This is a genomic window from Rhodococcus sp. ARC_M12 (genome assembly GCF_022810385.1).
Taxonomy (GTDB): domain Bacteria; phylum Actinomycetota; class Actinomycetes; order Mycobacteriales; family Mycobacteriaceae; genus Rhodococcoides; species Rhodococcoides navarretei.
Genome location: NZ_JALGQI010000006.1, coordinates 1 through 57,671 on the forward strand (window position 1 = coordinate 1; position 57,671 = coordinate 57,671).

At 65.7% G+C, this 57,671-nt stretch carries 12 protein-coding genes (1 of these 12 running past the window's edge); 11 read left to right on the top strand and 1 reads right to left on the bottom strand.

Annotation, left to right across the window (positions count from 1 at the left end):
- Positions 1-175 precede the first annotated feature (175 nt).
- The 6 genes from MTX35_RS09290 (at position 176) to MTX35_RS09315 (ending at position 8,571) form a co-directional block, all read left to right on the top strand.
- Complete coding sequence (locus tag MTX35_RS09290; RefSeq protein ID WP_243594708.1) at positions 176-1,159, top strand: cation diffusion facilitator family transporter; 984 nt, start codon at positions 176-178, stop codon at positions 1,157-1,159.
- 135 nt (positions 1,160-1,294) lie between these two features.
- The gene (gene eat / locus MTX35_RS09295; RefSeq protein WP_243594709.1) at positions 1,295-2,749 is read left to right on the top strand and encodes an ethanolamine permease; all 1,455 of its coding nucleotides are present in this window, start codon (positions 1,295-1,297) and stop codon (positions 2,747-2,749) included.
- Positions 2,746-4,158 (top strand): ethanolamine ammonia-lyase subunit EutB, encoded by a 1,413-nt coding sequence (locus MTX35_RS09300; protein WP_243594710.1) that lies wholly within the window; start codon positions 2,746-2,748, stop codon positions 4,156-4,158. Before eat ends, MTX35_RS09300 begins: the two co-directional genes overlap by 4 nt.
- Complete coding sequence (eutC, locus tag MTX35_RS09305; RefSeq protein ID WP_243594711.1) at positions 4,155-4,922, top strand: ethanolamine ammonia-lyase subunit EutC; 768 nt, start codon at positions 4,155-4,157, stop codon at positions 4,920-4,922. The genes MTX35_RS09300 and eutC overlap by 4 nt, the downstream gene beginning before the upstream one ends.
- Positions 4,923-4,976: 54 nt before the next feature.
- Positions 4,977-6,593, top strand: a complete 1,617-nt coding sequence (locus MTX35_RS09310) for an AMP-binding protein (protein WP_243594712.1) — start codon at positions 4,977-4,979, stop codon at positions 6,591-6,593.
- A 31-nt stretch (positions 6,594-6,624) separates the two neighbouring features.
- On the top strand, positions 6,625-8,571 hold the full coding sequence (locus MTX35_RS09315) for an acetoacetate--CoA ligase (RefSeq protein WP_243594713.1): 1,947 nt from the start codon (positions 6,625-6,627) through the stop codon (positions 8,569-8,571).
- On the opposite strand, the gene MTX35_RS09320 is transcribed toward MTX35_RS09315, so the two are convergent.
- On the bottom strand, positions 8,547-8,981 hold the full coding sequence (locus tag MTX35_RS09320) for a thioesterase family protein (RefSeq protein ID WP_243594714.1): 435 nt from the start codon (positions 8,979-8,981) through the stop codon (positions 8,547-8,549). The two genes, MTX35_RS09315 and MTX35_RS09320, sit on opposite strands and share 25 nt — an antisense overlap.
- A gap of 73 nt (positions 8,982-9,054) precedes the next feature.
- Between MTX35_RS09320 and MTX35_RS09325 the strand changes: the two genes are divergently transcribed.
- From MTX35_RS09325 to MTX35_RS09345, 5 genes are all read left to right on the top strand, one after another.
- Positions 9,055-10,512 (top strand): amidohydrolase, encoded by a 1,458-nt coding sequence (locus MTX35_RS09325; protein WP_243594715.1) that lies wholly within the window; start codon positions 9,055-9,057, stop codon positions 10,510-10,512.
- Positions 10,513-10,564: 52 nt separating this feature from the next.
- On the top strand, positions 10,565-10,990 hold the full coding sequence (locus MTX35_RS09330; protein WP_243594716.1) for a PPOX class F420-dependent oxidoreductase: 426 nt from the start codon (positions 10,565-10,567) through the stop codon (positions 10,988-10,990).
- A gap of 282 nt (positions 10,991-11,272) precedes the next feature.
- Positions 11,273-32,158: a non-ribosomal peptide synthase/polyketide synthase gene (locus MTX35_RS09335; RefSeq protein ID WP_243594717.1), complete on the top strand. Its 20,886-nt coding sequence runs from the start codon at positions 11,273-11,275 to the stop codon at positions 32,156-32,158.
- Between the two features lie 53 nt (positions 32,159-32,211).
- Positions 32,212-54,015, top strand: coding sequence for a non-ribosomal peptide synthase/polyketide synthase (locus MTX35_RS09340; RefSeq protein WP_243594718.1), 21,804 nt, complete (start codon positions 32,212-32,214; stop codon positions 54,013-54,015).
- Positions 54,016-54,127: 112 nt separating this feature from the next.
- On the top strand, positions 54,128-57,671 hold the 5' portion of the coding sequence (locus tag MTX35_RS09345; protein WP_243594719.1) for a non-ribosomal peptide synthetase. 2,318 nt of this gene lie beyond the right edge of the window; only the first 3,544 of its 5,862 coding nucleotides appear in the window; the start codon lies at positions 54,128-54,130; the stop codon falls past the right edge of the window.

Genomic DNA, 57,671 nt, shown 5'->3' on the forward strand with positions numbered 1-57,671 from the left:
ACGCAGCGCTGGCCTGACCCAGCGGAACAGAGCACCCCAACGCCAAAAAAGAGGTGACCCGGGCATCGAACCCGAGCCACCCCTTCGCAACGTCGAACTACCGCTCACTCAAAATGCGACAGCCCCCTGGTGGCACTCAACCGCACCACTGCGCGGAGCGCATACAGTGCGAACGATGAAGAGCGCACCGAAGTCCGAGGCGGCCGAGGGCGGCGAGAGCCTCCGCACGGTGGTGATTGCGTTCGTCGCCAATCTCGGTGTCGCGATCGCCAAGACGTTCGCGGCCGTGTTCACCGGGTCGGCGTCGATGGTCGCCGAAGCCGCGCACTCGTGGGCGGATACCGGCAACGAGATCTTTCTGCTCGTTGCCAATCGACGGGGATCGCGTGGACCCGACGATCGCCGGCCGCTCGGTTACGGTCGCGAGACGTACTTCTGGTCGACTCTCGCGGCCATCGGGCTCTTCGTCGCCGGTGCTGCCGTGTCGGTGTGGCACGGCATCACCTCGTTGCTCGCCGGTGAATCGAGCAGCGAGAACTACCTCGTCGCCTACGTGGTGCTCGCGATCGCGTTTCTGCTCGAGGGAGTGTCGTTCCTGCAATCGGTTCGGCAGATTCGCGGTGAAGCAGCCGAGTACCACAGAGACTTTCTCGATTATGCACTCGAGACCTCGGATCCGACGCTGCGCGCGGTGTTCGCCGAGGACAGTGCCGCACTGATCGGCATCGTGATCGCCGGTGCCGGAATCGGATTGCATCAGCTGACCGGTAACGCGGCCTTCGACGCCATCGGGTCCATCCTCGTGGGCATACTGCTCGGAATCGTCGCCTTCGTTCTGATCGATCGAAACCGCCGATTCCTCACCGGCGAACCGGGTTCGAGAGCATTATGGAACGCGATGGTGCAGCGGATCGAAGGGCTCCCTGAGGTGGCTTCGGTCAGATTCGTGCGCATCGAGTTCGTCGGTCCCAAACAGATCTACGTGGTGGCGAGTGTCGATCTCGTCGGTGACTTCGCAGAGTCACGCATCGCGCACACGCTCCGGCGGCTGGAGCGTGAGTTGGAAACCAACAGGGCTGTGGTGGACGCGGTACTGACAGTCGCCGAACCGGACGAGGGAGATATCGGCGACGTCAACGCCGTCGAAAACCTGACGTAATTCGCCTGTCACTCATCGATGACGCGGCGCTTACATCACGGTCCTATCGTGAACCGATTCGCGCGCCACCCGTGTTGTGAATCGTCCCCTCGGGCGTGACCCCGCTCCGAGCGAAATGGATACGAGAGGCTTGCAATGTCCGTAGAAGACCCCCAGTCGTCTCCGCCGAAATCGAGCTCGCACGAGAGCACACAGTCACACGTCGAAGGCGGTGACTACCTGGCCAAGCGAACTCTGAAGAAGGGGACGGCAGGCTGGGTCCTGCTGGCGGGCCTCGGAGTCAGCTACGTCATCTCCGGCGACTACTCCGGCTGGAATTTCGGTCTCGCCGAGGGTGGCTTCGGTGGTCTGCTCATCGCGGCGATCATCATCGCGGGCATGTACCTTGCCATGGTCCTCGGTATGGCCGAGATGTCGTCGGCGCTGCCCGCCGCGGGCGGTGGCTACACCTTCGCCCGCCGCGCTCTCGGACCGTGGGGCGGATTCGCCACCGGCACAGCGATTCTCATCGAGTATGCCATCGCTCCCGCGGCGATCGCGACGTTCATCGGTGCCTACGTCGAATCGCTCGGACTGTTCGGCATCACCGACGGGTGGTGGGTCTACCTGGTGGTCTATGCGGTGTTCATCGGAATTCATCTCTCCGGCGCAGGCGAAGCCCTCAAGATCATGTTCGTCATCACCGCGATCGCATTGGTCGGACTCGTCGTGTTCGCCATCGCCGCCATCGGACAGTTCGACGCGAGCAACCTGACCGACATCGCGCCCACCGACGCAGCCGGAGCTTCGGGATTCCTGCCGTTCGGCTACCTCGGCATCTGGGCTGCTGTCCCGTTCGCCATCTGGTTCTTCCTCGCGATCGAAGGCGTTCCTCTGGCCGCAGAAGAGGCCAAGGATCCGACCAAGAACGTGCCGCGCGGCATCATCGCCGCCATGGGCGTACTGCTCGTCACCGGTGCCGTCGTGCTACTCCTGGTGACCGGCGCAGGCGGTGCCGACGCCGTCAAGGAATCGGGAAATCCATTGGTGGAAGCACTTGGTGACGGAACCGCGAGCAAGATCGTCAACTACATCGGCCTGGCCGGACTGGTCGCGTCCTTCTTCTCGATCATGTACGCGTACTCGCGCCAGCTCTTCGCGCTCTCGCGTGCCGGATACCTGCCGAAGACACTGTCCATCACCAACTCGCGCAAGGCCCCGACGCTCGCACTCATCGTCCCGGGCGTCATCGGCTTCCTGCTCTCACTGACCGGTCAGGGCGCAATGTTGCTCAACATGGCCGTGTTCGGTGCGGCGCTGAGCTACGTTCTGATGATGGTCAGCCACATCGTGCTCCGTCGCAACGAGCCGAACATGGAACGGCCGTACCGAACCCCCGGCGGCGTCGTGACCACCGGATTCGCGTTGATCGTCGCCGCGCTCGCCGTTGTCGCCACGTTCGTCGTCGATTCCACCGCGGCACTGTGGTGCCTGGCCGTGTTCGTCGCGTTCATGGCCTACTTCGGCATCTACAGCAGGCATCATCTCGTCGCGAACTCGCCGGACGAGGAGTTCGCTGCACTGGCCAAGGCCGAGGCCGAGCTGGAATGACGATCTACACCCAGCAGGTCTCGGGCACCACCTACACCTTCGACGGGCTGGTGGACTTGATGGCCAAGGCGACACCGCTTCGATCGGGCGACGAATTGGCCGGCTGCGCAGCCGAATCGGACGCCGAGCGTGCGGCAGCCCAATGGGCATTGTCGGAGGTCTCGCTCGACGTCTTCCTGCACGATCTGCTCGTTCCGTACGAGAGCGACGAAGTCACCCGGCTCATCATCGATTCACACGACCGCATCGCCTTCGGAGCGGTGTCGCACCTGACCGTCGGCGGCCTGCGGGACTGGCTCCTCCAGGTCACCGCGAGGTCGGACGCGGCGGCGACGTTGCGGTCGGTGGCCGCCGGACTGACTCCAGAGATGGTGGCAGCGGTCAGCAAGATCATGCGAAACCAGGATCTGATCGCAGTGTCGCGAGCCGTGCAGGTGACGTCGGCCTTCCGAACGACGATAGGACTTCCCGGAACCCTCACCACGCGTTTGCAACCCAATCACCCGACGGACGATCCGCGCGGAATCGCCGCGGCCACACTCGACGGATTGCTCCTCGGATCGGGCGACGCGGTGATCGGGATCAACCCCGCGACCGACTCACCGCAGGCGACGGCCGACCTGCTGCATCTGCTCGACGACATTCGGCAGCGCTTCGAGATTCCCACGCAATCGTGCGTACTCTCGCACGTGACGACGACCATGGAACTGATCGACAAGGGCGTTCCGGTGGATCTGGTGTTCCAATCCATCGCGGGCACCGAAGGGGCCAATTCGAGCTTCGGAGTGAACATTCCACTGCTTCGGGAAGCCAACGAGGCAGGCCGATCACTGCACCGCGGAACCGTCGGGAACAACGTCATGTATCTCGAAACAGGTCAGGGTTCGGCGTTGTCGGCGGGCGCGCACATCGGTACCGGCGATCGGCCCGTCGATCAGCAGACCCTCGAAACACGTGCGTACGCGGTGGCCCGCGATCTCGAGCCGCTGCTGATCAACACCGTCGTCGGATTCATCGGGCCCGAGTACCTGTACGACGGCAAGCAGATCATCAGGGCCGGCCTGGAAGATCACTTCTGCGGCAAGCTGCTGGGCCTGCCGATGGGAGTGGACGTCTGCTACACCAACCATGCCGAGGCCGACCAGGACGACATGGACACTCTGCTGACCCTCCTCGGCACCGCCGGGGTCGCGTTCGTCATCGCGGTGCCGGGTGCCGACGACGTCATGCTCGGATATCAGTCGTTGAGCTTTCACGACGTGCTCTACGTCCGGCAGGTTCTCGGTCTACGACCCGCACCGGAATTCGAGTCGTGGCTCTCCCGACTGGGAATGGTGGACACCGACGGCCGACTTCTCGAGGTCGATGCCGCGGGATCACCGTTGCGTGCGTTGATGAGTGCGCGATGACCGGTGAATCTGAAGTGGAGTTCTGGGGTGAGTTGAGAGCGATGACTCAGTCTCGGATCGGGTTGGGACGCATCGGTGATTCTCTACCGACCACCCGCGTGCTCGAGTTTCGCTCGGCGCACGCTGCTGCGCGCGATGCCGTGCACATGCCGCTCGAGGTCGAGGAGTTCGTGGCTCGGGTGGAGCAGGTGGGGCTCGGATCACCGCCGGTGGTGACGTCGCTGGCGACGAGTCGTGCGGAGTATCTCCGACGGCCGGATCTGGGCCGGCAGCCGAAGGACCTGTCAGCGGTGCCGCATTCGGAGGACGAGATCGGCATCGTCCTGAGTGACGGGTTGTCTCCGCGTGCGCTGTCCGATCACGGTGTGGCCATGCTGGAGGCGTTGAAAACGGAACTCTCCGATAGCTATTCGATCGCGGCTCCGGTGATCGCGACCGAGGCGCGAGTGGCGCTGGGTGATCACATCGCCGCAGCGATGGGCGTGCGGACGGTGTTGGTTCTGATCGGGGAGCGTCCGGGACTGTCGGTCGCGGACAGTCTCGGTATCTATCTGACGCATCTGCCGAAGCCCGGGTGCACCGACGCCGATCGCAATTGCATCTCGAACATCCATCCGCCGGAGGGGCAGGGGTACGAGCAGTCGGCCCGGATCGTGGCCGGTCTTCTGGCCGGAGCCAGGAAGCTCGGTCGGTCCGGAGTGGCGCTCAAGGACACGTCGCGAGCCGACGCGCTCGAGTCGGCGGACGTCCTCACCCTGGAGTGACGTCCCCCTATTCGGGGGTGGCTGTACGTGATCGGCGTCACTACCGTGGGGTTCATGGACAGTTATTCTTCCGGTGCGTCGGACACCGCAGTTCTGGACGATACGATCGGCGCGAATCTGGATCGCAGTGCGGCGCAGTACTCCGATCACGATGCGTTGATCGATGTGGGCTCGGGGCGACGGTGGGCCTACTCCGAGTTCGTCGCCGATGTCGATCTGCTGGCCGCAGGCTTGCTCGTGGCCGGTGTCGAGGTGGGGGACCGCGTCGGAATATGGGCTCCGAACTGCCCGGAATGGGTTCTGGCGCAATATGCGACGGCGAAGATCGGTGCCGTGTTGGTCAACATCAACCCCGCCTATCGCTCCCACGAGCTGAAGTTCGTGCTCGAGCAGGCCGGTGTGTCGGTGTTGTTGTCGGCCACGGAGTTCAAGGGATCGAACTACGCGGCGATGATCGACGACGTGCGCCCCGAGGTGCCGTCGCTGCGTGAGGTCCTGTTCATCGGCAGCATGCAGTGGGAAGCGATGACCGATCGCGGTCACCGAGCGTTGGCGAAGACTCCACACATGATCACCGACGTGTCCGAGCGGCTGAGTGCCGATGATCCGATCAACATCCAGTACACCTCGGGGACAACGGGTTTCCCCAAGGGCGCGACGCTCAGTCACCGCAACATCCTCAACAACGGGTTCTTCGTCGGAGAGCTCTGCCACTACACCGCCGAGGACCGTGTGTGCATTCCGGTGCCGTTCTACCACTGCTTCGGCATGGTGATGGGCAATCTGGCCTGCACATCACACGGAGCGGCGATGGTGATTCCCGGTCCCTCGTTCGATCCGGTGGCGACGTTGACGGCCGTCGCCGCGGAGAAGTGCACCTCGCTCTACGGAGTCCCGACGATGTTCATCGCGGAACTGGCACTGGAGAACTTCGACGACTTCGACCTCGGCAGTCTGCGTACCGGCATCATGGCCGGATCGCCGTGTCCCACCGAGGTGATGAAGCAGGTCATCGAGCGGATGGGTATGGCCGAGGTGTCGATCTGCTACGGCATGACCGAGACGTCGCCGGTGTCGCTGCAGACTCGGAGCGAGGACTCCATCGAGCAGCGGGTGTCGACCGTCGGGCGCGTCGGTCCTCATCTCGAGGTCAAGATCGTCGACCCGATCGAGGGCAGCACACTGCCTCGCGGTGAGGCCGGCGAGCTGTGCACCCGCGGCTACTCGGTGATGCTCGGCTACTGGGAGCAGCCGGAGAAGACTGCCGAGGCCGTCGACGACGAGGGGTGGATGCACACCGGCGACATCGGGGTCATGGACTCCGACGGCTACGTGGCGATCACCGGGCGGATCAAGGACATGGTGATTCGCGGCGGCGAGAACATCTATCCCCGCGAGGTCGAGGAGTTTCTGTACACCCATCCCGATGTCCTCGACGCGCAGGTGATCGGAGTGCCCGACCCAAAGTACGGCGAAGAGCTGATGGTGTGGATCAGGATGAAGGACGATGCCGCACCGCTCGATTCGGCTGCGGTGCGCGAGTTCTGTGACGGACGGTTGGCGCACTACAAGATCCCGCGATACGTGCACGTGGTCGACGAGTTCCCGATGACGGTCACCGGCAAGGTGCGCAAGGTGGAAATGCGCGAGAGGTCGCTCGGATTGATCTGACGACGATCGCTCGGCTGACATACTCGCGTGTATGGACAGTGCGCTGTGGACGCCGACGGATTCCGATCTCGAGGAGGCTCGGGTGACCGAGTTCGCGCGGTTCGTGGAGCAACGTCACGAGGTGGAGCTGCCGGATTACGAGGCGCTGTGGCGGTGGTCGACGATCGAACTCGAATCGTTCTGGCGGGCCGTGTGGGATTTCTTCGAGGTCCGTTCCTCCAGCGTGCCCGACACGGTGCTCGCAGAGCGCAGTATGCCGGGAGCGCACTGGTTTCCGGGTACGCAATTGAACTACGTGGACCAGGTGATCAGGCACACGCGACCCGGCCGCGCCGCGATCGTCCACGCCCGCGAGGACGGTTCGACGCGGACCGTGACGTGGCTGGAGATGATCGATCAGGCGGGGGCGCTGGCGGGCTCGCTGGCCGACGCGGGAGTCGGCCGCGGCGATCGCGTCGTCGGATACCTGCCCAACGTTCCCGAGGCCGTGATCGCGTTCCTGGCGACCGCGAGTCTGGGTGCGGTGTGGTCTGCGTGTGGGCAGGACTACTCGGCCTCGGCAGCACTCGACCGTCTGGGCCAACTCGAACCCACGGCCTTGATCACGGCAGACGGGTACGTCTACGGAGGGAAGTTGCGAGACAAGGCCGCCGATGTCGGCGCTCTCACGGCCGGGCTGCCGACGCTGAGACTGGTGGTGACGGTCGGGGAGGCGTCGGGAAATGCAGTGAGTTGGGCTGACGCAACAGCGCAGAGCCGTCAATTGTCTCCGGCAGCAGTGCCTTTCGACCACCCGCTGTGGGTCGTGTTCTCCTCGGGTACCACGGGTCTACCGAAGGGGATCGTGCACGGTCACGGCGGTGTGGTGCTCGAGCATCTCAAATCCGTTGTTCTGCACTCCGATCTGGGGCCCGAGGACGTGTTCTTCTGGTACACCAGCCCCAGCTGGATGATGTGGAATTTCCAGGTCGCCGGTCTACTGGCCGGATCCACGATCGTGTGCGCCGACGGAAATCCGGCATTTCCGACGCCGGATGCATTGTGGGACATCGCCGGTCGGCTCGGTGTGACCTACCTCGGCACCAGCCCCGGGTACGTGCTCGCGTGCATCAAGGCCGACACGCATCCGGGCTCCGATCACGATCTCGCGGCGCTGCGGGCCGTCGGCATCACCGGATCCGCGATGCCCGCAACGTCGTCGATCTGGTTGGCGGAGAACATCGGAGCCCACGTGCCGGTCTTCTCGATCTCCGGCGGCACCGACGTGGTGTCGGCATTCGCCGGGGGAGTGCGGACCGCGCCGGTCTGGGCCGGAGAGCTGTCGGTGCCGTTCCTCGGCGTGGCGCTCGACGCGTTCGACGAAGCCGGCAACTCGGTGCGGGGGACGGTCGGTGAACTGGTCGTCACCGAGCCGATGCCGTCCATGCCGCTGTACTTCTGGAACGACGCGGACGGATCTCGATACCGGGACGCTTACTTCGACACCTATCCGGGAATCTGGCGGCACGGTGACTGGATCACTGTGACCGATCGCGGCAGTGTGGTCGTCCACGGACGATCCGATTCGACGCTCAACCGCAACGGAATTCGCATGGGCAGCGCCGACGTCTACCAGGCCGTCGAATCGCTGGACGAGGTCACCGAGGCGCTCGTGCTCGGCATCGAGCTACCCGACGGCGGATACTGGATGCCCCTGTTCGTGGTGGTCCCTGGCGGTGCGACCGACGAGTTGCGTGAACGCATCGAATCCGTCATCAGAACGCAGGCGTCGCCGCGACACGTTCCCGACGACGTCATCGCCACGCCCGCGATACCCCACACCCGAACCGGGAAGAAGCTCGAGGTACCGCTCAAACGTCTCTTTCAAGGTGCCACTGCCGCAGGCACTCTCGATGCGAGTGCCGTCGACGACCCGGCTGCGTTGGCGTGGTTCGTCGACCGGGCGACCGAGTTTCAGCGAGTCCAGCGCGCGAGATAGGCCTTTTCCTCCGGCGCGATGCGGCGTAGGGTCTCGGCACCGATGTCGACCATCGCCATCCGGGTCGTCGCCACCACGGCGGGCGGCGAATCGGGTGCCGCGCCCGCGGCGCGCACCTCGTACCCGATGGTGAAATCGACAGCGCGCACCTTCTCGAACCACAGTGTGACGTCGAGTGGACCGTCCGAGTGCCGGAGCGGTTTCTTGTACGCGATGGTCACGTTGGCGATCAACGCACTCTTGATCAGAGACTCGTTGGCCTCGCCCTCGCTGAGCAGCCATTCGATGCGTGCTTCCTCGAGCAAGGTGACCATCCGTGCGTGATTGATGTGCGCGAAGGCGTCCATGTCGGACCAGCGCACCGTGACGGTCGCGTGATATCCGACGGGACCGGTCGGCTCTGTCTGCATCGCACCAGGCTCTGTTTTCATTGCTAGAGGATGGCATGCACGTCGGCCGAGACGACGCTCTAGAGTCCCAGGGGTGATTATCGCCAACGTCGCACTGGATGGTTCCGGCGTGCTCTTCGACATCGAACTCGTCGGCTCGGTGATCGAGTCGATCGCCCCCGCCGGCCGTCGACGCGGTAGCGGCGTGGAGGTGCTCGACGGTGGGGGCGGGGTTGCCCTGCCCGGGTTCGTGGACAGTCACGCACATCTGACGCAGTGGGCTGCGGCGCGTCGGCGAATCGATGTCGGGCCGGCCATGTCGGCGGCCGATGCGGTTGCGCTGGTGTACCCCTATGCGCGGACAGCAGGCGATTCGGTAGTGCGCGCCAACGGCTTCCGGGACGCACAGTGGCCCGAGGAACCGCACAAGGATCTGCTCGAGAATGCACTGCCCGGTGCCCGAGTGGCCATGACGAGCATGGACCTGCACACGCTGTGGCTGAGCCCGGCATTGCTCGCAGATCTGGGAATCGATCACCCCACCGGGGTGCTCCGCGATGTCGACGGCCTCGAAGCGGTGATGGCACTCGAGGAACAGGAGGACCCGGCCGAACTGGATCGGGCCGTCCTCGACGCGACCGCAGCACTGGCGGTCCGCGGAGTCACCGGCGTCGTGGATTTCGAGTTCGCGGACAACAAGACGGTCTGGGATCGACGTCTGACGGCCGGTTCCCCTGCGGTACGTGTCGATACGACGGTGTGGCCGCAGTGGCTCGACGAGGCAATCGAGCGCGACGAGCGGACCGGCGACGTCTCGGCGCTCTCGGAACTGATCAGGCGCGGACCGCTCAAGGTGATGCTCGACGGTTCGCTCAACACCAGAACGGCGTGCTGCCACGACCGGTACCCGGGCATCGACGGCGACGACGCGTTCGGTCTGTTGCTCGAGACCCAGGAGAGTCTGTTCGGGCTCGTCTCGCGGGCGTCGCGCAGTGGCATCGTGCCGGCGATTCACGCGATCGGCGACCGCGCGAACAGCATCGCACTCGATGCGTTCGAGCGGGCCGGCTGCGGTGGTCGGATCGAGCATGCGCAACAGATACTGCCGGAGGACATCGCGCGTTTCGCTGCGTTGGGCGTCGCGGCATCGGTGCAGCCGCAGCACGCGATGGCCGATCGCGATATTGCCGAGCACTTGTGGGCGGGACGGCGCTCGGTGGCCTACGGCTACGGAACGCTCCATCGCAGCGGGGCAAGACTGCTCTTCGGTTCCGACGCCCCGGTCAGTCCACCCGAACCGTTGGCTGGAGTCGCCGCTGCGGTGTTCCGAACCGACGACGACCGACCGCCGTGGCGTCCCGAAGATGCCGTCCCTCTCGACGTTGCGCTGCGCGCAGCATGCGGCGGCCGGGGCCCGCTCCGAGTCGGGGATGCGGCAGACATCGCCGTTCTCGTCGAGCATCCTGCTCATCGCTCGGTGCAGGATCTCGCCGAGACGGAGATCAGAGCCACGATCTGCGCGGGCGAGCTCACTCACGCGGCTGCGGTGTAGGCGCGAAGCCCGCGGATCGATGTTGTCGGAGGGGCCGCGTAGCGTCACTGAGATGACGTCGATCACCGATCCGCGCGTAGGCGAGTTCCTGTCCGCGGGTACCCGCACCGGCAAGCTCGGATATCTCGCCTCGGACGGCAGACCCCTGGTCGCGCCCGTCTGGTTCGTCGTGGAGGGCGAACAGATCGTGTTCAACACCGGGGCCGACACGGCCAAGGGCCGATCGATTCGCCGTGACCCCCGCGTCGTGTTGACCGTCGATCTCGAAGAGCCACCGTACGGATTCGTCCAGGTGCAAGGCATCGCGTCGGTCGATGAGGACCCCGTGGAGCTGGTGCGTACCGCAACCGAGATCGGGGCCCGGTACATGGGCCGCGAGCGTGCCGCCGAGTTCGGCGTGCGCAACGGTGTTCCGGGCGAATTGATCGTTCGGGTGACCCCGAACAAGGTCCTTGCCGCTTTCGACATGACGGCATGACGACCGACGCTCCCCGCGCGGTCGGCACTGTAGATTGACCGGGTGCCGAATCGAGTCGAAGGTGTTCGATCGACTCGAAGCGGGTACCGACATGTAACGGTCCGGTACATACATACGGATATGTACTGAAAGGTAACTTCGAGTTGTTTCCGGTGAGAAAATAGAGAACGACGTAAGTGACTTGCTCGATGTGTTCGGTGCCCACCGATCGCTGCCGGTTCGGCGGCCGGTGGGGGCGCGTGTGATTGTGGGAAAGAGAGGCTTCGATTGGACCCGCTAGGTGTGGAAGGTGCTGGACACGACGACGGAGTCGGCAGTCCTGAGCATTCGTCGTTCCCCCTGTCACCGGCCCAATTGGGAATGTGGTTCGCGCAGCATGTGGACCCCTCGGTACCTGCGAACATCGCCCAGTACATCGAGCTGCACGGCGAACTCGACGTGGAGCTGCTTCGTCGGTCCTCCTCCCAGGCTGCGCTCGAGCTGCAGTCCGGATTCGTGCGCATCGTCGAGGTCGACGCCGAACCTCGGCAGCTGGTCGATCCAACTCTCGACGACTCGCTGAACTACCTGGATCTGCGCGGCGAAGCCGACCCACGTGCTGCCGCCCTGGCGTGGATGCACGGTGATTACAGCGCGCCGATCGACGTACTCCGAGACCGGCTGATCGCCGCGACCGTGTTACGCCTCGAGGACGACGTGTGGTTCTGGTACGAGCGCGTGCATCACGTGGTTCTCGACGGATTCGGTGCCGTCACGTTCATGAACCGAGCGGCCGAGCTCTATACCGCAGCGGTGGAGGGCACCGAACCGAGCAAGAACCTGGCATCGGACCTGACCAAGGTCTACGACATCGACGTGGCCTATCGCGATTCGACCCGCTTCGAGGCCGACCGCGAGTACTGGGCCTCGCGTATCGACGGGATCGACGGAGTCACCACCCTGGCCGGGCACACGGCTGCGCCTGCGGCGAAGAGCCAGATAGACAGCACGGCTCTGTCCACCGAGACCATGACGAAGCTCGAGGCTCTGCGGGCGGAGACCGACACGACGATGGCAACCATCGTCATCGCCGGATTCGCCGCCTACCTGGCCCAGATGACCGGACGCGAGGACGTCGTGCTCTCGCTCCCGGTCACCGCGCGCACCACCGCCGTCCTGCGTCGCTCCGGCGGCATGGTCTCCAACGTCGTACCCCTACGGCTCGACGTGTCGAGCGAGACCACCGTCGAGACGCTGCTCGCACGCGTCAACGCGGAGGTCTCCGGTGCACTGCGCCACCAGCGATACCGACACGAGGACATCCGACGCGATGCGGGCGCGGCCAGCGGTCAGGCCTCGTTCTTCGGACCATGGGTCAACATCATGCTGTTCTTCGGCGAGGTGCGCCTCGGATCGATGGTCGGCGGCATCAACATCCTCTCGACCGGCCTCATCGAGGATTTCGGGCTCAACCTCTACACCAGCGTGGCCGGGTCGACCACCCACATCGACTTCGAGTCCAACCCCAACCTGTACGGACCCGAGCAGTCCGGACGAAACCACGAACGATTCGTCGATTTCTTCGGTCGGTTCGTCGCGTCGGGAGCGAAGGACGCGGTCTGGGATCTGGCCCTGACGGACGGTGTCGAACGCGATCTCGTCGTGGCCGAATGGAACGCCACCGAGCACGAGACGGATCCGCGCACGCTGCTGTCGGCCTTCGAGTCCGCCGCAGCCGCGCACCCCGATGCCACGGCCCTCGTGTACGAGGGCGAGGCACTCACCTACGGCGAACTCGCCGCTCGGGTGAACGGCCTCGCTCGCCATCTGATCGACATGGGTGTCGGCCCCGAAGTTCTCGTCGGACTCTCGATCCGCCGTTCGTTCGACCTCGTGGTCGGCATGTACGCGATCGTGGCGGCCGGCGGTGCCTGGGTACCGATCGATCCCGACCACCCCGCCGATCGCACCGCATACATCCTGGACTCCGCACAGCCGAGGTGCGTACTGATCTCCTCGCGCGACGACGTCGCGCTGCCCGACGGAACCGAGACCGTGGCGGTCGATGTCGTCGACTGCACCGCGCGTTCCACGGCACCCATCCGGGACGCCGAACGCACTGCGCCACTGCGACTCTCGAACACGGCCTACGTGATCTACACCTCTGGTTCGACCGGGCGGCCGAAGGGCGTCGCCGTCGAGCACTCGGCAATCGACAACCAGATGGAATGGATGCTCGCGGAGTATCCGTTGAACGCATCCGACGTCTATCTGCAGAAGACGGCGACCACCTTCGACGTCTCGCTGTGGGGCTTCTTCCTGCCGCTGCGGGTCGGCGCGACGATGGTCCTGGCCACCCCCGACGGCCACCGAGATTCGGTGTACGTGGCCAACAAGATCGCCGAGCACCGCGTCACGGTCACCGATTTCGTGCCGTCGATGCTGACGGTCTTCGTGGCCAACGCCCCGGTGAACACCTGCAGTTCCCTGCGTCACGTGTTCGTGATCGGCGAGGCGTTGCCCGTCGAAACCGCAGCGTCGTTCCGCGCGATGTGCTCCGCGGGGCTGCACAATCTCTACGGTCCCACCGAGGCTGCCGTCTCGGTCACCTACCACCCCAGTAGTGCGCAGGACACCCGCACCGTACCCATCGGCGTGCCCGAATGGAACACGAAAGCCTTCGTCCTCGACGGTCGATTGCGCCCCACTCCGATCGGCGAGTCCGGCGAGCTGTACCTCGCCGGAGTCCAGCTGGCGCGCGGCTACGTGGGCCGACCGGATCTGAGCTCGGATCGCTTCGTGGCCAACCCGTTCGGTGTCGGCGGGGAGCGGATGTACCGTACCGGCGACCTCGTTCGTTGGCGCAGTGACGGAGTGTTGGACTACATCGGTCGAACCGACTTCCAGGTCAAGTTCCGCGGACAGCGCATCGAGCTCGGCGAGATCGAAACCGTACTGCTGTCTCACGAATCCATCTCGCAGGCAGTGACTCTGGTGATGCAGACGGTCACCGGCGACCAGTTGGTTGCGTACGTCGTTGCGACACCGGGCCGATCCATCGAATCCGCTGCGGCGATCGAATTCGCAGGACATGCGTTGCCGTCGTACATGGTTCCCGCAGCGGTCGTCGTCCTCGACGCCCTCCCGCTGAACACCAGCGGGAAGCTGGATCGAAAAGCGTTGCCGGAACCGGTGTTCAGCAGTGCCAAGAAGTACCGAGCTCCGCAGAGCCGAGCGGACTACGTGGTCGCGGGCATCTACGAGGATTTGCTCGGAGCCTCGAAGGTCGGTTTGGACGAGGACTTCTTCGAGCTCGGCGGTAACTCTCTGATCGCCACCCAACTGGTGACCCGAGTCGGGAGCGCTCTCGGCGTTCGTCTCGGCGTCCGCGAGCTGTTCGAGGCTCCGACCGTCGGCGCGCTGGCGGCCAGAGCCGAATCGGCGGCCCGACTCGGTGCCGACACCCCGGTACTCCGGTCGCTGGAACGGCCCGAGCGAATTCCGCTCTCACCCGCCCAGCAGCGTATGTGGTTCCTGAACCGCTTCGACCCCACCACGGCGGTGTACAACCTGCCGTTCTCCGTGCGTCTGACCGGAGCTCTCGACGTGCCGGCCCTGTCGGCCGCGTTCGCCGATGTCGTCGACCGACACGAAACGCTGCGCACCGTCTACCCCGAGGTGGACGGCTCACCCGAACAGGTAGTGCTGGAGGCGGCTCGGACTCCGGCAACAATCGTGCCGGTCCGCATCGAACGCCGGGATCTCGGCGGCCACTTGCACGAGCTGGTCGCGAAGGGGTTCGACGTCACGGTGGACACACCGTTCCGGATCGCCCTGTTCGAGATCTCACCGACCGAGCACGAACTTGCCATGGTGCTGCACCACATCGCTGCAGACGGCGCGTCCTTCGGCCCGCTGGCGAGGGACGTGCTGGTGGCGTACTCGAGCCGAGTCCAGGGCCGCGCACCCGAGTGGACGCCGCTCGAGGTCCAGTACGCCGACTACGCGCTGTGGCAACGGGCGGTGCTCGGTCCGGAGACCGATCCACTGTCGTTGGCCTCACGCGAAATCGCTTACTGGAGCGCGACTCTCGAGGATCTGCCGGACCAACTGGCGCTGCCGTCGAGCAGGCCCCGCCCCGCCGTGTCCTCGAACGCAGGCAGCAAGCTGCGCGTCGATGTTCCGGCGCACCTGCACGCCTCGCTGGCGAACCTGGCTCGTAAGAACAACGCCTCGTTGTTCATGGTCATGCAGTCGGCGTACGCACTGCTGCTCGCCCGGCTCAGCGGCACCACCGACATCGCGATCGGTGCGCCGGTGGCGGGCCGCGGCGAGCCCGCGCTCGACGATCTGGTCGGCATGTTCGTCAACACGCTCGTACTGCGTACCGAGGTCGATCCGGCGTTGACGTTCGAGGGTCTCCTGGCCCGAGTTCGGGATACCGACCTGTCCGCGTTCGCACACGCAGACGTGCCGTTCGAGCGACTCGTCGAGGTGCTGAACCCGGTGCGATCGACGTCTCGGCACCCGCTCTTCCAGGTCGCCATCTCGCTCGAGTCGGCGATGTCCCGCGAACTCACCGTCGGCGGTCTACGCGCCGAGGCGGCCGAATTCGACGTTCCCATCGCCAAGTTCGACGTGCAGCTGTGGCTCACCGAGCATCTGGAGGACGGAGTACCGGCCGGCCTCGACGCGGTGTTCGAGTACGCGACGGATCTGTTCGACGCAGAGCTGATCCAGAGCTTCGCACGTCGCTTCCTGGCGATTCTGGACGCCGTCACCACGGACGCGACCGTTCCGGTCGGCGATGTCGCCATCGTCGACGCTGCGGAGTACCGGTCGGTGGTGTCGCAGTGGAACGCCTCGGGAGACGACGTCGCTCGAGAAGCGACCCTGGTGGATCTGCTCGACGCCGCGGCCGCCGGTCACCCCGACGCCGTCGCGGTGCGATTCGGTGATTCGTCGATGACGTACGCCGAGTTCGATGCGCAGGCCAATCGCCTTGCCCGTGTTCTCATTTCCCACGGCGTGGGCCCGGAAAGCCTCGTCGCCGTGGCTCTGCCGAGGTCGGCCGAGCTCATCGTTGCCCTCGTTGCGGTGATCAAAGCCGGCGGCGGGTACCTCCCCGTCGATCCGAGCTACCCACTCGAGCGCGTCGAATACATGCTCGACGACGCGCGGCCGACGACCGTACTGCTCTCCGGTGCGGACCGAGTGGAACTGCCGTCCGACGTCGAATCTCGCACCGGCGCAGCATTGCTCGATCTCGACACCGTGGATCTGTCGTCGGTGTCCGGCGATCCCGTCACCGACGAGGACAGGACGCGTCCGGTCCGGCCAGGCAACGTCGCCTATGTCATCTACACCTCGGGTTCGACCGGTCGTCCGAAGGGCGTGATGGTCCCGCATCGCAACGTCGTTCGGCTGCTGGACAACAACGATTCGGTCTACGGTTTCGGTGCCGACGACGTGTGGACGATGTTCCACTCCTACGCCTTCGACTTCTCGGTGTGGGAGCTGTGGGGTCCTCTGCTGTACGGCGGCACACTCGTGGTCGTCGACTACTTCACTTCGCGGTCACCCGAGGCATTCCACCAGTTGCTGGTCGACGAGCGGGTGACGGTACTGAACCAGACGCCGTCGGCGTTCTATCAACTCTCCGAGGCCGATCGCACCGCCGCATCCGGAGGCGAGCTGTCGCTGCGCTACGTGATCTTCGGCGGCGAAGCGCTCGAGCAGCGGAGGCTGACCGGTTGGTTCGAGCGACACGGAGACAGCGCGCCCCGGCTCGTCAACATGTACGGCATCACCGAAACGACCGTGCACGTGTCGTATCAGGCGCTCGCCGCAGCGTCGGTCGGGACGAGCGCTTCGGTGGTCGGCAAGCCGATCGCCGGACTGCGCGTCTATGTCCTCGATACCCGCCTGCACCCGGTGCCGGTGGGAGTGCCCGGCGAGATGTACGTTGCCGGTGGACAACTCGCCCGCGGCTATCTCGGTAGGCGGGAGCTGACCTCGGTTCGCTTCGTGGCGAATCCGTTCGTGTCGGGAGCCGATACCGGCTCGCTGCTCTACCGAACCGGCGACCTCGCACAGTGGAACGCGTCGGGCGAACTCGAGTACCTCGGCCGGTCGGACGATCAGGTCAAGGTGCGTGGGTTCCGCATCGAGCTGGGCGAGGTGGAGGCGGTGGTGACCGCTCAGCCGACCGTCACCCAGGCCGCCGTCGTCGTTCGCGAGGACTCGCCTGGTGCGGCTCGACTGGTTGCCTACGTGGTGTCCGCTGCCGTCGAGGGACGGCCGATCGTCGACATCGAAGATCTCAGAACCGGTATCGCCGACGTGCTTCCGGAGTACATGGTGCCGTCGGCGTTCGTCGTGCTCGACGCGATTCCGCTGACGGTCAACGGCAAGCTCGATCGGCGGGCACTGCCCGCGCCGGTGTTCGAGGTGCGCGAATTCCGGGCCCCGACAACACCGATCGAGGAGATCGTCGCCGACGTCTTCGCGGACGTTCTCGGCGTCGAGCGCGTGGGTCTGGACGACGATTTCTTCGAGCTGGGCGGAAACTCGCTGATCGCCACTCAGGTGGTCTCGCGTCTGGGAGTCGCTCTCGATGCCACCGTGCCCGTCCGTATGTTGTTCGAGGCATCGACTGTCGCGCTGCTGGCGGTACGGGTCGAGCAGGCAGCCGGAGAAGGTGGACGCACCGCGCTCGTTGCGACCGTGCGACCCGAGCAGATTCCGCTCTCGCTGGCGCAGCAGCGGATGTGGTTCCTCAACCGCTTCGATGCCGACTCCACGGCGTACAACATCCCGTTCGCGCTGAGATTGACCGGCGAACTCGACGTCGCCGCGCTGCAGGTTGCGATCATGGACGTGATCGACCGGCACGAATCCCTGCGCACCGTCTACCCCGATACCGCGCAGGGCCCACAGCAGTCCATCCTCGACGCCGCTCGAACGGTGCCGAATCTGATGCCGGTGCCGACGTCTGCGGCAGACATCCAGCGGCAGGTCTTCACGCTGGCATCGACGACGTTCGACGTGACTGTCAACGTTCCGATTCAGGCTCGCCTCTTCGAGATCGGTCCTCGCGAACACGTCATCGCCATGGTGGTGCACCACATCTCGGCCGACGGCTGGTCGATGGGTCCGCTGGCCAGAGACATCATGATCGCGTATGCCTCTCGGACCGCCTGGGAGAACCCGGCGTGGATGCCGTTGGAGGTGCAGTACGCCGACTACAGCCTGTGGCAGCGCTCGGTTCTCGGCTCCGAGGACGACCCGCAGTCGCTGATTTCCGGTCAGGTGGATTACTGGGCCGACGTGCTCGCCGGACTGCCCGATCAACTCGATCTCCCCACTGATCGGCCGCGCCCCAACCGGCAGTCCTACCAGGGATCGTCGATCCGATTCGATGTGTCGGCCGAGGTTCACCAAGGCCTGTCGTCGTTGGCCCACACCCACAACGCATCGTTGTTCATGGTTGTACATGCTGCTTTGGCAGCGCTGCTCGCGCGGCTGTCGGGCACCGAGGACATCGCGATCGGCACACCGGTCGCCGGCCGAGGGGATGCGGCACTCGACGACGTGGTGGGCATGTTCGTCAACACCCTCGTGCTGCGCACCGACATCGAGTCCGAGCGGACGTTCTCGGAGCTGATCGGGCGAGCGAGAGAAGTGGCGCTCGGTGCGTTCGGGCACGCCGATCTTCCGTTCGAGCGACTGGTCGAGGTGCTGAATCCGTCCCGGTCACAGGCACGTCACCCTCTCTTCCAGGTGATGCTCTCGTTCGAGAACCTCACTCGTACGCACGTCGATCTTCCGGGTCTGTCGGTGGACAGCGTCGCCCTCGACGCCGAGGTGGCGAAGTTCGATCTGCAGCTGACCGTCACCGAGTCCATCGGGGTCGACGGTCGCGGCCAGGGCATGGCCGCCGAGCTGACCTACGCGACCGACCTGTTCGACGCGGCGACGGTCCAGGGCTTCGCCGAACGTTTCGTTCGGATGCTCACTGCGGTGGTGACGGACCCGTCGGTGTCGGTGGGCGACATCGATCTTCTCGACGACACCGAGCGCGAGCAGATCGTGACAGCGTGGAACAGCACCGAGCACGAGGTGCCGAAGCAGCTGACGCTCGTCGACCTGTTCGACCGCCGGGTCGCCGAGACTCCCGATGCACAGGCGTTGGTGTTCGAGGGCGAGCGGCTGACGTATGCGGAGTTCGCCGCGAGGGCCAATCGTCTTGCGCGGCATTTGATCTCGGTTGGCGTGCAACCGGATTCACTCGTCGGACTCGCGATCGGACGAAGTCTGGATCTGTTCGTGGGGATGTATGCGATCGTGAAGGCCGGGGCAGGCTACGTTCCGATCGATCCGACTCAGCCCGCGGACCGCAACGAGTACATCGTGGCCACGGCGGCACCCGTTCGGATCTTGTCGACCACGCGTGATCACGTGGACTTCGCCGGAGTCGACACGATCGACATCGACACTCTCGACGTGTCGGAGTGGTCTCCGGCACCGCTGACCGACGCGGATCGAATCGCGCCGTTGCGGTCCTCGAACATCGCCTACGTGATCTTCACGTCGGGATCCACCGGTCGGCCCAAGGGTGTCGGGGTCTCGCACGACGCGATCGTCAATCGGTTGTTGTGGATGCAGCACGAGTACGCCCTGAGTGCCGACGACGTGGTGTTGCAGAAGACCCCGTCGACCTTCGATGTGTCGGTGTGGGAGTTCTTCTGGGCGTTGCAGAACGGCGCGTCGGTGGCCATCGCCGTTCCGGACGGTCATCGCGATGCGTTGTATCTTCTCGATGTCATTGCTCGCGAACGTGTTTCGGTGGTGCACTTCGTACCGTCGATGATGTCGGTGTTCGTACCGGAGGTCGAGCGGCGCCGGGCATCGGGTGCATCGCTACGGATGGTGTTCGCATCCGGCGAGGCGTTGGCCCCCACCACGGCCCGCGCACTACGACGGGCGATCGCCGGGGTGGAGCTGCACAACCTGTACGGCCCCACCGAGGCAGCCGTCGATGTCACGTATCACGCTGTCACGGACGAGGATTCGGACGTGATGCCTATCGGTGCGCCGGTGTGGAACACCACCGTGTACGTGTTGGATTCGCGTCTGCATCCCACTCCAGTCGGCGTAGCAGGTGAGCTCTATCTCGCAGGTGTTCAATTGGCTCGCGGGTACGTGCAACGACCTGATCTGACCGCCGACCGGTTCGTGGCGAATCCGTTCGCGCCGGGTGGAGAACGCCTCTATCGCACCGGCGACGTCGTGCGCTGGAACCGACACGGCGAGCTGGAATACGTCGGGCGTTCGGATTTCCAGGTCAAGCTGCGCGGACTGCGCATCGAACTCGGCGAGATCGAGTCGGCACTGCTGGCACAACGCTCGATCTCTCAGGCGGTCGTCGTGGTCCGCCGCGAACAACTCGTGGGGTACGTCGTACCGGCCGGAGCCTCGGTGGACACCGGGACCGTTCTTGCTGCACTTCGGTCACGGCTGGCGGAGTACATGGTGCCCTCGACGCTGATCGTGCTCGAGGAGTTCCCGCTCGGTGCCAGTGGCAAGCTGGACCGCAAGGCATTGCCCGATCCCGCCTTCGAGGTGACCGAGTACCGCGAACCGACCAACGACATCGAACGCACCGTGGCCGACGTCTTCGCCCAGGTGCTCGGAGTCGATCGCGTCGGGCTCGACGACGACTTCTTCGAGCTCGGCGGAAACTCGCTCATCGCAACGCAACTGGTGTCGAGACTCGGCGTGTCCCTGGACACCAGGATCGCTGTGCGCGAGCTGTTCGACGCGTCCACAGTTGCCGACCTCGCCGCACGCTTGGGCACGTTGGTCGCCACCGGCAGTCGCCCGCCATTGGTGCCGCAGGAGCGGCCGCAACACATTCCGTTGTCGTTGGCTCAGCAGCGCATGTGGTTCCTCAACAAGTTCGACGTGGAATCGGCCGCCAACAACATCCCGATCGCCGTGCGACTGTCCGGCCTGCTGGACCGCCGCGCGATGCAGATCGCGGTTGCGGACGTCGTGGCCCGACAGGAGTCTCTGCGTACGGTATTCCCGGAGACCGACGGAACGGCACACCAGCTGATCCTGGACGCATCCTCGGCCACACCGGATCTGACGCCGATCGACATAGCCGCACACAAGGTCGCGGATGCAATGCGAGAGCTGGCGACCACCGGCTTCGACCTCTCGAAGGATCTGCCCTTCCGAACCCGACTGTTCGAGGTGAGCCCCACCGAGCACTTGCTGGTGTTCGTCGTCCACCACATCGCGGCCGACGGGTTCTCGCTCGGCCCGCTCACCCGAGACGTGATGAACGCGTACGCGGCTCGTTCGCTGAACCAGGAGCCCTTCTGGTCTCCGCTGCCGGTCGACTACGCCGATTACAGCCTCTGGCAGCGCAAAGTACTCGGTTCCGAGGACGACCCGCAGTCGGTCGTCTCGCAGCAGATCGACTACTGGAAGACCGCTCTGGCCGGCCTGCCGGATCAGCTCGATGTGCCGTCGGATCGTCCGCGACCCGCCGTTGCCTCGAACAACGGTGCGCTGGTGAGGTTCTCCATCGACGAGGATCTGCATCGCGACCTGATCGACGCCGCGAGAGCCGAGAACGCCACGTTGTTCATGCTGGTGCACACTTCGCTGGCAGTACTGCTCTCACGGCTGTCCGGTGAGGCCGACATCGCGATCGGTACCCCGGTCGCCGGTCGTGGTGAGGCCGCCCTCGACGATCTGATCGGTATGTTCGTCAACACTCTCGTGCTGCGTACCGAGATCGATACGGCGCGGCGGTTCGATCAGGTACTGGCCGACACCCGCGAGACCGACCTGTCGGCGCTGACCCACGTCGACGTCCCGTTCGAGCGCCTGGTCGAAATTCTCAATCCTGCCCGGTCCACGGCTCGTCATCCCCTCGTGCAGGTGGTGCTCGCGTTCCAGAACCTGGGACAGAAGGACTTGGAACTGCCGGGACTGTCGGTCTCGGGTGTCGACTTCGAGACCCTCGTTGCACTGTTCGATCTGCAGTTCACGTTCGTGGAATCGATCGGACCCAGCGGTGCTCCGCAGGGTATGACCGTCGATGTCACCTACGCCACCGATCTCTTCGACGAGGCCACGGTCGTCACGCTGGGAGAGCGCCTGATCACCGTTCTCGAAGCGGTGGCCGACAACCTTTCGACCGTGGTCGGCGACATCGAGCTGCTCGAGCCCGTCGAACGCAGGCGGGTGCTGGTCGACTGGAACGACACCGAGCACGAGCTCGACCGGGCTCAGACGTTGGCCTCGCTCGCCGGCCGGGTCGATTCGTCCTCCGCTGCACTGGTTTTCGGAGACGAGACGCTCACCTATGGCGAATTCCAGGAACGGGTCGCTCGTCTGGCGCGGTTCCTGATCGCCCGCGGTGTCGGACCCGAGAGCGCAGTGGGCATCGCTGCCCGTCGCTCGGTGGATCTGCTCGTCGGAATTCACGCGATCATCGCAGCCGGTGGTGCGTACGTACCGATCGATCCGGACCAGCCGGCCGAGCGGATCGCACACGTGCTCGGAACCGCGGCACCGGTCTGCGTGCTGACCACGTCACGAGACTCGGTGGCAACCGACGGCGTCGAGGTACTCGATATCGACACCCTCGATCTGTCGAGCTTCTCGGATACTCCGATCACCGACGCGGACCGGGTCAGCGCTCTGACACCGTCGAACACCGCCTACGTCATCTTCACGTCGGGCTCGACCGGGCAGCCCAAGGGCGTGGCGGTCACGCACGAGGCGATCGTCAACCGCCTGCTGTGGATGCAGTCGGAGTACGAGCTCGCCGCCACCGACGTCGTGCTGCAGAAGACCCCCATCACGTTCGACGTGTCGGTCTGGGAACTGTTCTGGCCGTTGCAGATCGGCGCTACATTGGTTATCGCGAAGCCCGACGGCCATCGCGATCCCCAGTACTTGCTCGAGACGATCGAGGCGCAGTCGGTCACCACGGCGCACTTCGTACCCTCGCTGCTCGAGGTCTTCGTCTCCGTTGTGGCAGCTGCTCCGTCGCCTGCGGCGACCTCTTTGCGGACACTGTTCGCGTCAGGAGAGGCGCTACCCGCCGAGGTCGGCAGTCGGCTCCGACGTGTCCTGCCGGGCGTAGCGTTGCACAACCTCTACGGTCCCACCGAGGCGGCCGTCGACGTCACCTACCATCCCGTGTCGGAGGCGGACGTCGACCTCGTTCCGATCGGTGTTCCGGTATGGAACACCAGGACGTACGTCCTCGATTCTCGACTGTCTCCGGTCGCTCCCGGGGTGGCCGGCGAGCTGTACCTCGCCGGAGTTCAACTGGCCCGTGGGTATCTGGGACGAACGGACCTGACGGCCGATCGATTCCTTCCCGACCCCTTCGGAGAACCGGGTACGCGCATGTACCGCACCGGTGACCTGGTGCGCTGGCGTGCAGTGTCCTCCGGCTCAGGACGATTGGAGTACCTGGGCCGCACCGACTTCCAGGTCAAGCTGCGAGGGTTGCGTATCGAACTCGGCGAGATAGAGACCGTGTTGCGCAAGCACCCGTCCGTCGAATCCGCCGTCGTTCTGGTTCGGCAGACCGCTGCCGCAGGCGATCAGCTGGTTGCCTACGTGATCCCCACGGGCGGCGGGACCGTCGACGTCGCCGAGCTGACGGAGTTCGCGTCGCGCTCGCTCGCGAGCTACATGGTCCCGGCCGCGACCGTCGTGCTCGACGCGCTGCCTCTGACGCCCAACGGCAAGCTCGATCGTCGCGCTCTGCCGGAGCCCAACATCGAGCAGCGTGCTTTCCGTGCACCGGCCACCACGTCGGAAACCGTTGTGGCAGAGGTGTTCCGCGATGTCCTCGGTATCGATGTCGTCGGTGCCGACGACGAGTTCTTCGGCCTGGGCGGCAACTCGCTCGTCGCCACGAGGGTGGCGTCGAGAATCGGTGCGGCACTCGACACCACGGTGACCGTTCGGACGATCTTCGAGGCCTCGACCGTATCGGCCCTGGCGGCCAAGCTCGACGAGCTCTCCGGTTCTGGCCGTCGAATTCCCCTCGTGCGTACCGATCTGCCGGATCTGGTACCGCTCTCGCTCGCGCAGCGCCGGATGTGGTTCCTCAATCGGTTCGATCCCGAGTCCGCGACGGAGAACCTCCCCGTCGCCATCGAGCTCAGCGGCGATCTCGACATCTCCGCTCTGCGCGCGGCAGTGGCCGACGTGATCGAGCGGCACGAGTCGCTCCGAACGGTCTACCCGGAGGTCGACGGTGTCGCCTCTCAGGTGATCGTCCCGGCCGATCAGGTGGTCCCCGATCTGGTGCCGACGGCTACCACCACTGCCGAACTGCCGTCCGCGTTGGCGGCGCTGGCCATGGGTGGGTTCGATGTCACCGCTGCGCCGCCGTTGCGTGCCGAGCTGTTCGAGCTGGACTCGGATCGCCACGTCCTGGCGTTCGTCACCCATCACATTGCCGCAGACGGCTTCTCGGTCGGCCCCATGACTCGGGATCTGATGGTCGCGTACGCCGCCCGCAGCGCGGGTGTCGAGCCCGGGTGGGCTCCGCTCGCCGTTCGCTACGTCGACTACACCCTGTGGCAGCAATCCGTTCTGGGCTCCGAGGACGATCCCACGTCACCGGTCTCCAACCAGATCCGACATTGGACTCGGGCCCTGTCGGGACTCCCGGACGAGGTGACCTTCCCCGGCGATCGCGCCCGCCCGGACAGGTCGTCCTATCGGGGCGGCAACATCACGCTCACACTCGATGCCGACACCCACGGCAGGCTCGGGGACGTTGCTCGCGCCAACCAGAGCTCACTGTTCATGGTGTTGCACTCCTCGCTCGCCGTGCTGCTGGCCCGACTGTCCGGTGAGACCGACATCGCGATCGGTACCCCGGTCGCGGGCCGCGGTGAAGCAGCCCTCGACGACGTCATCGGGATGTTCGTCAACACGCTCGTGTTGCGGACCGACATCGATCACGGCGCACCGTTCGACGAGTTTCTTGCTCGGGCACGCGAGAGCGACCTGTCGGCATTCGCCCACGCCGAGGTACCGTTCGAGCGGCTCGTCGAGGTGCTCGATCCACCGCGGTCGGCGGCTCGTCACCCACTGGTCCAGGTGATGCTCACCGTGCAGAACATGGAGCAGACCGAACTCGAACTGCCCGGTCTGAACGTGCGCGGAGTCGATCTCGACATCGAGACGGCCAAGTTCGACGTTCAGTTCACGTTCACCGAGAACCACGCCGACGGCGGCATGACCATCGACGTCACCTTCGCCCGCGACCTGTACGACGACAGCACGGCGCGCGCACTCGGGGAACGCCTGGTTCGCGTCCTGGAGTCCGTGGCAACCGATCCGGGTCAGCGCATCGGCGACGTCTCCGTGATGGACGACAGCGAACGTGGTCGGGTGCTCGCACTCGCCCAGGACGCACCGGCCGTCGCCGATTCGCTCGATACCATCGTCGACCTCTTCGCCGCTCGGGTGGCCGAGGACCCCGACGCACCCGCCGTGGTCTTCGAAGGCGTGTCCCGGAGTTACCGCGAGATAGACGATTCCTCGACGGTGTTGGCGAGAACGCTTGCCGCTCAGGGGGTCACGCCGGAGTCGCTGGTGGCCGTCGTGCTGCCGCGCACCGCCGATCTCGTCGTTGCGTTGCTCGCCGTGCTCAAAGCCGGGGGTGCCTACGTCCCCATCGATCCGTCCTACCCGGCCGACCGCATCGAATTCGTCCTCGCAGATTCTCGACCGGTGGCCGTGCTGACGTGGTCCGGTGTGGAGGTTGCGCTTCCGACCGGATTGCCCAGGATCGACATCGACACCGCCTCGACCCAGGACGACGCGCAGGCGGACGACCCGACTCCCGCGACGGCGGCCTCGACCGCATACGTCATCTACACCTCGGGCTCGACGGGTAAGCCCAAGGGCGTTCTGATCCCGCATCGCAACGTCGTGCGGCTGTTGGCGAACACGCAGCGCCACTTCGACTTCGGTCGCGACGACGTGTGGACACTGTTCCACTCGTTCGCGTTCGACTTCTCGGTCTGGGAGCTGTGGGGCCCGCTCACCACCGGCGGCACCGTCGTCGTGGTCGACTACTTCACCTCCAGGTCGCCGGAAGCATTGCGCGAGTTGCTCGTTCGTGAGCGAGTGACCGTTCTCAATCAGACGCCGTCCGCGTTCTACCAGTTCGATCAGGTCGATCGCACTGTAGGGACAGCGGCCGAGTACTCGTTGCGGTACATCGTCTTCGGTGGTGAAGCGTTGGAACTGCGGCGATTGGCGGGCTGGTTCGATCGCCACGGTGACAGCTCTCCGCAGCTGGTCAACATGTACGGCATCACCGAAACCACCGTTCACGTCTCGTATCGCGCGCTGGACTCGGAGTCCGCTGCCACAGCATCGGGATCCCTTGTCGGTCGTGCGATCTCCGGACTCTCGGTATATGTACTGGACTCGCGTCTGTCGCTGGTGCCCGCGGGCGTACCGGGGGAGATGTACGTCGCCGGTGGCCAGGTCGCACGCGGATATCTCGGCCGAGCCGGGTTGAGTGCGACGAGGTTCGTCGCCGATCCCTTCGCAGGCGACGGATCCGTGCTGTACCGCACCGGCGATGTCGCGCGGTGGTCGACCGACGGCGAACTCGAGTTCGTCGGACGCGCCGACGATCAGGTCAAGATCCGCGGTTTCCGCATCGAGCTGGGCGAGGTCGAGAACGCCGTTGCGTCTGCTCCTGCCGTCGGGCAGGCAGCGGTGATCGTGCGTGAGGACTCGCCACGTGCCACCCGGCTGGTCGCATACGTGGTTCCTGCAGCCGACTCCACCGTCGATACCGATGCCGTCAGGGCAGCGGTGGGGGAGAACCTCCCCGAGTACATGGTGCCCTCGGCCTTCGTCGTGCTCGACGCGATTCCGCTGACCGCCAACGGAAAGCTCGACCGACGAGTCCTGCCCGAGCCGGCTGCGCGCACCCGTGAGTTCCGACCACCGACCACTCCCGTCGAGGAGATGGTCGCCGACGTCTTCGCCGACGTTCTCGGCGTCGAACGCGTCGGTCTCGACGACGACTTCTTCGAGCTCGGCGGCAATTCGCTGGTGGCAACACAGGTGGTGTCCAGGCTGGGTGCCGCAGCGGACACGACTGTTCCCGTCCGTGCTCTGTTCGAGGCACCGACGGTCGCGGCTCTGGCAGCGCGGGTCGAGCAGGGTTCGGGCGCAGGCGCGCGTCCGGCGCTGGTGGCATCGACGCGACCGAGCCGAGTGCCGCTCTCGCTCGCGCAGCAGCGGATGTGGTTCCTCAACCGCTTCGACTCCGAGTCCACGGCGTACAACATCCCGTTCGCGCTCCGGCTCAGCGGGCGTCTCGACGTCGACGCGCTGCAGCGTGCCGTCTCCGACGTGATCGAGCGTCACGAGACTCTGCGATCGGTGTACCCCGATTCTCCGGAGGGCCCGCATCAGGTGATAGTGCCGATGTCGGAGGTGCCCACCACCCTCGAGGTGATCGACACCGACGCGGAGTCGGTGACCGCTCGCGTTCTGGAACTCCTGTCGGCCACATTCGACGTCACGACCCAGGTTCCGCTGAAGACCGCGCTCTTCCGAGTCTCGGACACCGAATTCGTACTCGGTATGGTCATCCACCACATCAGTGCCGACGGTCTGTCGGTGATGCCGTTGTCCACCGACGTCATGACCGCATATGCCGCGCGCACCCGCGGTTCCGATCCGGCGTGGGCACCTCTGCCGGTGCAGTACGCCGACTACGCGCTGTGGCAACGCCAGGTTCTCGGGTCCGAAGAAGATTCGGAATCGATTGCTGCGCAGCAGATTCGGTACTGGGAGAATGCTCTGGCCGAGTTGCCCGAGCAGATCGAACTACCGCTCGATCGTCCACGCCCCGCCGAACAGACCTTCCGGGGCAGCCGCGTCGATTTCCGGATCGACGCGGCCGCGCACGCTCGCCTCACCGAACTGGCACGCGCGCACAACGCGACGGTGTTCATGGCGGTGCACGCGGCGTTCGCCGTGCTGCTCTCGCGTATGTCGGGATCGCCGGACATCGTCGTCGGAACCCCCATCGCGGGTCGTGGAGAAGCGGAGATCGAAAACCTCGTCGGCATGTTCGTGAACACGTTGGTGCTGCGGCTCGACGTGTCGGCCGGAGCGAGCTTCGACGACCTTCTCGACGCGGCCAGAGAAACCGATCTGCAGGCCTTCGCCAACTCCGACATACCGTTCGAGCGGCTCGTCGAGGTCGTCAACCCCACCCGGTCGACGGCGCGTCATCCGTTGTTCCAGGTCGGCTTCTCGTTCCAGAACTTCGCGCGCCGAGAATTCGAGCTCGACGGGCTGGAGATTTCCGCACTCGACACCGAGACCGGAACGTCGCAGTTCGACCTGCACCTCATCGTCTCCGACGCCCCGCGCGACGACGAGGCCCACCACGACGACCAGGCATCGGGCGGCTTCGATGCGTTGTTGACCTACGCGACCGATCTGTTCGACGAACGCACCGCTCGCTCGCTGGTGGCGCGCTTCGAGGCCGTTCTCGACGCCGTCGCGGCATCGCCGTCGACCCCGGTCGGCGACCTCGATCTGTTCCTCGACGGTGAGCTACCCGCCATCGTCGACGAGTGGAACGCCACCGACCATGACTTCGGCGTCGCCGGCGCGGCAACGTTGCCCGAGCTCTTCGTCGCCTCTGCCGAGCGCGATCGCGATGCTGTTGCACTCGTCCATGACGACGGCACGCTGACGTACGGCGAGTTCTCCGAGCGGGTGTCGCGACTGGCCCGCCACCTGATCGACCGAGGTGTCGGACCGGAAGTGCCCGTGGGCCTTGCTATTCGACGTTCGGTGGATCTCCTGGTGGGCATGTACGCCATCGCCATGGCGGGCGGGGCGTACGTGCCGATCGATCCGGATCAGCCGGCCGAGCGCAACGCGCTCGTGCTGGAGACCGCAGCTCCGCTGTGCGTACTGACATCCGGTGCCGTCGGTCCGGAGATCTCCTCTGCAGCAACGGTTGTCGATCTGACGCAGCTCGATCTCGCGGGCTACTCGCCCGCGCCGGTGGAGGCCTCCGAGCGCCGAACCGAGCTCTCGGCCGACAACACGGCCTACGTCATCTTCACGTCCGGCTCGACCGGCCGACCCAAGGGCGTTGCGGTCTCGCACGGCGCCGTCGTCAACCAGCTGAACTGGTTGCGTGCGGAGTACGGCCTCGACGAGACCGATGCGTCTCTGCTCAAGACCGCAGCGACCTTCGACCTGTCGGTGTGGGAGTTCTGGTCGCAGCTGACCTCGGGAGGGCGACTCGTCGTCGCGAACCCGGAGGGACATCGCGATCCCGATTACCTGCTCACGCTGATCCGTCGGCACGCAGTGACGACGCTGCATCTGGTGCCGTCGATGCTGTCGATGCTCGGCACCGTGGCCGCAGGCGAGTTGTCACCCGATCTGCGACGCGTCCTCGCCATCGGTGAAGCACTCCCCGCAGCGGTGGCCCAGGATTTCCGTCGGCACAACGGTTCTGCCGAGCTGCACAACCTCTACGGTCCGACCGAGGCAGCAGTGTCGGTGACCGCGCATCCGGTCACCGATGCCGACACGGCCGCAGTGCCGATCGGTGTGCCCGAGGCGAACACCGCAGTGTTCGTGCTGGACAGTCGCCTGCATCCGGTTCCGGCCGGAGTCACCGGAGAGCTCTATCTCGCCGGTGTGCAACTGGCGCGAGGATATTTCGGCCGAGCAGACCTCACCGCCGAACGGTTCGTGGCGAATCCGTTCGACGCGAACGGCACGCGGATGTATCGCACGGGCGACCTCGTCCGCTGGCGCGTTCCGCTCGTCGACGGTGCACCGGCGGCGGCTCGACTCGAGTACATCGAGCGCGCCGACTTCCAGGTCAAGATTCGTGGGTTCCGCATCGAACTCGGTGAGATCGAAGCCGCCCTGCGCAGTCAGGAAGCGGTGGCCGACACCGCCGTCGTGGTGCACACCGGCGAATCCATGGGCGATCAGTTGGTCGCCTACGTCGTCGGACAGTCCGGAGCTGTACTCGAGGTTGCGAGTGTCGAGACCGAACTCGCCCGCGCCGTGCCGTCGTACATGGTTCCTGCAGCGTTCGTCGTCCTCGATGCTCTCCCGCTCAACACCAACGGCAAATTGGATCGACGGGCACTTCCGGCACCGCAGTTCGAGGTTGCCGACTTCCGCGCCCCGGTCACCCCGATCGAGGAGATCGTTGCCGACATCGTGGCGGAGTTGCTCGGTATCGACCGCGCCGGTCTCGACGACGACTTCTTTGCGCTCGGTGGAAACTCCTTGATCGCAACACAATTGGTGTCGAGGCTGGGTCAAGCGCTGGACGCCCAGATTCCGGTGCGAGCAGTGTTCGCCGCGTCCACCGTTGGGGGCCTGGCCGCTCACATCGCTCCGCTCGTGGGCGGCGGTGCGCGCCGAGAACTGACCGTCCGGGAGCGTCCCGACCTCCTTCCGTTGTCGATCGCCCAGGAAAGAATGTGGACGATCAACAGGATCGACCCCGGTTCCTCGGCATACAACATCCCTGTTGCAGTCCGGCTCACCGGCGAGCTCGACATCGAGTCTCTGCGCGGGGCATTCGAGGATGTACTCGCCCGCCACGAGATCCTGCGCACGGCGTACCCCGATGCTGCGGACGGCCCGGTCCAGCAGATCGGTTCCGTCGCCGAGGTGGGGGTGGATCTGACTCCGGAGCCGGTGCAGCCGGATGCAGTGATCGCGCGCTTGACCGAAGTTCTCTCCGCCGGCTTCGACGTCACGAAGGCCGTTCCGGTTCGGGCCGCACTGCTGCAGGTCGGCCGGCACGAACACGTCCTCGCGGTGGTGGCGCATCACATCGCCGCCGATGGCTTCTCGATGGGCCCGTTGATCCGCGATGTCATGGTGGCGTACACCGCTCGGGTTGCGGGGGACACGCCGACATGGACGCCGCTACCGGTCCAGTACGCGGACTTCGCGCTGTGGCAGCGTGACGTGCTCGGCAGCGAGAGCGATCCCGAGAGTCCGCTCGCGAAGCAACTGGCGTACTGGACGACCGAGTTGGCCGGGGCACCGGAACAGCTGGCGCTGCCGCTGGATCGACCGCGACCGGCTCGTCCGACGATGCAGGGCGCCTCCTACGAGTTCTCGTTCGGCTCCGATATCGCGTCGGCAATCGAGAAGATCGCCCGAGAGCACGCTGCGACGACATTCATGGTGGTGCACAGTGCTTTCGCGGTGCTGCTGTCGAGGCTGAGCAACTCCTCCGACATCAGTATCGGCACACCGACAGCAGGTCGCGGTGAACAGCAGCTCGACGAGTTGGTCGGTATGTTCGTCAACACGCTCGTGCTGCGTACTCGACTCGATCAGGGCGGCACGTTCGTAGATCTGCTGCAGCAGGCGAAGGACAAGGACCTCGCAGCGTTCGGGCATGCGGACGTCCCGTTCGAGCGGCTCGTGGACGCACTGGGCCGGGTGCGGTCGAGTGCCTACACACCGCTGTTCCAGGCGATGCTGACATTCCAGAATCACGTGACCGGGACATTCGAGCTGCCAGGTCTGCAGGTGCAGGCGTTGCCCGCAGGCGAGGACCAGGCCAAGTTCGATCTGCAGCTGACCGCCGTCGAAAGGTTCGACGACACCGGCGCATTGGGCGACATCGAGGCGACGTTCACGTATGCGACGTCGATCTTCGACGAGTCGTCGATCGCGACGTTCGCCGATCGGTTGCTGCGGATTCTGACCGCTGTCGTCTCGGATCCGGATGTGGTGCTGCGGTCCATCGACATCCTCTCGGAGGAGGAGAAGGCCGAGTTCGCGCCGCGAGCCAAGCCCAAGACGGTCGACGATCTGCCCGAACTGATTGCCCGGGCAGCCACCGTCGCACCCGACGCGGTGGCCGTCGAACACGAGTCGACGGCAGTCGATTTCGCTGCGCTACACGCCAAGCTGGCACAGATGTCGGCAACGATGGGTTCTGCGATGAAGCCGCAGGCCCTGGTGACGGTCACTCTGTCGGCGCTGATTCCGGGTATCTTGCCCGCCCTCGGTGCGGAGGGGCTCACCACCGCTCTGGCATCGTTGATCGAACGGGCGGAATCGGTGATCGCGTCGTCGTGACGAATACCGAGCTCGCCGGTTGTGCACGTGGATCGATCAGGAGGAAAAGGTAGATGGCGGTAGGACGTCGAAGCGATGCAGCTCTGACGGTCGAGGACCTTCCGCGCTTGGTTCGGAGCGTCGCAGCGGTCGAACCCGATCGCGTAGCGCTCACGCACCTCGGTACGGAACTGACCTACGCCCGCCTGGACGAGGAGATCACCACCCTCGATGCGGCCATGGGAGGCGTCCTCGGCCCCGACGCGCTCGTTCCGGTGGTGCTGTCCAACACTGCTCCTGGCTTGATCGAGGCCACCGAGGGCGGTCTGGACGCGGTGGTGTCGACGGTCGTCGCCGACGCCGTCACAGTTCTCGGTGACGACGACGCGGTGTCGAGCGCGGCTACCCCCGAAGCCTCGACGCTGTACGCGCTGTTCGCCGATCGAGCCGAACGCACCCCGGACGCACCCGCCCTCGTCTTCGGTGAGGAGACCCGCAGCTACGCCGAGTTCGCCGCGTCGGTCGAGCGTCTCGCACGCGTTCTGATCGCACGCGGAGTGGGGCCCGATGCATCGGTGGGCCTGTCGATCCGTCGTTCGTTCGATCTGTTGGTGGGTATGTACGCCATCTCCGCGGCCGGCGGAGCCTACGTTCCACTGGACCCGGATCACCCGATCGACCGTCTGGGATATGTTCTCGACACCGCGAACCCCGTCCTGGTGCTGACGACCACGGACGATCTGCCGCAACTCCCCGAGGGGACCGCCACCGTTCTCGTCGACGACCTCGACCTGATCGATGTGCCCGCAGGACGGATCACCGATGCCGATCGACGGGCGGCCCTGACCGAGGACGACCTCGCGTACGTCATCTTCACCTCCGGTTCGACGGGACGCCCGAAGGGGGTGGCGGTGAGCCACCGCGCCATCGTCGCCAACATCTCCTGGCGTCAGCGCGAGTACACGATGAGTGCCACCGACGTCGTGTTGCAGAAGACTCCGTTCACGTTCGACGTGTCGGTGTGGGAGTTCTTCTGGCCGTTGCAGATCGGTGCCACGCTCGTCATCGCCGAGCCCGAGGGGCACCGTGACCCCGCCTATCTCGCGCGCATCATCGGCGAGTACGGCGTGACGGTGACCCACTTCGTACCGTCGATGCTGTCGGTCTATGTTGCCGAACCCACTGCCGCACAGACCGATTCGCTTCGAATGGTGTTCGCCTCGGGTGAGGCGCTGCCGGCGCGAACCGTCAACGCGTTCCATGCGATCTCGAACGCGGAATTGCACAACCTGTACGGTCCCACCGAGGCAGCCGTCGACGTCACGTACTACCGAACCCAGCAGGTGGAGGACGGCTCGGTACCGATCGGCGCTGCCGTCGACGACACCGACCTCTACGTGCTCGACGAGGGTCTGCGGCGCTCACCCCGGGGAGTCGAGGGAGAGCTCTATCTCGCGGGCGTGCAGCTCGCTCGCGGATATCTCGGACGCACGGACCTGACGTCCGATCGATTCGTCGCCGACCCGTTCGGTGAGCCGGGGGACCGGATGTACCGCACCGGCGACCTGGTGCGCCGACGCGCCGACGGCCTCATCGAGTACATCGGCCGCACCGACTTCCAGGTCAAACTCCGCGGCCTTCGCATCGAGTTGGGCGAGATCGAATCGGCTCTCCTCGCCGAGCCCGAGGTGACCCAGGCAGCTGTGCTCGTTCACGCCGACCCCGCGCAGGCACAGCTGGACGAACAGCTCGTCGCATACGTCGTCAGCTCGGACCCCGGCATCGACCACGAGGGTCTTGCCGACGCGGTGCGACGACGCATGCCGGAGTACATGGTGCCGTCGGTGTTCGTCGTCCTGGACGAGTTCCCGCTGAACGCGAGCGGCAAGCTCGACCGAAAGGCCCTGCCCGCGCCCGATTTCGCGTCGCTGGTGCGGGAGTACCGCGCACCGAGCACGGACACCGAGGCGGCCTTGGTCACGATCTTCGAGACCGTGCTCGGTATCGACCGTATCGGCGTCGACGACGATTTCTTCACGCTCGGAGGCAACTCTCTCAACGCCACCCGGGTGATTGCGCGGGTCAATGCCGAACGCGGGTCGGCCGTCGATGTTCGCGCGTTCTTCGACGCTCCGACGGTTGCCGAACTCGCGGCGGCCGTGGACGCGTCGGATTCGACCGATCGTCGAATTCCGTTGACGGCGCAGCCCGATCACGACGACGTGCCCCTGTCGCTGGCTCAACAACGCATGTGGTTCCTGAACAGATTCGAGCCCGACTCTGCGGTGAACAACATTCCGGTGGCCCTGACCCTGTCCGGGGCGCTCGATCTCGCCGCGCTGAGGGCTGCACTCGCCGACGTTCTCGATCGGCACGAATCGCTGCGGACCGTGTTCCCGGACCTCGACGGTGTTGGGTACCAGCATGTACTCCGATCCGATTCGGCGACAGTCGAACTGGAGATCTCTGAGGCGAATGCAGCGGACCTTCCGGCAACGCTGCTCGAGTTCGCACTGCGCCCCTTCGACCTCGCCGTCCACTTGCCCTTACGAACGTTGCTGCTCGCGCTGTCGGACACCGAGCACGTCCTTGCGTTCGTGGTGCACCACATCGCGGCCGACGGATTCTCCATGGGCCCGCTCACTCGCGACGTGGTGACGGCCTACGTTGCACGTACGAGCGGTCAGGCTCCCCAGTGGGCTCCGCTCGAAGTTCAGTACGCAGACTTCACGCTGTGGCAGAGAAAGGTTCTCGGCAGCGAGGACGACCCCGACTCGGTGCTCTTCGCTCAGCAGGAGTACTGGCGTGGACGCCTCGGTGGCGCTCCCGATCAGCTCGAACTGCCGACCGACCGGCCGCGTCCTGCCGTGGCCACCACCCGAGGCGGCACGTACAAGTTCGAGATCGACGCCGAGTTGGTCTCCGCGATCGAGAAGCTCGGCCGCGTTCACGGCGCGACGACCTTCATGGTGGTTCATGCGGCCCTGGCGATTCTTCTCGCCAAACTGTCTGCGAGCGAAGATATCTCGATCGGAACGCCTGTTGCCGGACGCGGTGATGCCGTGCTCGACAACGTCATCGGCATGTTCGTCAACACCTTGGTTCTGCGCACCGTGGTCGAACCCGACTCCACGTTCGAGGAATTCCTCCGCGAGGTCAGGGGCGTGGACCTCGCCGCGTTCTCGCACGCCGACGTGCCCTTCGAGAAACTGGTCGACGCCTTGGCACCGACACGGTCGCAAGCTCGGCATCCGCTCTTCCAGGTGATGCTCACGTTCCAGAACCTCGATCAGACGTCCGTGGAAGTTCCGGGACTTCGAGTGGCCGCACTCGACTACGAAGCCGATCTGGCCAAGTTCGACCTACAGGTGACCTTGTGGAATTCGGTTGCCGCAGAAGGTGTTCCATCCGGATTGACCGTCGCGCTGAGCTATGCTGCCGATCTCTTCGACGAATCGTCGATCGTGCAGCTGGGCAGCCGCTTCGTCCGTGTTCTGCGCGCCATCACGCAGTCGCCATCGACAGCGGTGGGAGATATCGACGTACTCGAGGCCGACGAGCGGTATCGAGCACTCGATCGCCTCCGCCCAGCCACGTCGACTGCGAAAGCGACCGACCTCGGCGCGCGATTCGAGGCCCAGGTCTCGGCCGATCCGGCTGCGACGGCCGTGACGTTCGACGGCGAATCGATCTCCTACGCGGAACTCTCCGCCCGGGCGAACCGTCTGGCGCGCGAGCTCATCGCTCGGGGCGCCGGCCCGGAAACCCTTGTTGCAGTGGCGCTGCCGCGATCGGCGGATCTGGTCGTCGCGTTGCTCGCAGTACTCGCGTCCGGAGCCGGCTACCTGCCGATCGACACGACCTACCCCGCCGAACGGCTGGAGTTCGTGTTGACGGACGCGCGGCCGGTTGCGATGGTGACCGGGTCCGACGCTCAGGGCAATCTTCCGGTGTCCGACATTCCGACGATCGCGGTCGATGCGTCGACCGTGTCCGCACGCAGTTCGGCACCGGTCACCGACGACGACCGGCTCCTGCCGCTGCACGTGGACAACACCGCCTACGTCATCTACACGTCGGGATCGACGGGAACGCCGAAGGGCGTTCGGATCTCGCATCGCAACGTCACCCAGCTGCTGGACAACACGGCCGATCTCTATCGATTCGACCGCACGGACGTGTGGACGATGTTCCATTCCTTCGCATTCGACTTCTCGGTGTGGGAGCTGTGGGCTCCGCTGCTGTCCGGGGGCCGGGTGGTGGTCGTGGACTTCTTCACCTCTCGATCGCCCGAAGCGATGGTCGAATTGCTGGTGCGTGAGCAGGTGACTGTTCTCAACCAGACGCCGTCGGCGTTCTATCAGTTGATCGAGGCTGCCCGCCGGGCCGGAGACTCGGTGGGCGAACTCGCTCTGCGTTACGTGATCTTCGGCGGCGAGGCGTTGGATCCCGATCGGCTCAGCGGCTGGTTCGAGCGCCACGGTGAACGAGCGGTACTGGTGAACATGTACGGCATCACCGAAACGACGGTGCACGTCTCGTTCCACGAGCTCGACCCGTCGTCGGCTCTGCGTTCGTCGGCCAGCCCGGTGGGTGACGCGATCCCGGGACTCGGCGTGTTCGTCCTGGATTCGCGATTGCAGCCGGTTGCTCCCGGTGTCGTGAGTGAGATGTACGTGGCCGGTGGGCAGCTCGCGCTCGGGTATCTCGAGCGACCGGATCTGACTGCTGTGCGCTTCGTCGCGCATCCCCACGGAGGGGACGGCGAGCGGATCTACCGCACGGGCGACCTGGCGCGGCTGACCGCCGACGGGGAACTGGACTACGTCGGTCGGAGCGACAGTCAGGTGCAACTGCGTGGCTTCCGAATCGAACTCGGCGAGGTCGAGGCCGTGCTCGAACGCCACGAATCGGTACTGCAGGCCGTGGTAGAGGTGCGTACCGACGACCGGCTCGGCGATCGACTGGTCGGCTACGTGGTGCCAGAGCACGGATCGGTCGTTGAGTCCGATGATCTTGCACAGTTCGCGGGCCGATTCCTGACGGGTTACATGGTGCCCGACGCGTTCGTGGTGTTGGATGCGCTGCCGCTCACTCCCAACGGCAAGCTCGATCGACGAGGTCTGCCCGATCCGGTCTTCGCGGCGCGAGAGTTTCGAGCTCCGTCCACGCCGGTGGAGGAGATCGTCGCGCAGGTGTTCGGTGACGTGTTGGGTGTCGATCGTGTCGGTGTCGATGACGATTTCTTCGCACTCGGCGGTAATTCGTTGGTGGCGACTCAGGTGGCGTCGAGGCTCGGCGTGGAACTGGGTGCATCGGTTCCGGTGCGAACTCTGTTCGAGGCAAGTTCCGTCGGTGCGCTCGCCGCGCGGATGGAGAGTCACGTCGGCGACGTCCAGGGATCCCCGCTGGTGCCCCAGAAGCGACCGGAGAACATTCCGCTTTCGCTTGCACAGCAGCGGATGTGGTTCCTCAACCGGTTCGAGCCCGAGTCCGCTGTGAACAACATCCCGGTGGCCATTCGGCTGTCCGGGAGTCTCGATGTCGATGCCCTCGGAGTAGCTGTCGCCGACGTGCTCGATCGTCATGAATCATTGCGGACCGTCTATCCGAGTGTCGATGGGTCGGGCTATCAGGTTGTGCTGCCGGTGGCTGCTGCGGTACCGGATCTGTCTCCGGTGCCTTCTTCGGTGAACACGATGGTGGGCGACGTGACGGCGTTCGTTTCTGCGGGGTTCGATGTGACGGTCTCGGTTCCGTTGCGCGCCAGACTGTTTCGCGTCGCCCACGACGAACATGTGTTGGTGGTCGTGGTACATCACATCAGTGCCGACGGTTGGTCGTTGGGGCCGCTGACTCGTGATGTCATGACCGCCTACGTGGCTCGCGCAGCCGGCGTTTCTCCGCACTGGGTGCCGCTGCCGGTGCAGTACATCGATTACGCGCTGTGGCAGCGTTCGGTTCTGGGTGCGGAGTCGGATCCTGCGAGCCTGATCTCGCGGCAGGCGGAGTACTGGCGTGGTGCGCTGGTGGACCTACCCGCCGAACTGTCGTTGCCGGTAGACCGTCCTCGACCCGCGGTTCAGTCCTATGTCGGTGGTCGCTTCGGGTTCGATATCGACGGCGATGTCCACACCGGTCTCGCTGACCTGGCGCGGACGTCCGGAACCACTCTGTTCATGGTGATGCATGCCGCTTTTGCGGTGTTCCTGGCGCGTATGTCGAACTCCGACGATGTTGCGGTGGGTACTGCGGTCGCCGGTCGTGGCGACGCTGCGCTCGACGATGTCGTCGGTATGTTCGTCAATACCCTGGTGTTGCGGACCGAGGTGGATCGTGCGCTCGGTTTCGACCGGATGCTCGCTGCCGTACGCGAAGTGGATCTGGCGGCGTTCGCCCATGCCGACATTCCGTTCGAGCGGCTGGTGGATCTGCTCGAACCCGAGCGGTCGACAGCGCGTCATCCGTTGTTCCAGGTGGCTATCGCGTTCGAGAATCTTCCGCCGAGTACGTTCGCGTTGCCGGGGTTGGAGGTCTCTGCCGTCGATTTCGAGATCGACACGGCGAAGTTCGATCTGTCGCTCACCCTGCACGAAGAGCCGGAGGGGGCCGGCCTCGCTGCAAGCTTCGTCTACGCTCGAGATCTGTTCGACGAGAACACGATCGAGGTGTTCGCCCGCCGTTTTCTATGGTTGCTCGAAGCGATCGTGGCGACACCGAACACCCCGGTGGGCGATCTGTCCATCCTCTACGACGACGAATACGACCGGCTCACACACGTCCACGGTGACGACGTGTTGGCCGGCGGCACTCTGGCCGAGATCTTCGCTGCCGGAGCCGCACTCGACCCGTCGGCGACCGCGATACGTTACGAGGGCCGGTCGATTTCCTACGCCGAACTCGACGCGACGTCCTCGCAGCTCGCCCGGGTGCTCATCGAGCGCGGGGCCGGCCCGGAATCCGTTGTGGCTCTGGGGCTCCAGCGCTCCTACCTCATGGTGCTCGCGGTCTGGGCAGTGGCGAAATCAGGAGCCGCACACCTACCCGTCGACCCGACGTACCCACAGGATCGCATCGCCCACATGGTCACGGACTCCGAGGCCGTACTTGGCCTGACCACACGGGCGCACTCGGCCCAGCTGGCCGCCGGACAGCAGGACCTGCTCTGGCTGAGTGTCGACGACGAGGAGTTCGTGGCCGAGGTCCGCACCCGCTCTGCCGAGCCGGTCACCGACGCGGACCGCCTACGACCCGTCACGTTCCAGAACCCGGCCTACGTCATCTACACCTCGGGCTCGACCGGCAAGCCGAAGGGCGTCGTCGTCACGCACGCCGGACTCGGCGGTGTACTCGACGCAGCAACCGATCTGTATCACCTGAAGCCGGCCTCGAGGTTCCTGCACGTCTGCTCGCCGAACTTCGACCCGTCGGTCCTGGAGTGGATGGCGGCGTTCTCCGTCGGCGCGACGTTGGTCGTAGTACCGGCATCGATTCTCGGTGGCACCGAGTTGTCCGATCTGCTGAAGTCCGAGCAGGTCACCCACGCCATCATCACGCCTGCTGTGCTTGGGACCATGGACCCGCACGGGATCGACTCGCTCGAAGTGCTTTCGGTCGGCGGCGATGTCACCACCCCGGAGTTGCTCGCACGGTGGGCACCGGGCCGCAAGTACTTCAACGGGTACGGGCCGACCGAGACCACGATCATCTCCAGCTTCGCCGAGTTGACGCCCGGCGAGCCGATAACCATCGGTCGACCGATTCACGGCATGTCCGTGCTCATCCTCGATTCCCGACTCGAACCGGTTCCGACCGGTGTCGCGGGTGACCTCTATCTGTCGGGCGGTGCGCTCGCTCGCGGCTATCTCGGTAGGCCCGGTCTGTCTTCCGAGCGCTTCGTGGCCAACCCGTACGGCATCGACGGCGCACGGATGTACCGCACCGGCGACGTCGTGCGATGGACGGACGACCTGCAGCTGCAGTTCGTCGGCCGCACCGACTTCCAGGTCAAGGTGCGCGGTTTCCGTATCGAGCTCGGCGAGATCGATTCCGCGCTCACCGCTGTTCCCGAGGTCGACTTCGCCGTCACTCTCGGGCACGAACTGCCCTCGGGTGTCACCACCCTGGTGTCCTACGTGCTGCCGACGCGTGGTTCCGTCGTCGACGTCGACGAGTTGACCGCCTTCGTCGGAAAATCATTGCCCGCGTATATGATTCCGTCGTCGATCATCGTTCTCGACACCGTTCCGCTGACCCCGGTGGGCAAGTTGGATCGTGCCGCGCTTCCCGCACCCGTGTTCGAGGCCCGTGAATTCCGAGCACCCACCACCGCGGTCGAAGAGATCGTCGCAGGAGTGTTCGCCGACGTCCTGCACGTCGATCGAGTGGGGCTGGACGACGACTTCTTCGCCCTGGGCGGTAACTCGTTGATCGCCACCCAGGTGGTCTCGCGATTGGGTGCCGCACTGGACACCGTCGTGCCGGTGCGCACGCTGTTCGAGAGCTCGACCGTGGCTGCACTGGTGGCGCACGTGGAGAGCGCCGTCGGTTCGGGTGGGCGAGCTGCACTCGTGGCGGGTCCGCGTCCCGAGCACCCGCCGCTCTCGCCTGCGCAGCAGCGGTACTGGTTCCTCAACCAGTTCGACACGACGTCGTCGGTGGACAACATTCCGTTCGCCGTGCGGTTGTCCGGCGAACTCGACGTCGCTGCGCTGCAGTCGGCGGTACGCGACGTCGTCGAACGCCACGAGTCTCTTCGTACCCGGTACCCGGACTCGGCGCGGGGCCCGTTCCAGCAGGTGCTCCCGGCGTCCGAGGTACCGATGGACCTCGCCGTTCGAAACGTGGCCGGTGCGAACGTCGTTGCCGCCGTGACCGAATTCTTCACGCGTGGCTTCGACGTCACCGCCGAGGTACCGGTCGACGCGCGCGTGTTCCGCGTCGACGAGAACGAGCACGTCTTGGCCTTCGTCGTCCACCACGTGTCGGCCGACGGCGCGTCGATGGGCCCGCTGGCCGTCGACGTCATGACCGCATACACCGCGAGATCTGCAGGGACGGCTCCGGACTGGGAGCCGCTCGAGGTGCAGTACGTCGACTTCGCGCTGTGGCAGCGAACCGTGCTCGGTACCGAATCGGATCCTGATTCGGTTGCAGCGCAGCAGGTGTCGTTCTGGAAGGATGCGCTCGCCGAGCTGCCGGATCAACTGGTACTGCCCACCGATCGCCCGCGCCCGCCGGCACAGAGTTTCCGCGGCGATGCCGTGCGGTTCACCGTCGACGCCGGCACGCACGCCGCTCTCGCCGAACTCGGGCGTACCGAACAGGCGACGTTGTTCATGGTGGTGCACTCGGCATTCGCGGTGTTGCTCGCACGCCTGTCCGGTTCCGAGGACATCGCTGTCGGAACGCCCATCGCCGGCCGCGGTGAGCGGGCTCTCGATTCGATGATCGGTATGTTCGTCAACACCCTGGTGTTCCGGTCGTCTGTCGAATCGTCGATGACCTTCCGTCAGTTGCTCGCTCAGGCCCGTGAGCGGGACCTGGCCGCGTTCGCGCACTCCGACGTTCCGTTCGAGCGTCTCGTGGAGGTGCTGAACCCGGTGCGGTCGACGGCGCGCAACCCGTTGTTCCAGGTAGGACTGTCCTTCCAGAACCTTGCCGAGTCGACGTTCGAGCTGCCGGGTCTGACGGTGAGTGCCGTCGAGGCGGATGCGGTGACTGCGAAAACCGACCTGCAACTGTCGATCTCGGATCTTTATGCCCCGGACGGCTCGCCCGCGGAACTGTCGGCCGAATTCAGTTATGCCACCGACCTTTTCGATCGCGCCACGGTCGAGGGGTTCGCCGACCGGTTCGTTCGCCTCCTCGCCGCCGTGGCCGAGGACCCGTCGGCCGTCGTCGGCGACCTCGAGCTGCTCTCGCCCGAAGAGCACACCCGGATCGTGCGCACGTGGAACGACACCGACCACGATGTCGACGCGTCGCAGACGCTGGTATCGCTGTTCGATCGACAAGTGCAGAATCAGCCCGACGCGATCGCGGTGGTCCATGCGGGACAGCCGTTGTCCTACGGCGAGTTCGATCGTCGAATCAACCGGTTGGCCCGCATCCTGATCGGTGCCGGCGTCGGCCCGCAGGTGACGGTTGCCCTGGCGATCAGGCGCTCGGTGGATCTGCTCGTCGCGATGTACGCCGTCGCCAAGGCCGGCGGGGCGTACGTACCCATCGACCCGGATCAGCCGACGGATCGTAACGCCTACATTCTCGACGTTGCCGCTCCCGCTCTGGTATTGAGCACTGCGCGGGACGATGTCGACGTCGAGTCGATTCCGGTTCTGCTCGTCGACACCGATCCTCGACTGCTCGACGCAGAGGTCTCGGACGCGCCCGTCACCGACAGTGAGCGTTTGTCGCCGTTACGGCCCGCGAACACCGCGTACGTCATCTTCACGTCCGGATCCACCGGCCGTCCCAAAGGTGTTGCGGTCGGTCATGCCGCCATCGTCAACCAGCTGCTGTGGCAGAGCGCCCATTACGGACTGGGCAGCACCGACCGAGTGCTGCTCAAGACCGCGGCCACCTTCGACCTGTCGGTGTGGGAGTTCTGGGTCGCCACCGTCTCCGGTGGTGCGATCGTCGTCGCCGACGCCGAGGGTCACCGCGATCCCGCCTACCTCGTCGATCTGATGAACCGGGAATCGGTGACGACACTGCACACCGTGCCGTCCGTGCTCGACGCGTTGGTCACGGCGTCGGCGGGCGCACTGCCCGAACACCTGACGCGGATCCTGGCGATCGGCGAGGCGCTGCCGGTGGCGACGGCCGAGCGCGCACTACGCAGTTCTGCTGCGCGACTGGACAATCTGTACGGGCCGACCGAGGCCGCGGTCTCGGTGACCTCGCACCGGGTGACGACCGTCGACGGCACAACGGTTCCCATCGGTGGCCCGGAGTGGAACACCCGTGTCTACGTGCTCGACTCGCGTCTGGCTCCCGTTCCGGTCGGCGTCGCAGGCGAGCTCTACCTCGCGGGTGCGCAGCTGGCCGACGGGTACTTCGCCCGGCCGGACCTGAGCGCCGAGCGATTCGTCGCGGACCCGTTCACCCCCGGCGGCCGCCTGTACCGCACCGGTGACCTCGTATCCTGGCGCGCCGACGGCGAACTGGACTACGTCGGCCGCACCGACTTCCAGGTGAAGATTCGCGGTTTCCGTATCGAGCTCGGCGACATCGATGCCGCTCTCGGATCGCTCGACGACATTCGCGACGTCGCCGTGATCGCTGTCGAGGACACGGGATCAGGCGCGCGGCTCGTGGCCTACCTCGTGCCCGCCGATGGGGTGACGCTGGATCAGGACGGCATCCGTCGAGCACTCGCCGAACGTCTGCCGTCGTACATGATCCCGCCGGCCTTCGTTGTGCTCGACGCTCTTCCGCGCGGCGTCAACGGCAAGCTGGATCGACAGGCGCTCCCCGAACCGCAGTTCGAGACAGCCGAATTTCGCGCACCGACCAACCCGGTGGAAGAGGCCGTTGCGGCGGTCTTCGCCGAGGTTCTCGCGGTCGAGCGCGTGGGTCTGGACGACGACTTCTTCGCGCTCGGCGGTAACTCGTTGATCGCCACTCAGGTGGTCTCCCGGCTGGGGGCGGCGCTCGATACTCAGGTGCCGGTCCGCTCGATCTTCGAGTCTCCGACGGTGCAGTCGCTCGCACGTGCGATCGAGTCCGAGGTGGGTACCGGTGCGCGCCGGGCACTGACGGCTCGAACGCGACCGGACTCGGTGCCGCTGTCGATGGCGCAGCAGCGCATGTGGTTCCTGAGCCAGTTCGATCCGACCTCCGCCGTCAACAACATCCCGGTGGCAATTCGGTTGTCCGGCAACGTCGATGTCGATGCACTCACCGGCGCCGTGTACGACGTGCTGGCACGGCACGAGATTCTGCGCACCGTGTACCCGGAGGTCGACGGACGAGGACATCAGGTGGTGCTCGGTACCGCGGAGGCCGGCGTGACGGTCGCCGTCGAGGACGTCGCCGAGACTTCGATCGAGCAGGCCCTGCGCGACTTCGTGTCCGCGGGATTCGACGTGACCCGAGCTGTTCCGGTCCGAATCCGGATCCTGCGAGTGAGCGAGACCGAGCACGTACTGGCATTCGTCGCCCACCACATCGCCGCGGACGGCTTCTCTATGGGACCCCTGACGCGCGACGTCATGGTGGCCTACACCGCACGTGCCGCGGGGGAGAGCCCGCAGTGGGCACCACTTCCGGTGCAGTACGCGGACTACGCTTTGTGGCAACGCGAGGTGCTCGGTTCCGAGGACGACCCCGATTCGCCATTGGCGAAGCAGCTCGCCTACTGGACGTCGGCTCTGGCCGGTGCCCCGGCGCAGCTCGATCTCGCGACCGACCGGCCGCGCCCGGCGGTGGCGTCGTACCGAGGTGCGGCGTACAACTTCTCGATCGACGCGGCACTGCAGGCGAACATCGCTCGGGCCGCCCGAGCCGGCAACGCCACGAACTTCATGGTGGTGCACACCGCGCTCGCCGTGCTCCTCGGTGCGATGGCGGGTACCGACGACGTGACGATCGGGACCCCGGTCGCCGGCCGCGGTGACGCGGATCTGGACGAGCTCGTCGGCATGTTCGTCAACACGCTCGCGCTCCGTACCGCGGTCGACCCTGCGGCAACGTTGCGCGAGCAACTCGCCGCTGTCCGTGAGGCCGACCTCGGTGCCTTCGGACACGCCGACGTTCCGTTCGAGCGCCTCGTCGACGAGCTGGCCCCGGACCGATCTCAGGCTCGTCACCCGATCTTCCAGGTGATGCTGACGTTCCAGAACCTGAACCGTCAGACGTTGGCCTTGCCGGGGTTGAGCGTCGAGGGCATCGATCTCGGTAGCGCGTTCGCGAAATTCGACCTGCAGGTGACGCTGTGGGAGAACACCGACGAACACGGTGCTCCCGCCGGCATGGACGTTCAATTCGATTACGCCACAGATCTCTTCGAGGAATCCAGCATGGCCTCCCTCGGGAGACGGCTCGTCCGGGTGCTGCACGCGCTCACCGACACACCGGGCGGGGTCGTCGGCGACATCGACATCCTCGAGGACGGTGAACGTACCCGCGTCCTCGAGGAGTGGAACGCCACCGCACACGAGGTGGATCCCGGCGCAACGCTGGTGTCGCTGTTCGAGAACCGAGTTGCCGAGTCCGCGGACAACACCGCCACGAGCTTCCTCGACGATCGGGTGACATACCGCGAATTCTCCGAGCGGGTCAACGCGCTCGCGCGTCTGCTCATCGCCGAGGGAGTCGGCCCGGAAACCGTGGTGGCCACAGCCATGCGCCGCTCGATCGACATGCTGACGGGTATCTACGCCGTACTCGCCGCCGGTGGTGCCTACGTCCCGGTGGACCCGGATCTACCGGCCGAACGAATCGGCTACATCCTGGACACAGCGGCACCGGTGGTGCTGCTCACGACCGAGCACGACGGCACAGGTCTCGTCACCGACGCCGCCAGGATCCTGGTCGACACCGTCGACACGACAGGTCTGTCCACGGCACCGGTGACCGATGCCGAGCGAACCGCACCGCTGCGACCGGCGGACACCGCGTACGTCATCTTCACCTCCGGCTCCACCGGTCGCCCCAAAGGCGTTGCGGTCAGCCACGAAGCGATCGTCAACCGTCTGCTGTGGATGCAGGACGAGTACCGCCTCACCGAGCAGGACAAGGTGTTGCAGAAGACGCCGGTCACGTTCGACGTGTCGGTGTGGGAGCTGTTCTGGCCGTTGCAGATCGGAGCCGAACTCGTCATCGCGGTGCCCGACGGCCATCGTGATCCGGCATATCTGGTGAGCACCGTCGCCGAACGCGGCGTGACGGTCGCGCACTTCGTGCCGTCGTTGTTGGCCGTGTTCGCCGCCGCGGACGGCGTCTCGAACTGCACCGGTCTGCGCGCGGTGTTCGCCTCCGGTGAGGCACTACCCGCATCGGTGGCAGCCGCACTGCGCACTGCTCTGCCCTCAACCGAGCTGCACAACCTCTACGGCCCGACCGAGGCCGCTGTCGACGTCACGTATCACCGCGTCGCGCCGTCGGATACCGTGTCGGTTCCCATCGGTGCACCGGTGTGGAACACGAGGGTGACCGTGCTCGACGCGCGACTGCACCCCGTGCCCATCGGGGTTCCCGGAGAGCTGTATCTCGCCGGGCGGCAACTGGCCCGCGGATACCTCGGCCGCCCCGACCTGACCGCCGACCGGTTCGTCGCCGATCCGCACGGCGCAGCCGGCTCGCGGATGTATCGCACCGGAGACCTGGTGCGCTGGAACGCAGACGGCGAGCTCGAGTACCTCGGCCGCACCGACTTCCAGGTCAAACTCCGAGGCCTGCGGATCGAACTCGGCGAGATCGAAGCCGCTCTGACCGCAGACCCGTCGGTCGATCAAGCCGTGGTTCTCGTGCGCAGGACGCCGTCGGCAGGTGAACTACTGGTCGGATACGTCGTTCCTGTCGCCGGGGAGACGATCGACACCGCAGCGGTCACCGCGTCGGTTGCCACCCTGGTTCCGGAATACATGGTTCCGGCCGGGCTCATCGTGCTCGATGCCCTGCCACTGGGGCCGAACGGCAAGCTCGACCGCAGAGCACTACCCGAACCGGAATTCGGCAGCGATGCCGAGTTCCGCACGGCGACAACCGACACCGAACGCGTCATTGCCGAGGTCTTCGCGGACGTCCTCGGCCTCGACACGGTCGGGGTAGACGACTCGTTCTTCGCGCTCGGCGGGGACAGCATCGTCTCGATTCAGCTCGTCTCTCGCGCCAAGGCCAGGGGCGTTCAATTCGGGCCGCGAGATGTGTTCGAGCGCAAGACCGTTGCCGGTCTCGCCGAGGTCGCCGTGATCGTCGGCGAGGGCAGTGACGCGGTCGTGCTCGAGGAACTCGACGGTGGTGGCGTCGGCTGGATGCCGCTACCCCCGTTCGGCGTGGCGATGATCGAGCGCGGCGGCGGGTGGTCACGCTTCCATCAGGCCGTCACGCTGGAGCTGCCGCTCGGTATCGACCGAGACGGGATTCTCGCCACGGTGACCGCAGTGGTCGATCGACACGATGTGCTGCGGTCCACCCTGGTACACGACGACCGCGGCTGGGGCCTCGATGTTGCGCGCACCGGTACCGTCGACGTGGATGCGTTTCTCACCCGGGTCGATACCGGTTCGGCCGCAACAATATTCGACGATGCAGTCGGAACACTCGACCCCACGGCCGGGCGCATGCTGGCCCTTGTCTGGGTCGATCGAGGACCCGAGCAACCGGGCACGCTGACCGTCGCGGCGCACCACCTCGTGATCGACGGTGTGTCGTGGCGAATTCTGGTCCCCGACTTCGTGTCCGCCTGGGCTCAGGTGTCCGGGGGAGTGGACCCGAGCCTTCCCGAGGTCGGAACCTCGATGCGGCGGTGGACCCATGCTCTGGTCGACGCGGCAGCGAGCGAAGCGCGGCTGGCCGAGTTGCCGCTGTGGCGTTCGATCGCCGACACCGAGGATCCCGTGCTGGGCAACCGCCCCTTCGATCCCGCGGTCGACGTCGTGGCGACGCTCGAACGGGTGAACATCGAACTGGCACCCGACGTCACGCGCACCTTGCTGACCACCGTTCCGGAGATTTTCCGCGGTGGAGTGGGCGACGGGTTGTTGGCCGGACTCGCTCTGGCCGTCACGAGACTGCGGTCCGAGCGCGGCGTCACCGCACCGGCAACGCTGGTGCAGCTCGAAGGCCACGGCCGCGAGGAAGCGGTGGTCCCCGGAGCTGATCTGGGTCGCACCGTCGGCTGGCTGACCAGCCTGTTCCCCGTCCGCCTCGACCTGACCGGAATCGACGTCGACGCTGCGTTCGCAGGAGGGTCGCAGCTCGGCGATGCCGTCAAGGCCGTCAAGGAACAGATGCTGGCGCTGCCCGATCGAGGCATGGGCTGGGGACTGCTCCGTTACCTGAACTCCGAGACCGCTGCCGAACTGGCGGAACTCGGGACCGGACAGATCAGCTTCAACTACCTGGGTCGGGTCAACGTCGGCGAGGTCCCGGAGGAGATGAAGTCGCTCGGCTGGCTGCCGGCTGCCGACGGTGAGCTCTCCGCACCCGGTGACGCCGACATGGCGGCGAACAAGACGATCGACATCAATGCGATCGTGCTCGACACCGACGAGGGCGGCGTCCTGAGTGCGAGCTTCGCATTCCCGACCGGAGCCGTGTCCACGGACACGGTCGAGCGCATCGCCGGGCTGTGGTCCGACGCGTTGACGGCGCTGGCCACGTACGCCGAGGCACCCGGCTCGGGTGGCCTGACCCCGTCGGACGTGCCGCTGGTGGCGCTCTCGCAGGCCGACATCGCGTCCTTCGAAACGCGCCACCCGCAGCTGACCGACATCTGGTCGCTGTCTCCGTTGCAGCAAGGACTGCTGTTCCACGCGTTGTTCGCCGATGCGTCGATCGACGTCTACACCATGCAGGTCGTACTCGACCTGGCCGGCGAGGTGGACGCCGAACGGTTGCATCACGCTGCCCAGACGCTGCTGGACCGGTACGACAATCTGCGTACCTCGTTCACCGCGACCGCAGACGGTGAGACGGTGCAGATCGTCCATCAGGACGTCCTTCTGCCCTGGACGACGATGGATCTGTCGCACCTGGCCGAGCCGGAACGCGGCACAGCCGTCGCCGATGCGCTGGCGGCGGAGCAGCGACGACACTTCGACGTCTCCACCGCACCGCTGCTGCGCTTCATGCTGGTACGGATCACCCCGACCACCTACAAGCTCGCGATGACCAACCATCACGTGCTCCTCGACGGCTGGTCTCTGCCGCTGGTGATGAAGGAACTGTTGTATCTGTACGCCGCTCGGGGTTCCACGGCGTCGATGCCGAGGGTTCGCTCGTACCGCTCGTACCTGGCATGGCTGAACCAACAGGACCCGGCCGTGTCACTCGATGCGTGGACCACGGCGCTTGCCGGAGTCGAGGAGCCGACGTTCGTCGCACCGCCGAGTGCGGGACGAGAGATTTCTGCACGTTCGTCCGAGACGGAGCTATTCGTCGATGCCCAGACCACCGCGTCGCTGGTGGCGCTCGGTGGCAGACTCGGCGTCACCGTCAACACGCTGGTGCAGGCGGCGTACGGCCTGCTGATCGCACACATCACCGGTCGCACCGATGTCGTGTTCGGCGCGACGGTCTCCGGACGTCCCGCTGCTCTTCCCGGCGTCGAGTCGATGATCGGGCTGTTCATCAACACCATCCCGGTACGGGTTCGATTCGATCCCGCCGACACGGTGGAGAACTACCTGGTCCGGATTCAGGGTGAACAAGCAGACCTGCTCGACCACCATCACATGGGACTCGTCGACATCCAACGGGCGATCGGAATGGGGAATCTGTTCGACACCCTCACCATCTTCGAGTCCTACCCGGTGGACGAAGCTCAGTTGACGCAGCAGGCGGCAGCGATCGACGGGATGACCGTCGAGGCGGTGAGCTCCAACGACAACACCCACTACCCGTTGACGTTGTTGGTCGTGGCCGAGGATCGAATCTCGTTCACGCTCAAGTACATCAGCGATCTGTTCGACGCTGCGTACGTCGAATCCATCCTGTCCCGGCTGGTCGGTGTTCTGGAGACCTTCGTCTCCGACACCACTGCGCCGATCGGCGATATCGACCTCCTCGGTGCGCACGAACGTATCCGAGTTGTCGAGACCTGGAACGACACCGCGCACGAGATCGACGCAGGCACCATGCTGACCGCGCCGTTCAGGGCTCGTGTTGCGGCGAACCCGGACGCTCCGGCCGTGGTGTTCGAGGACACGACCATCACGTATGTGGAGTTCTCGAATCGCGTCAATCGTCTGGCGCGGCATCTGATTTCGCTCGGCGTGGGCCCGCAGTCCCTCGTCGCTCTCGGTATGAGGCGCGGCATCGATCTGATGGTCGGCATGTACGCCGTCCTCGAAGCCGGTGGTGCCTACGTACCGATCGATCCGGACCACCCGGCCGAGCGGATCGAGTACATCCTCGACACCGCGGTGCCCGTCGCAGTTCTGTCGACGAGCCACGATCGGACGGGTCTGCCGGAGCGGTTCCCGATTCTCGAACTGGACACGGTCGATCTCGCGTCGTACCCGGCAGGTGCCGTGGCCGATGCCGATCGACTGGCACCGATGCGCGCTGCGAACACCGCCTACGTCATCTTCACCTCGGGTTCGACCGGTCGCCCCAAGGGTGTTGCGGTGCCGCACCGCGCCATCGTCAACCAGATGGCATGGATGCTGAAGGAATACCCCCTCGACGCGTCGGACGTGTATCTGCAGAAGACCGCCACGACGTTCGACGTGTCGCTGTGGGGATTCTTCATGCCACTCCAGGTGGGTGCGACCCTCGTTCTCGCAACCCCCGACGGCCACCGCGACCCGGCGTACGTCGCGGAGCGCATCGCCCGGCACGGCGTCACCGTCACGGATTTCGTTCCGTCGATGCTCACGGTGTTCGCCGCGTACGCCACAGCCGATCAGTGCCGTTCGCTTCGGCATGTCTTCGTGGTGGGTGAAGCGCTTCCGCCGGAAACGGTGGCGGACTTCCGTGCGATCAGCTCGGCCGGTGTCCACAACCTGTACGGTCCGACCGAAGCTGCTGTGTCGGTGACCTACTGGCAGACCGGGCCTGCGGACGTGAGTACGGTGCCGATCGGCGCACCGCAATGGAACACCCAGACCTACGTCCTCGACAGCAGGCTGCATCCGGTGGCTGCAGGCACCGCAGGCGAGCTGTATCTCGCGGGCACCCAGCTCGCCGACGGCTATCTCGGCCGCGTCGACCTGACCGTGGACCGCTTCGTGGCCAACCCGTTCGCGGCGAACGGTGATCGCATGTATCGAACCGGCGACCTGGTGAAGTGGCGTCCGGTGGACGGCGAGATCGGTGTACTCGAGTACATCGGCCGCACCGACTTCCAGGTCAAGTTCCGCGGCCTGCGGATCGAGCTGGGTGAGATCGAGACCGCGCTGCTGACCCATCCCGACATCAACCAGGCCACTGCCGTGGTCGCCACCACCGGTACCGGGGATCAGCTCGTCGGATACGTCGTTCCGGCGCCGGGCCGCACGCTGGACCCGGCCGAGGTGCGCACCTTCGTCAGCGGTGCCCTGCCTGCGTACATGGTGCCGGCGACGGTGATGGTGCTCTCCGAGTTCCCGCTGAACACGAGCGGCAAGCTGGACCGGAAAGCGTTGCCGGAGGCGGTCTTCGAGGCCAAGGCGTTCCGCGCTCCTTCGACACCCGTCGAGGAGATCGTGGCGCAGATCTACGCCGAACTGCTCGGTGTGAAGCGCGTCGGATCGGACGACGACTTCTTCGATCTCGGCGGAAACTCGCTCATCGCCACCCGGGTCGCCGCGCGCGTTGCTGCGGCGCTCGGTAAGAAGGTCGGTGTTCGCGATCTGTTCGAGGCGTCCACGGTCTCCGCACTCGCGGCTCGCGCCGAATCACGTATCGACGACGACGCCGTGCCGTTGCGCCGGCGGGTACCCGGCGGACGGGTTCCGCTCTCGCTCGCTCAACAGCGCATGTGGGTGCTCAACCGACTCGACCCCGATTCCGGTGCGTACAACATGCCGCTTGCGCTGCGTCTACGAGGTGGACTGGACATCGCTGCACTGCAGGCTGCGGTGACGTCGACGGTCGAGCGGCACGAATCACTTCGTACCCGGTACCCGGAGAACTCGGACGGATCGCCCTACCAGGAGATCCTGGACGCCGCGGGTGTCGTTCCCGACCTGACCCCCGTCGACGCGCCCGACGACGCAGACACTGCCGATCGAATCCGCGAGCTGATTCACGGCGGCTTCGACGTCACCGTGGCACCACCGATCCGCGGATCCCTGTTCCGCACCGGCCCGGACGAGTACGTGTTCGTCATCGTGATGCACCACATCAGCGGGGATGGTGCTTCCATGATGCCCCTTGCACGTGACGTCATGACCGCCTACCTGGCTGCGACCTCCGGAAACGCGTACACCCCCGAGCCACTGACGGTGCAGTACGCCGACTTCGCGGTCTGGCAGCGTCAGGTGCTGGGATCGGACAGCGATCCCAGCTCGATTCTGTCCCAGCAGTTGGCATTCTGGGCGGACGAGCTGGCCGGCATCACCCCGGTCGTGTCGCTACCGTGGGACCGACCGCGCTCGGCTGCCGCAACACTGCGTGGCGCGAGTGTGACCACCGAGCTCGACGAGTCGACACACGCCCGGCTCGTTGCGCTCGCCCGCGAGAACAACGCAACTCTGTTCATGGCGCTGCACGCCGTGTTGGGCGTGCTGCTCTCGCGAATGAGCGGATCCCGCAATTTCGCCGTCGGCACGCCGATTGCGGGCCGTGGGCACGAGCAACTCGACGGACTGGTCGGCATGTTCGTCAACACACTGGCACTGCGCACCGACGTCGACCCCGACGTCACATTCGTGGACTTGTTGAACACCGTGCGCGAGAACGATCTTCGGGCTTTTGCCAACTCCGATGTGCCGTTCGAGCGGGTGGTCGACACGATCGCGCCGGATCGGAACGCCGGCTACTCACCGCTGTTCCAGACGGTCCTGTCCGTCGAGCCACACGGGGAGGCACGCTTCGAGCTGCCGGATCTGGTGGTGGAACCCGTCAGTGGCTTCGAGCCGACGGCGAAGTTCGATCTACAGGTCACGGTGGAGACACAGCCAGCCGACGGGGATGGCGGAACCGGAATCGTGACCGTGGAATGGGTGTACGCCGCCGACATCTTCGACGAGTCCACCGTGGCGTCGCTGGCAGCGCGATTCACCCGCATCGCCGAGGAGGTGGCAGCAACATCGTCGGTGATCGTCGGCGACATCGACGTGTTGGATGTCGACGAACGAGCGGCCCTGTCCGAAGTCCGAGAGACCGAGGGATCCGGCGCGGTGCCGGTCCGATCGGATCTCACTCTGCCGCAGGTGCTCACGATGTCGGTGGACGCCGACCCCGATGCGCCCGCGTTGTCCTCCGGCGGTGTCGAGACGACCTATCGGGAGCTCGACGAGCGCTCGTCGCGTCTGGCCAGACTGTTGATCGAGCGAGGTGTCGAGCCGGGCGTCGTCGTCGCCGACGCGGTACAGGATGGCGTGCAGTCCGTCGTGACGCGGTGGGCCGTGGCGAAGGCGGGTGGTGCCGTCGCTCCGGTCGATCCGACCGGCGCGGCCGACACACAGTCGATGCCCCCGCGGACGGGTGCGTCGGTTCTCGTTCTCGACGCCGAGGACGCACCGGCGTGGGCCGGGTCGACGACGGTTGTCCGACTGGGTCGCAACGACGTCGCCGATGCGATCGCTGCACATTCGCCGCGGCCGGTGACCTACACGGATCGGACCGCGGTACTCGGGCCCGACAGCCCAGCCCTGGTCGGCAACGACGGAACCGTCGTCGACCACGGGACACTCGCCGCACTGGCGGCGCACGCCGTCACCGACTGGGTGGTTGCCTACGATTCGCGACTTGCGGTTCCCGACCGTTTCGACAGTGCGCAGGCGGTGTTTGCCGGAGTCGTCGCGGTGACCGCGGGCGCAGCACTGGTTCTGGACCGAGCGGAGTCGGCCGAGGACGCCGCCGAGATCGTGTCCGCCGAATGGGTGACGCACGCTTTCCTCACCGCGGCGGCCATCACCGCGGTCGGAGAGTGGGAACCGGGTGATCTGGAGGATCTCGTCGCTCTCGTGTCGGTCGACGGTGACCGACACGAGGTACCGACGGGCGGCACCCCGATACACCGTCTGCCCGCACAGATCGTGCCGGACCGACCGATAGGCTGAGGCGAACTGCAACGCCGACCACTGCGTGAACGATTCGACTGTGAGGGGTGACCGGTGGTCACCCCCACAGTCGACGGTGCGGCGCAACACTGGTGAGGAGTCATTGCTTAAGATGAGTGCGGATGGATCGACCGGCACACCGTCCGAGTCCGGCGGTCGAGTGGGCGGCAGACCGACCCGCCCCCGACCTACCCGATCTCGGCCGACGCGTACTCGGCCCGCCCGTACCGTTTCGCTGTCGACGCTGCTGGCGGCGGCGGTGGAGAAGAACCCGGATGGCATCGCGGCCGAATTCGGGGACAGGTCGGTGACGTATCGGGAGATCGATTCCCGATCGTCTCGGCTGGCCCGTCTGTTGCTCTCTCGCGGGGTCGGGCCAGGAGACTTCGTGGCGCTGGCGCTGACTCGATCGATCGAATCGGTCATGGCGGTGTGGGCGGTGGCCAAGACCGGAGCCGCATTCGTGCCGATCGACCCCAACTACCCGGCTGCGCGCATCGAACACATGGCCGCCGACTCGGGTGTCCGTATGGGTGTCACGGCAGCGCAGTTCGAGGCCGCCATGCCGAGTGCGGTGTCGTGGATCGCGCTCGATGCATCGGACACCCAGAAAGAACTGAGTCGGCTCTCGGACAGTTCGGTCGTCGCGGAAGACAGACGCGCACCGATCCGCACGACCGACCTCGCATACGTCATCTACACCTCGGGCTCGACGGGGCTGCCGAAGGGCGTTGCCGTCTCCCAGGCGGGCCTGGCACCACTGGCTGCCACACAGGTCGAGACCTACGGTCTGGACTCCGATTCTCGCACACTGCATTTCGCGTCCCCCAGCTTCGATGCCTCCGTTCTCGAACTGCTGATGGCAGTCGGAGCCGGTTCGACCATGGTCATCATCGAACCGGGTGTCTACGGTGGTGCCGATCTGGGCGAGGTGCTACGACGCCACCGCGTCACTCATGCGTTCATCACCCCGGCGGCGCTGGCGTCGCTCGACCCGGCCGATGTACCCGAACTGCGAGTGCTGGCAGTCGGCGGTGAGGCCTTCTCGTCGGAACTCATGTCGAAATGGGCCACCGGCCGCAGGTTCCACAACGTCTACGGGCCCACCGAAGCGTCCATGGTGTGCAACATCTCGCAACCGCTGAACGCAGGCGAGGCAGTGCTGCTCGGGCCGTCCACCAGGGAGATGGGTTATCACGTTCTCGACGACCGGCTCCGCCAGGTCCCTGCTGGTGTCCCGGGCGAGCTGTATCTCACCGGGGCGGGCCTGGCCCGTGGCTACCATCGTCGATTCGGGCTGACGGCAGCACGCTTCGTCGCGAACCCGTACGCAGGGGAGGGTGACTCGAATCAGGCCCGGCTGTACCGAACCGGTGACCTCGTGCGGTGGCGGGACGGGGCGTCCGGACGCGTGATCGAATACATGGGCCGCAACGACTTTCAGGTCCAAATTCGGGGGTTCCGGATCGAGCTGGGCGAGATCGACGCGGTTCTGGCCGCACTCGACGGTGTGGAGTTCGCAGCGACGCTCGGCTACCGGAGCGCCACGGGAGCAACGGTTCTCGCGGCGTACGTGCTGCCGGCGACAGGGGTCGAACTCGACGTCGACCAACTGCTCGCCGCGGCCGGACGCAGCCTGCCTGCACACATGGTGCCGTCGGTGGTCACCGTGATCGGTTCTATACCGCTGACTCCCACCGGCAAGCTCGATCGAGATGCGTTGCCGGAGCCGGTGTTCGAGGTCGCGGAGTTCCGCGCTCCGTCGACCGGCGTGGAGCAGGCGGTAGCCGACATCTTCGTCGAGTTGCTCGGGGTCGAACGGGTCGGTCTGGACGACGACTTCTTCGCGCTCGGCGGCAATTCGTTGATCGCCACCAAACTCGCGGCTCGGCTGGGTGCGGCCCTGAACGTGCACGTACCGGCGCGTTCGGTGTTCGAGTCGTCCACTGTGGAAGCGCTGGCGAACACCGTCGCCTCGGCAGACGCTCCGGTTCGGGCCCAGCTCGATGCTTCGAGGGAGCGGCCGCAACACATTCCACTGTCGTCCGCTCAGCAACGCATGTGGTTCCTGAACCGACTCGACACCGCCTCGGCGCTCAACAACGTGCCGGTCGCGTTGCTGCTGCGCGGTCCACTCGACGTCGATGCGCTGCAGGCCGCCGTATTCGATGTGGTGGGCCGTCACGAATCGCTGCGCACCGTCTACCCCGAGATCGACGGCAGTGGATATCAGCAGGTGCTCGACCGGGCCGATGCGCAGGTCGACATGGCCGTGGTGCCCGTCGCCCGCGAGAGCGCTCTCGACAGCGTCACGACGTTCTTCACCATGGGCTTCGACGTCACGGTCGAGATTCCGTTCCGCGTCCGGCTGTTCGAGATCACCGACCCCGCCGGTTCTGCGCCGGAGTACGTACTCGCCTTCGTGGCACACCACATCTCGGCCGACGGTCTGTCGATGGCTCCGCTGTCTCGCGACGTCATGACGGCATACCTTGCGCGACGCACGGGTTCGGTACCGCAGTGGACGCCGCTGCCGGTGCAGTACGTCGACTACACGCTGTGGCAACTCGACATGCTGGGTTCCGAATCGGACCCGAAGTCCGTCGCCAGCAATCAGATTCGTTACTGGCAGCACGCGCTCGACGCCCTACCCGAGCAGCTGGAGCTTCCCTCCGACCGGCCGCGACCGCGGGTCGCGTCGGGTCGAGGAGCGGTGGTGCCGTTCGGAATCGACCCCGAGCTGCATGCCCGGGTGCTCGAGTGCGCCCGCACGAGCGAGGCGACCCCGTTCATGGTTGTGCACGCCGCGCTGGCCGTGCTGCTGGCGACACTGTCGGGTACGGCCGACATTGCCGTTGGAGCGCCGGTGGGTGGCCGCGGTGACGCGCGGCTCGACGATCTGGTGGGCATGTTCGTCAACACCGTGGTGCTCCGAACCGTCGTCGACTCCGGTGCCTCGTTCACCGAGGTTCTCGACACGGTGCGCACGGCCGACCTCGAGGCCTTCGACAACGTCGACGTTCCCTTCGAGCGTCTGGTCGAGGTACTCGATCCTGTGCGGTCGCAGGGACGACACCCATTGGTCCAGGTTGCACTCTTCTTCCAGAACTTCTCCCAAGGTTCGTTCGAGCTGCCCGATCTCAGCGTCGAGGCGTTCGGTTCCGGCGCGGCATCGGCGAAGTTCGACCTGCAGGTGACGTTCACCGAGCTGGGCGGGGACGCAGGTCTGGTCGGAGAGTTGATGTACGCGACGGATCTGTTCGACGAGTCGACCATGACATCGTTCGCGCGGCGGCTGGTGACCGTTCTCGACACGGTGACCGCGCGACCCGACCTCGCGGTCGGTGATATCGATGTACTCGATTCCGGTGAGCGTGATCGGCTGGTGTCGGTGGTCAACGACACTCGGGTTTCCGCGGCCGCTACGGGTGAGGTGCTGTTGGACGGTTTCGACCGAGTGGTGGCCGATTCGCCGGATGCGGTGGCGTTGGTGTTCGGTGACCGCTCGTTGACGTATCGGGAGTTCTCGGACCGGGTGGATACGACTGCGCAGCTGTTGCATGAGCACGGTGCCGGGCCCGGTGTGTTGGTGGGGCTCGCGATGCGTCGTTCCGTCGAGTTGGTGGTCGGGATGTATGCCGTGCTTCGGTCCGGTG

Coding starts and splice junctions, on each gene's coding strand:
- MTX35_RS09290 (WP_243594708.1), top strand. CDS start 176: ATGAAGAGCGCACCGAAGTCCGAGGCGGCCGAGGGCGGCGAGAGCCTC.
- eat (WP_243594709.1), top strand. CDS start 1,295: ATGTCCGTAGAAGACCCCCAGTCGTCTCCGCCGAAATCGAGCTCGCAC.
- MTX35_RS09300 (WP_243594710.1), top strand. CDS start 2,746: ATGACGATCTACACCCAGCAGGTCTCGGGCACCACCTACACCTTCGAC.
- eutC (WP_243594711.1), top strand. CDS start 4,155: ATGACCGGTGAATCTGAAGTGGAGTTCTGGGGTGAGTTGAGAGCGATG.
- MTX35_RS09310 (WP_243594712.1), top strand. CDS start 4,977: ATGGACAGTTATTCTTCCGGTGCGTCGGACACCGCAGTTCTGGACGAT.
- MTX35_RS09315 (WP_243594713.1), top strand. CDS start 6,625: ATGGACAGTGCGCTGTGGACGCCGACGGATTCCGATCTCGAGGAGGCT.
- MTX35_RS09320 (WP_243594714.1), bottom strand. CDS start 8,981: ATGCAGACAGAGCCGACCGGTCCCGTCGGATATCACGCGACCGTCACG.
- MTX35_RS09330 (WP_243594716.1), top strand. CDS start 10,565: ATGACGTCGATCACCGATCCGCGCGTAGGCGAGTTCCTGTCCGCGGGT.
- MTX35_RS09340 (WP_243594718.1), top strand. CDS start 32,212: ATGGCGGTAGGACGTCGAAGCGATGCAGCTCTGACGGTCGAGGACCTT.